The organism is Stenotrophomonas sp. GD03877 (assembly GCF_029840555.1).
Classification (GTDB): domain Bacteria; phylum Pseudomonadota; class Gammaproteobacteria; order Xanthomonadales; family Xanthomonadaceae; genus Stenotrophomonas; species Stenotrophomonas geniculata.
On record NZ_JAOCCT010000002.1, the window covers coordinates 1 to 57,671 of the forward strand.

Annotated in this window: 50 protein-coding genes (1 of these 50 running past the window's edge); 28 read left to right on the forward strand and 22 right to left on the reverse strand. The window is 66.8% G+C overall.

The genetic code is table 11. The annotated features are described in order from the left end of the window. Positions 1-128: 128 nt before the first annotated feature. Positions 129-653, forward strand: coding sequence for a GNAT family N-acetyltransferase (locus N5D20_RS01230; protein ID WP_197579904.1), 525 nt, complete (start codon positions 129-131; stop codon positions 651-653). A 117-nt stretch (positions 654-770) separates the two neighbouring features. Here the strand turns inward: N5D20_RS01230 and N5D20_RS01235 are convergent, their stop codons facing one another. Beyond that, positions 771-1,424: a DUF480 domain-containing protein gene (locus N5D20_RS01235; RefSeq protein ID WP_010487332.1), complete on the reverse strand. Its 654-nt coding sequence runs from the start codon at positions 1,422-1,424 to the stop codon at positions 771-773. 101 nt (positions 1,425-1,525) lie between these two features. Between N5D20_RS01235 and N5D20_RS01240 the strand changes: the two genes are divergently transcribed. From N5D20_RS01240 to plsB, 4 genes are all read left to right on the forward strand, one after another. Beyond that, on the forward strand, positions 1,526-2,449 hold the full coding sequence (locus N5D20_RS01240) for a 5'-nucleotidase, lipoprotein e(P4) family (protein ID WP_005407497.1): 924 nt from the start codon (positions 1,526-1,528) through the stop codon (positions 2,447-2,449). Next, a complete protein-coding gene (gene pyrF, locus N5D20_RS01245; RefSeq protein WP_049453913.1) occupies positions 2,446-3,171 on the forward strand; it encodes an orotidine-5'-phosphate decarboxylase in 726 nt (241 codons plus the stop codon). Before N5D20_RS01240 ends, pyrF begins: the two co-directional genes overlap by 4 nt. Before the next feature lie 423 nt (positions 3,172-3,594). Next, a complete protein-coding gene (locus N5D20_RS01250) occupies positions 3,595-4,548 on the forward strand; it encodes a hypothetical protein (RefSeq protein ID WP_197579504.1) in 954 nt (317 codons plus the stop codon). After that, positions 4,548-7,184: a glycerol-3-phosphate 1-O-acyltransferase PlsB gene (plsB, locus tag N5D20_RS01255; protein WP_049436179.1), complete on the forward strand. Its 2,637-nt coding sequence runs from the start codon at positions 4,548-4,550 to the stop codon at positions 7,182-7,184. Before N5D20_RS01250 ends, plsB begins: the two co-directional genes overlap by 1 nt. 106 nt (positions 7,185-7,290) lie before the next feature. Here the strand turns inward: plsB and N5D20_RS01260 are convergent, their stop codons facing one another. Further along, entirely contained in the window at positions 7,291-7,494 is a 204-nt protein-coding gene (locus N5D20_RS01260) for a YdcH family protein (protein WP_005421068.1), read from the reverse strand. A 91-nt stretch (positions 7,495-7,585) separates the two neighbouring features. Between N5D20_RS01260 and ttcA the strand changes: the two genes are divergently transcribed. From ttcA to N5D20_RS01275, 3 genes are read left to right on the forward strand one after another with little or no spacing between them, the layout of a single operon-like run. After that, a complete protein-coding gene (gene ttcA, locus N5D20_RS01265) occupies positions 7,586-8,518 on the forward strand; it encodes a tRNA 2-thiocytidine(32) synthetase TtcA (protein ID WP_180836268.1) in 933 nt (310 codons plus the stop codon). A 36-nt stretch (positions 8,519-8,554) separates the two neighbouring features. Next, complete coding sequence (locus N5D20_RS01270; RefSeq protein WP_005411825.1) at positions 8,555-9,460, forward strand: recombination-associated protein RdgC; 906 nt, start codon at positions 8,555-8,557, stop codon at positions 9,458-9,460. Positions 9,461-9,519: 59 nt separating this feature from the next. After that, on the forward strand, positions 9,520-10,299 hold the full coding sequence (locus tag N5D20_RS01275) for a SprT family zinc-dependent metalloprotease (protein ID WP_197579503.1): 780 nt from the start codon (positions 9,520-9,522) through the stop codon (positions 10,297-10,299). Between the two features lie 284 nt (positions 10,300-10,583). On the opposite strand, the gene N5D20_RS01280 is transcribed toward N5D20_RS01275, so the two are convergent. Beyond that, complete coding sequence (locus N5D20_RS01280) at positions 10,584-11,450, reverse strand: methylglyoxal synthase (protein ID WP_010487313.1); 867 nt, start codon at positions 11,448-11,450, stop codon at positions 10,584-10,586. Between the two features lie 167 nt (positions 11,451-11,617). Here N5D20_RS01280 and N5D20_RS01285 point away from each other — a divergent pair, with 167 nt between their 5' ends. Then, the gene (locus N5D20_RS01285) at positions 11,618-14,026 is read left to right on the forward strand and encodes an ATP-binding protein (protein ID WP_197579506.1); all 2,409 of its coding nucleotides are present in this window, start codon (positions 11,618-11,620) and stop codon (positions 14,024-14,026) included. Here N5D20_RS01285 and N5D20_RS01290 read toward each other — a convergent pair. The 3 genes from N5D20_RS01290 to N5D20_RS01300 all read right to left on the reverse strand — a co-directional run bounded on the left by N5D20_RS01290 (position 14,012) and on the right by N5D20_RS01300 (position 20,537). Beyond that, positions 14,012-15,457, reverse strand: a complete 1,446-nt coding sequence (locus tag N5D20_RS01290; protein WP_197579502.1) for an FAD-dependent oxidoreductase — start codon at positions 15,455-15,457, stop codon at positions 14,012-14,014. The genes N5D20_RS01285 and N5D20_RS01290 overlap by 15 nt on opposite strands. Positions 15,458-15,518: 61 nt before the next feature. Then, positions 15,519-19,973, reverse strand: coding sequence for a glutamate synthase large subunit (gene gltB, locus N5D20_RS01295; protein WP_197579501.1), 4,455 nt, complete (start codon positions 19,971-19,973; stop codon positions 15,519-15,521). Positions 19,974-20,147: 174 nt separating this feature from the next. Further along, positions 20,148-20,537: an I78 family peptidase inhibitor gene (locus N5D20_RS01300; protein ID WP_029380146.1), complete on the reverse strand. Its 390-nt coding sequence runs from the start codon at positions 20,535-20,537 to the stop codon at positions 20,148-20,150. A gap of 111 nt (positions 20,538-20,648) precedes the next feature. On the opposite strand from N5D20_RS01300, the gene N5D20_RS01305 reads away from it, so the two are divergent. Then, positions 20,649-21,704, forward strand: coding sequence for a DNA topoisomerase IB (locus N5D20_RS01305; RefSeq protein WP_197579500.1), 1,056 nt, complete (start codon positions 20,649-20,651; stop codon positions 21,702-21,704). Here the strand turns inward: N5D20_RS01305 and N5D20_RS01310 are convergent. After that, on the reverse strand, positions 21,682-21,990 hold the full coding sequence (locus tag N5D20_RS01310; RefSeq protein WP_057504376.1) for a hypothetical protein: 309 nt from the start codon (positions 21,988-21,990) through the stop codon (positions 21,682-21,684). The genes N5D20_RS01305 and N5D20_RS01310 overlap by 23 nt on opposite strands. Positions 21,991-22,185: 195 nt before the next feature. On the opposite strand from N5D20_RS01310, the gene N5D20_RS01315 reads away from it, so the two are divergent. From N5D20_RS01315 to N5D20_RS01385, 15 genes are all read left to right on the forward strand, one after another. Further along, the gene (locus tag N5D20_RS01315) at positions 22,186-23,292 is read left to right on the forward strand and encodes an SDR family oxidoreductase (RefSeq protein ID WP_043397836.1); all 1,107 of its coding nucleotides are present in this window, start codon (positions 22,186-22,188) and stop codon (positions 23,290-23,292) included. 68 nt (positions 23,293-23,360) lie between these two features. After that, positions 23,361-23,774 (forward strand): hypothetical protein, encoded by a 414-nt coding sequence (locus N5D20_RS01320; protein ID WP_097048126.1) that lies wholly within the window; start codon positions 23,361-23,363, stop codon positions 23,772-23,774. 79 nt (positions 23,775-23,853) lie between these two features. Further along, the gene (locus N5D20_RS01325) at positions 23,854-24,642 is read left to right on the forward strand and encodes a DUF6624 domain-containing protein (RefSeq protein ID WP_191863636.1); all 789 of its coding nucleotides are present in this window, start codon (positions 23,854-23,856) and stop codon (positions 24,640-24,642) included. Between the two features lie 178 nt (positions 24,643-24,820). After that, complete coding sequence (locus N5D20_RS01330) at positions 24,821-25,015, forward strand: hypothetical protein (protein ID WP_049398575.1); 195 nt, start codon at positions 24,821-24,823, stop codon at positions 25,013-25,015. A gap of 383 nt (positions 25,016-25,398) precedes the next feature. Next, the gene (locus N5D20_RS01335; RefSeq protein ID WP_053448414.1) at positions 25,399-26,661 is read left to right on the forward strand and encodes an HlyD family efflux transporter periplasmic adaptor subunit; all 1,263 of its coding nucleotides are present in this window, start codon (positions 25,399-25,401) and stop codon (positions 26,659-26,661) included. A gap of 69 nt (positions 26,662-26,730) precedes the next feature. Beyond that, entirely contained in the window at positions 26,731-27,339 is a 609-nt protein-coding gene (locus N5D20_RS01340; protein WP_141401631.1) for a 2OG-Fe(II) oxygenase, read from the forward strand. Continuing rightward, positions 27,336-27,935: a DUF6817 domain-containing protein gene (locus N5D20_RS01345; RefSeq protein WP_191863635.1), complete on the forward strand. Its 600-nt coding sequence runs from the start codon at positions 27,336-27,338 to the stop codon at positions 27,933-27,935. The genes N5D20_RS01340 and N5D20_RS01345 overlap by 4 nt, the downstream gene beginning before the upstream one ends. Beyond that, entirely contained in the window at positions 27,932-28,519 is a 588-nt protein-coding gene (locus tag N5D20_RS01350; protein WP_191863634.1) for a hypothetical protein, read from the forward strand. The genes N5D20_RS01345 and N5D20_RS01350 overlap by 4 nt, the downstream gene beginning before the upstream one ends. Beyond that, on the forward strand, positions 28,516-29,559 hold the full coding sequence (locus N5D20_RS01355) for an MvdC/MvdD family ATP grasp protein (protein ID WP_053448418.1): 1,044 nt from the start codon (positions 28,516-28,518) through the stop codon (positions 29,557-29,559). The genes N5D20_RS01350 and N5D20_RS01355 overlap by 4 nt, the downstream gene beginning before the upstream one ends. Positions 29,560-29,651: 92 nt before the next feature. Next, positions 29,652-29,825 carry a hypothetical protein gene (locus N5D20_RS01360; protein WP_154582884.1) on the forward strand — a complete coding sequence of 58 codons (174 nt, stop codon included), beginning with the start codon at positions 29,652-29,654 and terminating at the stop codon, positions 29,823-29,825. 83 nt (positions 29,826-29,908) lie between these two features. After that, a complete protein-coding gene (locus tag N5D20_RS01365) occupies positions 29,909-30,904 on the forward strand; it encodes a 2OG-Fe(II) oxygenase (RefSeq protein WP_053448419.1) in 996 nt (331 codons plus the stop codon). 181 nt (positions 30,905-31,085) lie between these two features. Next, positions 31,086-32,069: a hypothetical protein gene (locus tag N5D20_RS01370; protein ID WP_141401632.1), complete on the forward strand. Its 984-nt coding sequence runs from the start codon at positions 31,086-31,088 to the stop codon at positions 32,067-32,069. Between the two features lie 54 nt (positions 32,070-32,123). Beyond that, entirely contained in the window at positions 32,124-34,250 is a 2,127-nt protein-coding gene (locus tag N5D20_RS01375; protein ID WP_191863633.1) for a peptidase domain-containing ABC transporter, read from the forward strand. A 154-nt stretch (positions 34,251-34,404) separates the two neighbouring features. Continuing rightward, positions 34,405-34,791, forward strand: a complete 387-nt coding sequence (locus N5D20_RS01380) for a BlaI/MecI/CopY family transcriptional regulator (RefSeq protein WP_019661969.1) — start codon at positions 34,405-34,407, stop codon at positions 34,789-34,791. A 3-nt stretch (positions 34,792-34,794) separates the two neighbouring features. Next, on the forward strand, positions 34,795-36,786 hold the full coding sequence (locus N5D20_RS01385; RefSeq protein ID WP_197579499.1) for a M56 family metallopeptidase: 1,992 nt from the start codon (positions 34,795-34,797) through the stop codon (positions 36,784-36,786). Positions 36,787-36,825: 39 nt separating this feature from the next. Here the strand turns inward: N5D20_RS01385 and N5D20_RS01390 are convergent, their stop codons facing one another. From N5D20_RS01390 to N5D20_RS01405, 4 genes are all read right to left on the reverse strand, one after another. Continuing rightward, positions 36,826-37,152, reverse strand: a complete 327-nt coding sequence (locus N5D20_RS01390; protein WP_197578533.1) for an I78 family peptidase inhibitor — start codon at positions 37,150-37,152, stop codon at positions 36,826-36,828. A 66-nt stretch (positions 37,153-37,218) separates the two neighbouring features. Beyond that, positions 37,219-38,241 carry a ribonuclease H-like domain-containing protein gene (locus tag N5D20_RS01395; protein ID WP_197578534.1) on the reverse strand — a complete coding sequence of 341 codons (1,023 nt, stop codon included), beginning with the start codon at positions 38,239-38,241 and terminating at the stop codon, positions 37,219-37,221. Next, the gene (locus tag N5D20_RS01400) at positions 38,238-40,727 is read right to left on the reverse strand and encodes a DEAD/DEAH box helicase (RefSeq protein ID WP_197578535.1); all 2,490 of its coding nucleotides are present in this window, start codon (positions 40,725-40,727) and stop codon (positions 38,238-38,240) included. The genes N5D20_RS01395 and N5D20_RS01400 overlap by 4 nt, the downstream gene beginning before the upstream one ends. Positions 40,728-40,820: 93 nt before the next feature. After that, positions 40,821-41,924 (reverse strand): hypothetical protein, encoded by a 1,104-nt coding sequence (locus tag N5D20_RS01405; RefSeq protein ID WP_197578571.1) that lies wholly within the window; start codon positions 41,922-41,924, stop codon positions 40,821-40,823. A gap of 239 nt (positions 41,925-42,163) precedes the next feature. Between N5D20_RS01405 and N5D20_RS01410 the strand changes: the two genes are divergently transcribed. Next, positions 42,164-42,682, forward strand: a complete 519-nt coding sequence (locus tag N5D20_RS01410) for a hypothetical protein (RefSeq protein ID WP_197578536.1) — start codon at positions 42,164-42,166, stop codon at positions 42,680-42,682. 38 nt (positions 42,683-42,720) lie between these two features. After that, positions 42,721-43,395, forward strand: a complete 675-nt coding sequence (locus N5D20_RS01415) for a hypothetical protein (protein WP_197578537.1) — start codon at positions 42,721-42,723, stop codon at positions 43,393-43,395. Positions 43,396-43,497: 102 nt separating this feature from the next. Here N5D20_RS01415 and N5D20_RS01420 read toward each other — a convergent pair whose 3' ends face one another. From N5D20_RS01420 to N5D20_RS01470, 11 genes are all read right to left on the reverse strand, one after another. Beyond that, entirely contained in the window at positions 43,498-45,306 is a 1,809-nt protein-coding gene (locus N5D20_RS01420; RefSeq protein WP_197578538.1) for a hypothetical protein, read from the reverse strand. Continuing rightward, the gene (locus tag N5D20_RS01425) at positions 45,303-47,462 is read right to left on the reverse strand and encodes a hypothetical protein (protein WP_197578539.1); all 2,160 of its coding nucleotides are present in this window, start codon (positions 47,460-47,462) and stop codon (positions 45,303-45,305) included. The genes N5D20_RS01420 and N5D20_RS01425 overlap by 4 nt, the downstream gene beginning before the upstream one ends. Continuing rightward, positions 47,459-48,580, reverse strand: a complete 1,122-nt coding sequence (locus tag N5D20_RS01430; protein ID WP_197578540.1) for a BatA domain-containing protein — start codon at positions 48,578-48,580, stop codon at positions 47,459-47,461. Before N5D20_RS01430 ends, N5D20_RS01425 begins: the two co-directional genes overlap by 4 nt. After that, on the reverse strand, positions 48,577-49,473 hold the full coding sequence (locus N5D20_RS01435; RefSeq protein WP_197578541.1) for a DUF58 domain-containing protein: 897 nt from the start codon (positions 49,471-49,473) through the stop codon (positions 48,577-48,579). Before N5D20_RS01435 ends, N5D20_RS01430 begins: the two co-directional genes overlap by 4 nt. Positions 49,474-49,480: 7 nt before the next feature. Next, positions 49,481-50,464 (reverse strand): MoxR family ATPase, encoded by a 984-nt coding sequence (locus N5D20_RS01440; RefSeq protein WP_197578542.1) that lies wholly within the window; start codon positions 50,462-50,464, stop codon positions 49,481-49,483. Positions 50,465-50,480: 16 nt separating this feature from the next. Further along, complete coding sequence (locus N5D20_RS01445; RefSeq protein ID WP_043400817.1) at positions 50,481-51,188, reverse strand: DUF4159 domain-containing protein; 708 nt, start codon at positions 51,186-51,188, stop codon at positions 50,481-50,483. Beyond that, positions 51,188-52,522 carry a TldD/PmbA family protein gene (locus N5D20_RS01450; RefSeq protein WP_019336350.1) on the reverse strand — a complete coding sequence of 445 codons (1,335 nt, stop codon included), beginning with the start codon at positions 52,520-52,522 and terminating at the stop codon, positions 51,188-51,190. The genes N5D20_RS01445 and N5D20_RS01450 overlap by 1 nt, the downstream gene beginning before the upstream one ends. A gap of 21 nt (positions 52,523-52,543) precedes the next feature. Beyond that, positions 52,544-54,178, reverse strand: coding sequence for a TldD/PmbA family protein (locus tag N5D20_RS01455; protein ID WP_197578543.1), 1,635 nt, complete (start codon positions 54,176-54,178; stop codon positions 52,544-52,546). A gap of 30 nt (positions 54,179-54,208) precedes the next feature. Next, positions 54,209-55,840, reverse strand: a complete 1,632-nt coding sequence (locus N5D20_RS01460; RefSeq protein WP_197578544.1) for a TldD/PmbA family protein — start codon at positions 55,838-55,840, stop codon at positions 54,209-54,211. Positions 55,841-56,465: 625 nt separating this feature from the next. After that, a complete protein-coding gene (locus N5D20_RS01465; RefSeq protein ID WP_010482867.1) occupies positions 56,466-57,059 on the reverse strand; it encodes a mechanosensitive ion channel family protein in 594 nt (197 codons plus the stop codon). A gap of 34 nt (positions 57,060-57,093) precedes the next feature. Continuing rightward, entirely contained in the window at positions 57,094-57,273 is a 180-nt protein-coding gene (locus N5D20_RS01470; RefSeq protein ID WP_010482869.1) for a hypothetical protein, read from the reverse strand. 126 nt (positions 57,274-57,399) lie between these two features. On the opposite strand from N5D20_RS01470, the gene N5D20_RS01475 reads away from it, so the two are divergent. Beyond that, a protein-coding gene (locus N5D20_RS01475) for an RNA polymerase sigma factor (protein WP_010482872.1) crosses the window boundary here: on the forward strand, positions 57,400-57,671 show its beginning. 307 nt of this gene lie beyond the right edge of the window; only the first 272 of its 579 coding nucleotides appear in the window; it begins with the start codon at positions 57,400-57,402; the stop codon falls past the right edge of the window.

A 57,671-nucleotide genomic window follows, 5' to 3' on the forward strand; every position in this document is an offset into this window, starting at 1 on the left:
CCCCCGCGAACCCACCCCGACCGGCCTCTGACAGATTCCGGGCGCTTCCTTCCACGGCAATGCAGAGGAAATCAAAAGCAACAGCCGGCGGTTGAGGCAGAATCGGGGTTTCGGCTGGAGGTCTGCCTGTGCAACCGATCGAGAGTGAGCGCCTGCGGCTGCGGGCCATTGAACCGGACCGTGATGCGGCACCGATGCTGGCCCTACTCAACGATCCGGGCTTCGTGCGTTTCATCGGTGACCGCAACGTGCGCGACGAAGAACAGGCGCGCGAATACATCGCGCTGCGGGTGCTGCACAGCTATGCGTTGAATGGCTTCGGCATGTATGCCATCGAGCGGTTGTCCGATGGTGCCTGGCTGGGCAACGCCGGGCTGGTGCGGCGGGATGGCCTGCCGGGGCCGGACATCGGCTATGCGGTGCTGTCGGAATTCGCCGGGCAGGGCTATGCCGGTGAGGCGGCGCGGGCGGTGTTCGCGCATGCGCGCGGAGCGCTGGGCCTGCACGATCTGTATGGCATCACCGATCTGGACAACGTCGTGTCCGGGAAGATTCTGCTGGGGCTGGGCATGCAGGTGCGTGGGGTGATCCAGTTGCCGGGCGTGGACAGCCCGAGCCGGTTGTATGCAACGCCCGGTGCGGCGCAGGTCTGACCCCTCATGTTGGTAGTTGCCGGCCGCTGGCCGGCACAGTAGCGGCTGAAGGTGGGTGCCGACCGTTGGTCGGCACTATTCAGATGCAGTGCCGACCAACGGTCGGCACCCACCCCCTCAACCGCGCAGTTCGGCCAACTGTGCCTGCAGTTCGGCCACCGCCGCTTCCAGCTGGGCCACGCGCTCGGCCAGGCCCGGGTCGGCCGCATCGCTGCTGCCACCGCCGCTGCTGGCGTACTTCGCCGCCAGCGCCGCGCCGTCCACTTCGCCGCACAGCAGGTGCATGTAGCGGTCTTCGCGCTGGCCGCTGGCGCGCGGCAGCACCACCAGCAGCGCGCGCTGCTGCAGGCGATCGATGGCGTGGCGGGCCTCGTCGGTGTCGGCGAAGCGGTGCAGGCGTTCGCTGCGCGTGACCAGCTCGCCCAGCGTCTGCGGCCCACGCAGCAGCAGCAGCGCCAGCAACACGGTCTGCTGCCGGGTCAGGTCCAGCGCGGCCTGCAGGCGGTGCTCATAGCGGTCCGCGCGCGAGGAGAAGTGCTGGCGGGCCAGGCCCAGCGCCTCCAGCTGGCGCAGCGCATGCTGCACGCTGCCGGCATCGACGTTCATCACCGGCTCGCGGGCGGTCTTCTGGTTGGCGGCCGATTGGGCGGCATTGACGGTCAGCGGATAGGTGTCCGGGGTGGTCGCCTCCTTCTCCACCAGGCAGCCCAGCAGGCGGGCCTGCACGGCGTCGAGCAGGGGGACGTCGGGGGTCTGGGTGGAATCGGTCATGGCGGCCTCCGGAAGGGCAACGGGTCAACCGCCAAGCATAGCCGTCCCGGGACCGCCTTTGCCGGTAAAATGCGCGGGTATATCTGATTGCCGGTGAATCCATGCGTCGTCCCGTTTCCCTGTCCCTGACCCTGCTCGCCACTGCGGCGCTGGGCCTGTCCGCCTGCAAGCGCGTGGATGCGCCTGCCGCTGAAGCCGCTGCGCCGGAGGCCCCGGCCGCCGCTGCCAAGGCCGACGGCGCGCTCGATGCCACTGCCAATGACAACCTCAATGCAGTGCTGTGGATGCAGCGCGCGCAGGAGTACAAGGCGATCACCGAGCAGACCTACCGCGCCGCCGCCGACCACCTGGACGCCGCGCTGAAGGAAGCCCACTGGGATGCGCTGGTGCCGGAAGAACGCGGCAACGAGGCCAAGGGCCTGAAGCCGGCCGTGGTGCTGGACGTGGACGAGACCGTGCTGGACAACTCGCCCTACCAGGCGCGCCTGGTGCGCGATGGCAAGGAGTACGACGAGCTGAGCTGGGACCAGTGGGTGGCCGAGAAGAAGGCCAAGGCCATTCCGGGCGTGGTTGATTTCGCCAAGGCCGCCAACGCCAAGGGCGTGACCCTGCTGTACATCTCCAACCGCGCCGTGCACCTGAAGGACGCGACCCTGGCCAACCTGCGCGAGCAGGGCCTGCCGGTGGCCGATGACAGCGTGTTCCTCGGCCTGGGCACCGTGGTCGAAGGCTGCGAGCAGGCTGGCAGCGAGAAGAACTGCCGCCGCCGCCTGGCCGGGCAGAAATACCGCGTGCTGATGCAGTTCGGCGACCAGCTGGGCGATTTCGTCGAAGTGACCGCCAACACCAACGACGGCCGTGACGCGCTGCTGCAGCAGTACCACGACTGGTTCGGCGAGCGCTGGTGGATGCTGCCGAACCCGACCTACGGCGGCTTCGAGCCGGCGCAGTTCAACAACGACTACAGCCAGTCGCGCCAGGCCCGCCACGACGCCAAGCGCGCTGCCCTGGACTACGCACCGTGAGCCGCGCGCCGCTGCCGCTGCGCGATGACGAGCGCCTGATCTTCGCGCTGGACGTGCCTGACCGCGTGCAGGCGCTTGAGTGGGTCGACCGCCTTGGCGACAGCGTGGCGTTCTACAAGATCGGCATGGAACTGCTCGCCTCCGGCGAGTACTTCCAGGTGCTGGACGAGCTGGCCCGCCGCGACAAGCGCGTGTTCGTCGACCTGAAGTTCTTCGACATCCCGGCCACCGCCGCGGCGGTGATCAAGCGCCTGTCGCAGTGGCCGGTCAGCTACGCCACCATCCACGGCTGGCACCCGGCGATGATGGAAGCCTGCGCCGCTGCCAACAGCAGCGACATGCGCCTGCTGGCGGTGACCGTGCTGACCTCGATGGGCCGCCCGGACCTGGCGCAGATGGGCATCGACCGTGAGCCGGTGGACGTGGTGGTCGAGCGCGCGCTGGCCGCCCAGGCGGCTGGCATTGATGGCGTGATCGCCTCGGGCCAGGAAGCCGGACCGATCCGCGCCGCCACCGGTGCCGGGTTCTCGATCGTGTGCCCGGGCATCCGCCCCGGTGGCCCGGTCGGCGATGACCAGAAGCGTACCGTTGGCGTGGCCCAGGCCTTTGCCGATGGCGCCGATGCCATTGTGGTCGGCCGCCCGATCCGCCTGGCCGCCGATCCGCAGGCCGCGGCCCGGGCCATCCAGCAGGAAATCACGTCGGCGCTGGCTGCGCGCTGAGATTCCGCTGCGCAGGCTGCAGGCCCGAACGCCATCCCGACCCGCGCGGGATGGCGTTTTTGCATCCGTCCACCCGCGGTTGTGCCCAAATCGCTGCAAAACCTGCCGTAGATTTCACGGCCTCCATGCCAAGCATCAGGTAGATCAATAAAATCAATAATTTATACGGAACTACGTGAAGTGTTGCCTTAACTTGAGTGGCAGCGTAGGATCGCCGCCATCCGGTCCTCGGACCGGACATGTGCCACAACACTGTCCACCGGCCCCGCGCCGGCTTGAAGAGCCTGTGATCCCCGTGATCCCGGCTCTTTTTTTATTCTGATCAGTGACTTGCGCAAGCAACAGCGGAAACCGTGACGTCCCGGCTTGCCGCTGTCACGTCGCAGGCCGCAAGATGCGGACCGGTCCGGGGAGTCCGAGTGCATGAGCGTGGCAGTGCGAGGAAGGTCTGCGCGTGGATGGGGGCTGGCAGCCATGCTGCTGCTGGCGGTGGCCGCGTGCCGTGAACCGGCCAACGATCCGGCCAGGCCGGCGGCCGAACCGGTTGCGGCGGTGCAGGCGATGGCCCTGCGCCTGGCCGAAGACGATCTGGTCGGCTATGCGAAGCTGTCGGTACCGCCGAGCCAGTACCAGCGCCTGCAGCAGGCCTGGGCCGAGGGCCACAGCCAGTGGCCGCTTACCGAGCTGCCGCTGGGTGACCAGTTGCTGCCGATGCTGGCCGCACTGCGCACGCCCAATGCCAGCGCCGAACTGCAACGCAGCTTCGACCGCCAGCTGGCCGGCCAGGCCGGTGCCGTGCGCCAGGCCGCGCAGTCGATGGGCAACTTCGGTGTGCAGTACCTGCGCCATCAGAAGGGCTATACACCTGGCCAGCAGGCGCATTACATCGCCCTCGTCGAAACCCTCGCCAGCTGGGCGCAGGGCGCCCCGATCAGTGACCGCGCCCGCGCACGCAGCACCATCGCCGCGCTGGTCGGCGCAGCCGGCAAGGTCGGCTTCGACGATGAGGCCGGCATGCAGGCCGCGGGCATGGAAGGCAGCCTGCAGCAGCTGGCGCCGTTCATCCACACCCTCAAGGCCGTGCTGGGCAGCTACGGGCTAGGCGTGGACGATGCGCTGCGCAGCGTGCGCGGTGAGCTGCTCTCGGTGGAGGGTGACAATGCGCTGGTACGCCTGCACTACGACCTGGCTGGCCGCGAAATGACCCTGCAGCTGCCGCTGAGCCGTCGCGAGGGCCACTGGTACCTGACCCGCACCCTGGCCGACACCGACGCGTTGCTGCGCAAGGCCGATGCGGCCCGCGCCGAGGCGGCCCCCGCCCCGGTTGAAGCCCCCGCCGAGGGTGGGGAAGCGGCAACGCCGCCGCCTAAGCCATAATGGCGCCGATGTCGAAACAGAACCCGCTGCCGTTCCCCGGCGAAGAATCCCAGTCGACGCCCGCCGATACGGTGCCGGCGTCCCCCTCGACCGGTACCGGCCCGAACCCGGTACCGCCGCCCGCGCACGCGCGTCCGGCCGGACGCCGCCCGTTGTGGGCTCGCCTGCTGGGCCGCCTGGTCGAGCCGTGGCTGTCGCTGAAGATCGAGCCGGAAGACCCGGGCCAGTACAACGATGGCCGCCCGGTCATGTACGTGCTGGAAGACTACGGCCTGTCCAACGCGCTGATCCTGGACAAGGCCTGCCGCCAGGCCGGCCTGCCGTCGCCGCTGGTGCCGCTGGCCGGTGACCCGACCGGCCGCAAGCGCGCCTACCTGGCGCTGTCGCGGCGCAGCTCCAGCAACTCGCTGATCCCCGAACAGCGGGGTGCCAAGACCCATTCCGATTCGCTGGCCAAGGTGCTGCAGGCCCATCGCGTGCGCGATGACCTGGACGTACATCTGGTGCCGGTGTCGATCTTCGTCGGCCGCGCGCCGGACAAGCAGAGCGGCTGGTTCGCGGTGCTGTTCTCGGAAAACTGGGCGCTGGTCGGCCGCTTCCGCCGCCTGCTGGCGGTGCTGCTCAACGGCCGAAGTACCATCGTCCGCTTCGCCCCGCCGATCTCGCTGCGCAGCACCGTGGACGAAGGCCTGGAGCCGGAGCGCACGGTACGCAAGCTGCAGCGCGTGCTGCGTACGCACTTCCGCCGCATCCGTGAATCGGTGATCGGCCCTGACCTGTCGACCCGGCGCCTGCTGGTAGACCAGGTGCTGGCCGCCGAACCGGTGCGCGAAGCGATCGCCTCGCAGGCCAAGCGCGACAACTCGAAGCCGGCCGATGCCTGGAAGAAGGCGCACGCCTACGCCTGGGAAATCGCCGCGGACTACTCCAGCCCGGTGGTGCGCTCGGCCAGCTTCATGCTCAGCCACGTGTGGAACCGCATCTATGCGGGCGTGCTGGTGCACCACCTGGACAAGTTCAAGGCCGCCGCGCCGGGCCACGAAGTGGTCTACGTGCCCAGCCACCGCAGCCACATGGACTACCTGCTGCTGTCCTACCTCCTGTACGACCGTGGCATCGTGCCGCCACACATCGTGGCCGGCATCAACCTGAACCTGCCGGTGGTCGGCACCCTGCTGCGCAAGGGCGGTGCGTTCTTCATCCGCCGCTCGATCCGCGGCAACGCACTGTATTCGGCGGTGCTCAGTGAGTACGTCGCGCAGCTGGTGGCCGGTGGCTACTCGCTGGAGTACTTCGTCGAAGGCGGCCGCTCGCGTACCGGCCGCCTGCTGCAGCCCAAGGGCGGCATGATCTCGATGACGCTGCGTGCGTTCCTGCGCCAGCCGCGCAAGCCGGTGCTGTTCCAGCCCATCTACATCGGCTACGAGAAGCTGATGGAGGGCGGCAGCTACCTGGACGAACTGTCCGGCCGGCCGAAGGAAAAGGAATCGATCTGGTCGCTGCTGTGGGGCATCCCCAAGGTGCTCAAGCAGAACTACGGCCAGGTGGTGGTGAACTTCGGCGAACCGATCGCACTGAACGACGTGCTGGCCGAGAAGGCGCCGGAGTGGAAGGGCGAGGCGGTTTCCGAAGACGAGAAGCCGGCCTGGCTGTCGACCACGGTGGATACGCTGGCCGAGCGCATCCAGGTGCGCATCAACGGCGCCGCCGACGTCAACCCGATCAACCTGTTGGCGCTGGCCCTGCTGTCCACGCCGAAACACGCGATGGGCGAGGCCGACCTGATCGCGCAGATCGAGCTGTGCAAGACGCTGCTGGTCGAGATGCCGTATTCGGACCGGGTGACGGTGACCCCGCACTCGCCGGAGCGGATCATCGCCCACGCCGAGGAAATCAACGTCCTCACCCGTATCAAGCATCCGCTGGGCGACGTGCTCAGCGTCAGCGGCGATACCGCGGTGCTGCTGAGCTACTTCCGCAACAACGTGCTGCACCTGTTCACCGCCTCGTCGTGGGTGGCCTGCTGCTTCCAGAACAACCGCCGCATGAGCCGCACCGGCCTGGTCCAGCTGGGCCGCACGGTGTACCCGTTCCTGCAGGCCGAGCTGTTCCTGCCGTGGAGCGAGGACGAGTTCGCCCAGCGCATCGACCAGACCATCGACGTGTTCGTGCGCGAGGGCCTGCTGCAGAACGTCAACGACGACGACGGCGGCATCCTGGCGCGCAACACCGGGCAGACCGACGAAGTATTCCGCCTGCGTGCGATTGGCCATTCACTGCAGCAGGCGTTCGAGCGCTACTACATCGCCATCTCGGTGCTGGTGAAGAACGGCCCGGGCGTGCTGGGTGCGGCCGAGCTGGAAAGCCTGTGCCAGCAGGCGGCGCAGCGTCTGAGCCTGCTCTATGCACCGGCCGCGCCGGAGTTCTTCGACCGCACCCTGTTCCGTGGCTTCATCCAGAAGCTGCGCGAGCTGCGCCTGGTGTGGCCGGACGAGAACAGCAAGCTGCTGTTCGACGAGCGCCTGGATGCCTGGGCCAAGGACGCCAAGTTCATCCTCGGCCGCGAGCTGCGCCACACCATCGAACGGGTCAGCCCGGAAGCGGCACGCCCGGACGAGCCGGCGCCGCAGGATTGAAGGTAGCGCCGGGCATGGCCATGCCCGGCGAACGGCATGCCAACCAAGGTTGGCATCTACCAGGGGCGAAGCAGTAGATCCACGCCATGCGTGGATGGGCCACCGCTCAGGCCGGTTCGTCGGGAATCTGCAGGCTTTCCAGCCTGGCGATGCAGTCTTTCAACTGCAGCTTGCGTCGCTTCAGGCGCTTGGCTTCCAGCTCGTCCTCGCCATTGGCGGCCATGCGGGTGATCTGCTCATCCAGCAGGCGATGCTCGGCGCGCAGGGCGGCGAGGTGCTCGACGATCTCGGCGGGGCTGTAGGTGTCCACAGCCTCCGAGCATACACAGCGTTGATGACTGCCGGGAGAGGGGAATCCCGACCCCCGGCCGTGGCCGCTCCGAGCCGTTAGAATGGAACCCATGAGTGCCGTGATTTCCCTTCCCGATCCCCTGCCGCGTTCCCAGCCGCGCGCCGCCCGCGATCCGCGCGTGGCCGAGCGCGAGCAGCACAAGCTGGCCAAGCGCCTGCGCCGCCAGGTCGGTGAGGCGATTGCCGACTTCGGCATGATCGAGGCCGGCGACAAGGTCATGGTCTGCCTGTCCGGCGGCAAGGACAGCTACACCCTGCTGGACGTGCTGCTGCAGCTGCAGAAGAAGGCGCCGGTGCCGTTCGAGCTGGTGGCGGTGAACCTGGACCAGAAGCAGCCGGACTTCCCCGAGCACGTGCTGCCGGAGTACCTGGCAGGGCTGGGCGTGCCGTACCACATCATCGAGCAGGACACCTATTCGGTGGTCAGCCGGGTCATTCCGGAAGGCAAGACGATGTGCTCGCTGTGCTCGCGGCTGCGTCGTGGTGCGCTGTACAACTACGCCGAAATCCATGGCTTCACCAAGATCGCGCTGGGCCACCACCGCGACGACATGGTGGCCACGTTCTTCATGAACCTGTTCCACCACGCCAAGCTGTCAGGCATGCCGCCGAAGCTGCGCAGCGATGATGGCAAGCATGTGGTGATCCGGCCGCTGGCCTACGTGCGCGAGAGTGACATCGTCGAGTACGCGCAGGCGCGCCAGTTCCCGATCATTCCCTGCAACCTGTGTGGCAGCCAGGAGAACCTGCAGCGCCGCCAGGTCGGCCTGATGCTGAAGCAATGGGAAAAGGACCACCCGGGCCGCATCGAGCAGATCGCGCGCGCCATGGGCGAAGTCCGGCCCTCGCAGCTGGCTGACACCACCCTGTTCGATTTCATGGCGCTGGGCCGTCGCGACGACGCGCCGCTGCCCGACGCCCATGCCTGGCTGGCCGGTTCCCCGGCCGACGCCGACGCAGATCCCGAGACGCCCGCCGTTTAAGGTCGGCCGCCCTTCCTCTTTGCCATCCGGAATTCCATGTTCTTTCGCAACCTGACGTTCTTCCGTTTCCCGACCACCACCGATTTTTCCGAAGTCGACACCCTGCTGCCGCACGCCCTGCTGAAGCCGGTCGGCGCGCTGGAAATGAACTCGCGCGGCTTCATCTCGCCGTTCGGCCGCGAGGAGAAGGAGCTGCTCTCCCACCGCATCGCCGAACACCTGTGGCTGACCGTGGGCGGGGAGGACAAGATCCTGCCGGCGGCGGTGGTCAACGACCTGCTCGAGCGCAAGCTGGAGGAGATCGAGGAGAAGGAAGGCCGCCGCCCGGGTGGCCGCGAGCGCAAGCGCATGAAGGACGACCTGTTGCATGAACTGCTGCCGCGCGCCTTCGTGAAGTCCTCGCGCAACGACGCCTTCATCGACCTGCAGCACGGCTACGTGGCGGTGGATACCTCCAGCCGCAAGACCGGCGAATACTTCATGTCCGACATCCGCGGCCTGCTCGGCAGCTTCCCGGCGATGCCGCTGAACGCCGAAGTCGCGCCGCGCTCGATCCTGACCGGCTGGATTGCCGGCGAGCCGCTGCCGACCGGGCTGAGCCTGGGCGAAGAGTGCGAGATGAAGGACCCGGTGGAAGGTGGCGCGGTGGTCAAGTGCCAGCACCAGGAGCTGCGCTGCGACGAGATCGACAAGCACCTGGACGCCGGCAAGCAGGTGACCAAGCTGGCGCTGATCTTCGAGGACAACCTGTCCTTCGTGATTGGCGACGACCTGATCGTGCGCAAGCTGAAGTTCCTCGACGGTGCCCTGGACCAGCTGGAGCATGCCGACGAAGATGGCCGCCGCGCCGAGTTCGACGCCCGCTTCGCCCTGCAGAGCGCCGAGATCCGCCGCCTGTTCCTGTTGCTGGAAGAAGCCTTCAAGCTCAGCAAGGCTGACTGAACAGGCAGCCCGACGGCCGCCGGTCATCCGGCGGCCCGAAGCAGCGCTATGCTGGGTGCATGAGCCGTCTGCTGCGCCGCCTGATCAGCCCGACCCCGCCCGCCACCGTACAGCGCGACACCGTTCGCCTGCGCCTGGAGGATGCCGAGATCGAGGTACTGCGCGTGCGTGATCCGCGTGCACGCCGCATCAAGCTGAGCGTGGACGAGCGCGGCGCGCGCTTGACCCTGCCGCCGCGCGCAAGCCTGGTGATGGGCGAACGCTTCCTGGAACAGCACCGCGACTGGCTGGCACTGCAGCTGCGCCAGTACCAGGGCCAGGGCCTGCCGGCACCGTTGCGGCCCGGCGAAGACGGCATGCTGCCCCTGCGCGGCGAACTGCTGCCACTGCGCTGGCAGGAAGGCCGCTATGCGCGCCTGGAGATCGACGCGCACGGCGCCTGCGTGCAATGGCCGACCCGCGGCGGTGACGCCACCCTGCGCCGCCTGCTGCGCGAGTTCTACGAAGCCCAGACCCGCGCCGACGTCGGTCGCTGGCTGCCGAAGTACCTGCCCACCCTGCCGCGCGCACCCAGCCGCCTGCGGCTGAAGGTGATGTCCTCGCAATGGGGCTCACTGGCCCCCGACGGCAGCATGGCACTGGACCTGGCATTGGTGCTGGGCCGCTCGGAAGCGTTCGAATACGTGCTGGTGCACGAACTCTGCCACCTGATCCAGCCCAACCACTCGCCCGCGTTCTGGCACGAAGTGGAACAACGCTTCCCCGCCTGGCGCGAGCAGCGCGACTACTTCCAGCTGGAAGGGCGACGCCTGAAGGCCATGCTCAGGCAACTGCTGTAGCGCCAGCGCTACAGCAGTTGCCCACGCATTCTTCGGCAACACGCCATGGAGCTCGTGCAGCGCGCGACCCGCTCCTGCTCTTCTTTCTTTCTTCCGTGGTGGGCACACCGGAAACTGTCGAAGGACGGGATGGGTGGGATTGCGGGGGTGTCCGCGGCATGGATGCTGCGGCCAAGCCCCCAGGGACGGGTTTACGGCGTCCCCCGCAATTCCACCCATCCCGGCCAACCTCATGATCGTGCAGACCCACCGACCACGAAGGGCTCAGCCGTTGGCCGAAACCCTCACCCCGCCCGCAGCGCCGCCGCCGCCGCCCACCGCGCCGCCACCCGCGGCGCCGTAATGCACACCGCCTGATCGGTCACCGTCGTCACCGCGCGCTCCAGCAGCTGGATATCCGCCTCATGCTGGCGCGCCACGTGCGGATCCTCGAAGAAAATCGCACGCTGGCAGCGCCCCTCCAGCACCCGGTCGGCAATCTGCGCATCACCGCCCATCGGGCCGCTCTGGTAGCGCGTCACCCACGGCGTATCACGTGGCCAGCCCCGGCTCCAGGCCAGTTCGTTCAAACGCTGGCCGGTGGTGCCCGTCGCCACCCGCTCACCGAACCGGGCCAGCACATCGAAGTGCTCATCGGCGAAGGCCAGCATCGCCGGCTTCATCGCATCGTGCGCGATCAGTGCCAGCGTCTGGCCTTCGAACGCATGCAGGTCGTCGGCGCCGCCGTCTGCCGCCAGCCCGGCGTGGACGCGCTCCACCTCGACCCAGTCGCGTGCGGTGGCCACGGTCGAAATGAACGGCTTGCCGTGAATCACGCACTGGCGCTTCAGCGCTGTGGCTTCCGGAAATACCGAGGACGGATCGACCGGATCAATCAGATAGATCGCACCATCCAGTGTCCGATCCGGACCCATGCCAACGACTTCGGCGACCAGCTTCATCAGTCCACCCTCGCGACCGTAGGGATAACGGTGCAGGCCCGCGTACCCGGCCAGGAAGCCCTGTCGTTCGATCGCGTCATGGGTGCGACCGACCGCATGCAGCGACACGCCCAGCTCGCGCAGGCCGGCCTCGCTGCTGCGCAGCCAACGGAACAGCGCGGCGCGCGCGTCGTGGTGATGAAGACGGTTGGCAGCCAGGCCGATGCGCATCGAACGCTCCGCAGTTACGGGTGAAGGCGGCAGTGTATGTCGGCATTCCCCTATCTGGATGCTTTTACAACTTTCTTCATTGCCGTCGGTCCGCACGTCGATAGCGTGGCAGGCAGCGGTACCGCAGCGCGGCCGTTCCTTCCGCCCGCGAGATGAGGATGCCTACCGTGAATGTCGCCGGCTTCCCGGCAGCCATTGCTGTCATGGCCAGCCTGCTGCTGCCTGCCACGGCCTCCGCCACGGGCTGCAGGACACCGCTGCGCATCGCCTGGCCGTCCGACCGCGCACCTTTGTCGTCCAGCGAACAGGGCGAGGCCCGGGGGCTGGGCGCGGCGTATCTGAAGCTGCTGGGCGGGCAACGGCCACTGCAGCTGCTGCCCGTGCCGGCCGACAGCGTGGACCGGGACGAGCTGCCGGCCGGCACCCAGGCGCTGCTGGGATGGCCCCGCTCGCAACTGCCCGCTGGATGGGTGGTCAGTACGCCCTACCTGCAGCTGCCACAGGTGATCGTGCGCCGGGAAGACGCGTCGCCGGTGCTGGGCCTGGAAGATCTGCGTGGACGCACCGTGGCCAGCCCCAGCCGGATGCCGCTGCAGGGACTGCTGGCCGAGCAGGCCGTGGGTGCGCAGCTGCTGCCACCGGCAGCGCTGGACGATGCACTCCCGCTGCTGGGCACCGGATTGATCGATGCGGTAGTCGCCAACCTCGGCGACGTCGAGGCCGCGTTGCGCCGCTACCAGGGCGATCCACTGCTGATCGCTGCGCCGGCCGGTTTCGACGATGCCCTGGTGCTGGCGACCACGCCCGCGTGCGCCGATGTCATCGTCGGCTTCGAGCAGGCGCTGTCGCAGCTGACCGATACCGAGCGCGACCAGATCCGCGCGGACTGGCTGCCGGACCGGCCGCGTAATTCCCCGTCATCGTCGCCCCTGCGCTGGCTGGTGCCGGCCTCGCTGATCCTGCTCGCCCTGGCGCTGGTACATGCCTTCGGCTACTGGCGGGTCCATCGCGAGAGCGTGCGCCGCCGAGTAGTGGAGCAGCGCCTGCAGGAGGTGACTGCGAACCTGCCGGCGGTGGTCTACCAGGCGCGTCGGTCGGCGGGCGGCCATTACAGCTTTCCGCAGATCGCCGGTGACGTGCAGGCCCTGTTCGGAATCAGCGTGGAGACCGCGCGGATCGATCACCAGCGGTTGTTGGCCGCGGTCCATCCGGATGACCGCAACCAGGTGATGGCCTGTGTCGAGACGGCTGCATTGGCGCGTGGCCCGATCGACGTCACTTTCCGCACCCGTTCGCCACAAGGGTGGCGATGGGTGCGTTCGCATGGGCGGCCGTTGCCCTGCGACGACAGCGACGTCGAGTGGAGCGGCTATTGGATCGACGTCAGCGAGGTGCAGTCACGTACCCGCGCGCTGGCCGACGCGCGCCGCCAGGCCGAACAGGCAGCACAGGCCAAGGCGCACTTCCTGGCAACGATGAGCCACCAGATCCGCACCCCGATGAGCACGCTGCTGGGCATGCTCGAACGGCTGGCGGGCAGCAGGCTGGAGGCACACCAGCAGCAGGTGCTGGCCACGGTCGATGATGCCGCGCGGATGCTGCGGCAGATCCTCGACGATGTCCTGCACAGCCAGCGTCTGCAGGGCGCACCACTGCAGCTGCGGCCCACTGACCTGGCGGCGCTGGTGCGCGCGGTGCAGCAACTGCTGATGCCGGTGGCCGCCAGCCGCGGCCTGCACCTGCAGGTGGTGCTGGATCCGGAGATGCAGCCGGGATCGCTGGCCGACGGCCTGCGCCTGCGCCAGATCCTGTTCAACCTGGCCGGCAACGCATTGAAGTTCACCCGGCACGGCCACGTGGAACTGCAGGTGCAGGTACTGCAGCAGCGTGACGGCGGCCAGCGGCTGCGCCTGCAGGTGAGCGACAGCGGCGTGGGCATCAGCGAGGAACGCCAGCAGGCGGTGTTCGCCGCCTATGCCCAGGCGGAGCGCTCGACCACACGGCACTTCGGCGGCAGTGGGCTGGGCCTGGCGATCTGCCGCGAGCTGGCGACCTCGATGGGCGCGGAGCTGCAGCTGCGCAGCTCACCCGGGAAAGGCACCACGGTCTGGCTGGATCTGGACCTGGATGCCTGCGAGGCACCCGCGGCTGCACCTTCGACGGCGGTTGCGGACGCGCGTCCATTGCCGGCGTCGCGCGTGCTGGTGGCTGAAGACCATCCCACCAACCTGCATCTGCTGGAGCAACGCCTGCGTGCGCTCGGGCTGCAGGTCCACGCCTGTACCGACGGACGGTCGGCGCTTGAAGCATGGCAGGCGCAGCCGTTCGACCTGGTCATCACCGACTGCCACATGCCGGGCATGGACGGCTTCGCACTGGCGCGGGCGATCCGCGCCGATGCCTGCCCGGCGCGTGCGCAGGTGCCGATCATCGCGCTCACGGCCAGCGTGATGGAAAGCACCCGCGAAGCCTGTCGTGTGGCTGGCATCGACCACTTCCTGGCCAAGCCGGTGGAGCCGCACGTGCTGCGGGCGCTACTGGCGGTACTGCTGGTGCCGGACTCAGTGGGCCAGTAGCCGCACGATGCTGGCGGCGGCGTCGCGGCCCTCGGCCACGGCGGTCACTACCAGGTCGGCACCGCGCACTGCATCACCACCGGCGAACAGGCGCGGATGCGCGGTCTGGAACGGCAGGCGGTCCTTGCCGCCGGCCACGATGCGGCCGTTGGACTGGCCTTCCACGCCATGCTCGGACAGCCATGCCGGCAAGGTCGGCGAGAAGCCGAAGGCGATGATCACCACGTCCGCTTCCAGCAGCGATTCGCTGCCCTCGATCGGCACCGCGTTCTGGCGGCCGTTGGCATCCGGTTCGCCCAGCCGGGTCTCGACCACGGTCACGCCGATCACTTCATCATCGGCACCGGCCTCGATCGACAGCGGCTGGCGGTTGAACAGGAAACGCACGCCCTCTTCGCGTGCATTGGCCACTTCGCGCGCGCTGCCGGGCATGTTGGCTTCGTCACGGCGGTAGGCGCAGGTGACCTTGGCCGCACCCAGCCGCACCGCGCTGCGCACGCAATCCATGCCGGTGTCGCCACCGCCGAGCACCACCACGCGCTTGCCGTTGAGATCGGGCAGGGCGATGGTGTCTTCCCAGCCGGCAATCGGCCGGCCCTTCGGATCATTACCACCGACGATGCGGCTGTTCTGCACCAGGAACGGCAGGGCCGGCAGCACGCCCTTCAGATCCTGGCCATCGAGGCCGCCATCGGTGTAGCGGTAGGCGCCGGTACCGACGAACACCGCATCGTGGCTGTCCAGCAGCTGCTGCACGCTGACATCGCGGCCGATCTCCACGCCGAGGCGGAACTGCACGCCCATGCCCTCCAGCACTTCGCGGCGGCGGTGGATCACGTCCTTGTCCAGCTTGAAGCTGGGAATGCCGAACTGCAGCAGGCCACCAATCTGTTCGTAGCGGTCGTAGACCACGGCGGCAATGCCGGCGCGTGCCAGGCGGTCGGCACAGGCCAGGCCGGCAGGACCCGCGCCGATCACCGCCACGCTGTGGCCGGTCGGCTGCACCGCGCCCAGATCCGGGCGCCAGCCGCTGACCAGCGCGGTATCGACGATGTACTTCTCCACCGCGCCAATGGTCACCGCACCGAACTCTTCCAGCGTGCAGCTGCCTTCGCACAGCCGGTCCTGCGGGCACACCCGGCCGCACACTTCCGGCAGCGGGTTGGTGCTGTGGCACAGCGTGGCCGCCTCGTGAATGCGGTTTTCCTGCACCAGCTGCAGCCACTGCGGAATGGCGTTGTGCACCGGGCACTTCCAGCTGCAGTAAGGATTGCCGCAGTCCAGGCAGCGGCCGGCCTGGTACTGGGCATCTTCCTTGCCGAACTTGCCGTACAGCTCGCCCCAGTCGCCGGACGTGCGCAGTTCCACCGGAATGCGCTGCGGCATGGTGCGGGGCAGGTCGAGGAACTGGAAGGCGTGCTTGCGGCTCATGGCGGGCTCTGGAATGCGAGGGGGAACGTTGCCGGCCAGCGGCCGGCACTACCGGAAGACATCACGCGGCGCGTCGCAGGGTTTCAGTCAGCGACTCGATGCTGGCGGCCTTGGGTTTGACCAGCCAGAACTTGCCGATGTAATCGCGGAACTCGTCCAGGATCTGCTGCGCCCAGATGCTGCCGGTCAGCTCGCGGTGGCGGCCGATCAGGCGGTGCAGGTGCTGGCGGTAGTTCTCGAAGCCTTCGGCGGAGACGCGATGGATGTCGATCAGTTCGTGGTTGTAGCGATCGACGAAATCGCGGTCCACGTCCAGCACGTAGGCCAGGCCACCGGTGAAGCCGGCACCGAAGTTCAGGCCGACCTTGCCCAGCACCAGCACCACGCCGTCGGTCATGTACTCGCAGCAGTGATCACCGGCACCCTCGACCACCGCCAGCGCGCCGGAGTTGCGCACCGCGAAACGCTCGCCCGCGCGACCCGCGGCGAACAGCTCGCCACCGGTGGCGCCATACAGGCAGGTGTTGCCGATGATCGCGGTGCTGCGTGCCTCGAAGCGGGCGCCACGTGGCGGACGCACCACCAGGCGGCCACCGGCCATGCCCTTGCCGACGTAGTCGTTGGCTTCACCCTCCACTTCCAGGTGCAGGCCACCGACATTGAAGGCACCAAAACTCTGCCCGGCGCTGCCGCGGAAGCGCAGTTCCAGCGGTGCCTCGGCCATGCCCTGGTTGCCGTGCGCGCGCGCCACTGCACCGGCCAGGCGGGTGCCGATGCTGCGGTCGGTGTTGTGGATCAGGAAGCGGTGCTCGCCACCACGCTTGTGCTCGATGGCCGGCGCCAGCAGGCCATCCATCTGCGTGGCCAGGCTGTCCGGCGATTCGTACAGGCGCTGCGCGGCGCAGTGGCTGCCCTCGTAGCGGCTGTCGGCCAGCAGGCGTGACAGGTCCACGCGCACGCCGTCACGGGGTGCCGTTTCGATCTGCCGCAGCAGGTCGGTGCGGCCCACGATATCTTCCAGCGAACGCGCACCCAGGAACGACAGCCAACCGCGCACTTCCTCGGCCAACAGGCGGAAGAAGTTCTCCACGCGCTCGGGCTGGCCGGTGAAGTGGTTCTCGCGCAGGCGCTCGTCCTGGGTGGCCACGCCGGTGGCGCAGTTGTTGAGGTGGCAGATGCGCAGGTACTTGCAGCCCAGCACGATCATCGGCGCGGTGCCGAAGCCGAAGCTGTCCGCGCCCAGCAGCGCGGCCTTGACCACGTCCAGGCCGGTCTTCAGGCCGCCATCGGTCTGCAGCAGGGTACGCCCGCGCAGGTCGTTGGCCAGCAGCGCCTGGTGCGCTTCGGCCACGCCCAGCTCCCACGGTACACCTGCATAGCGGATCGAGCTGACCGGCGAGGCACCGGTGCCGCCGTCATGGCCGGAGATGGTGATCAGGTCCGCACCGGCCTTGACCACGCCAGCGGCAATCGTACCCACACCGGCATGGCTGACCAGCTTTACCGACACCAGCGCGGTCGGGTTGACCTGCTTGAGGTCGTAGATCAGCTGGGCCAGGTCTTCGATCGAATAGATGTCGTGGTGCGGCGGCGGCGAGATCAGGCCGATGCCCGGGCGCGCGTAGCGCAGGCGGGCGATCAGCTCGTTGACCTTGTGGCCGGGCAGCTGGCCGCCTTCGCCGGGCTTGGCGCCCTGCGCGACCTTGATCTGCAGCACCTCGGCGTTGACCAGGTACTCAGCGGTGACACCGAAGCGGCCCGAGGCCACCTGCTTGATCTTGCTGCGCTTTGCGGTGCCATAGCGGGCGGGATCCTCACCGCCTTCGCCGGAATTGCTGCGGCCACCGAGGCGGTTCATGGCAATGGCCAGCGCCTCGTGCGCTTCCGGCGACAGTGCGCCCAGGCTGATCGCAGCAGTATCGAAGCGCGGGAACAGGGTACTGGCCGGGGCGACCTCGTCCAGCGGCACGGGCGTGGCCGCCGGTACCAGTTCCAGCAGGTCGCGCAGCGCCGACGGCGGCCGCGCATGCACGGCATCGCAGTACTGCTGCCACGCACGCGGGTCACCGCTGCGCGCCGCGCGCTGCAGGGTGGTCACCACATCCGGGTTGTACATGTGGTACTCGCCGCCGTGCACGTACTTCAGCAGGCCGCCAACATCCACGTCCTGCTGTGCGTCCCAGGCCTGCGCGCACAGCTCGCGCGCGTCGGCATCCAGGCGTGCGAAGCCGGCGCCGCCGATGCGCGAGGCGGTATCCGGGAAGCACAGGTCCACCACCTCCGGCTCCAGGCCGATGATCTCGAACAGCTGCGCGCCGCGGTAGCTGGCCACGGTACAGATGCCCATCTTCGAGATGATCTTCGACAGGCCCTTGTACACGCCCTTGCGGTAGCGGCGGCCGATCTGCGACTGCTCACCGCCCTTGCTCAGCTTGAGGATGCCGCGGCGACCCAGGTCGAACAGGGTCTGGTAGGCCAGGTACGGATACACCGCCGTGGCGCCGAAGCCGAGCAGGCAGGCCATGTGGTGCGGGTCGCGCGCGGTGCCGGTCTCGACGATGAGGTTTACGTCGCAGCGCAGGCCCAGCCGCGAGAGGTGGTGGTGGATGGCACTGGTGGCCAGCAGCGCATGCACCATCGGCCGCCCGGCCACCGGGTAGCGGTCGGACAGCAGCAGCATCACCATGCCATCGCGCGCGGCCTGTTCGGCTTCGCTGCAGATGCGCTCGATGCCAGCGCGCAGGCCCTCGTCTTCGCTGTAGGACAGGTCGAGCAGGCGATTGGCCTGCACGTACTGGTCCATCTTCAGCAGCTGGCGCAGCTTGCGCTGGCTGAGCACCGGCGAATTGAGGATGACGTGGTTCACCGTCTCCGGGCCGGCATGGAAGATGTTGGTCTCCTTGCCGAGCTGGGTGGACAGCGACATCGCGCAGTCTTCGCGCAGCGGGTCGATCGGCGGGTTGGTGACCTGCGCGAAGGCCTGGCGGAAATAGTCGTACAGCGGGCGACTGCGCTGGCTCAGCACCGCCATTGGTGTGTCGTCGCCCATCGAGCCGGTGGCTTCCTGCTCGGTCTCGGCCAGCGGCCGCAGCACCTGCTCCACTTCCTCGCTGCTGAGCTGGTACAGCTTGTGGTAGCTGCGCAGGGTACCTTCGTCGAAGGGTTCTTCCACCAGCGAGGGGTCGATCAGTTCGGTCTGCAGGTAGGTCACGCCCTGCTGCAGCCACTGCTTGTACGGCGCGCGACCACGGTTGATGCGGTCGACCGCGTCGGAGTCGAGCAGGTCACCACGCTTGAGGTCGATGGCCACCATTTCGCCTGGGCCGAGCTTGCCCTTGCGCACCACGCGTTCGGTCGGCACTTCCCACACGCCGGCTTCGGAGGCGACCAGGAAGTGGCGGTCGGCGGTCAGCATCCAGCGCGCCGGGCGCAGGCCGTTGCGGTCGAGGGTGCACACGGCGTAGCGGCTGTCGCAGGCGACGATGCCGGCCGGGCCGTCCCACGGTTCGCTGTTCAGGCCGTGAAACTCGTAGAAGGCCGCCAGATCCGGGTCCTTGAATTCCAGCGACTGCGTGGCCGGCGGCACCAGGATGCGCAGCGCCTGGATCAGCTCCATGCCCCCGGCGACCATCAGCTCCAGCATGTTGTCCAGGCTCTGCGAATCCGAACCGTGCATGGAGATCACTGGATCGAACTCGGCGATGTCGAAGCGGGGCGTCTTCCACACCTTGCTGCGCGCCTGCGCCCAGCGACGGTTGCCTTCGATGGTGTTGATCTCGCCGTTGTGGGCGAGCATGCGGAACGGGTGGGCCAGCGGCCAGCGCGGCAGCGTGTTGGTGGAGAAGCGCTGGTGGAACACGATGGCGCTGGAGGCCAGTTCGCGGCGTTGCAGGTCCGGGAAGAAGCGGCTGAGCTTGTCCGGCAGCACCATGCCCTTGTAGCTGATCGCATCCGGGGTGAGGGTGGTGACGTAGAAGTCAGCGTGTTCGCGCAGCAGCTGCTCGCTGCGGCGACGGGCCAGGAACAGGGCCAGTGCGAAGCCGGCATCATCCTGGCCGACGCCGGCGTCGACGAACACCTGTTCGATGCGCGGCAGCGTGTCGCGTGCCAGTTGGCCGCAGACGCTGTCGTCGGTAGGCACCTCGCGCCAGCCGGCGACCTTGCAGCCCACCGCTTCCACCTGCGCCTGCAGCTGCGCGCGGCAGGCCTGCGCAGCGTCGGCGTCGTGCGGCAGGAACACCAGGCCGGCGGCGAAGCGTGCGGAGACCGCGATGTCGGCTTCGCTGGCCAGCAGTTTCAGGAAGGCATCGGGGCGGCGCAGCAGCAGGCCACAGCCATCACCGGTCAGGCCATCGGCGGCGACACCGCCACGGTGGGTCATGCGCGAAAGCGCGGCGATGGCGGTGTCAACCAACAGGCGCGATGGTTGATCGTCGAGCTGGGCGACCATGCCAAATCCACAGGCATCGCGCTCGGAGCGCGGGTCGTAAAGCCCTTGGCGGTTGCGGGGGGCCATCTCTACCTCGATGCGTATAGGGTTGGCGGCGACACTCGTCCCCGCTCATTCCCTGGAGCGCATCGTGAGGCCACCGGATGCCTCGACTAGATCACAGGTTGCTGCAACGCCGCAATACACGGTTGCAGGTGCAACAGAACGCGCCGGCAACCCAGTGCCGGCGCGGGGCCGGAGTCAGCCGCAGCGCGCGCCGCTGACGGCGCCCTTGGCGTCCACTTCGATGTTCAGGCGGTCGCCGAGGAACTCCATCGTGGCCACGTCGTTGGGCTTCAGTACGCGCACCTGGCTGGCACCTGCATCTTCCTGTGCCTGTTTGCCCAGTGCATCGGTGTAGGCCTGGCCGACCAGGCTCTGCACCTGGCTGGCATCGCAGGTACCGACCGGCGGCGCCTCGGTGGCCTTGCCGGCTTCGTCGGCCGGCGCCTTGGCGGCTTCGGCGGCCTGCTGGGCATGGGCCGTGGCCGAATCCTGTTCATCCAGCGCCGGTGCCTGGCAGGCGGTCAGGGCCAGCACGGCCGGCAGCAACAGGGCGGAGAGCGAACGGGCGCGAATCGGGAACGACATCATGACTCCGGAAGGGGTTGTGAAGACCCGAGCATAGCGGCGAACCGGCCCTCACGTGTTTGTCTTGTGTTATCGACAGGATCGCGGCATGGCGACAGCGACACTACAGGCATGCCAACTCCCTCCACCCCCGAGCGACAGGCCGCGCGCGCGGCCGGCCTGCGCTATGTCGACGACACCCAGCCGGGCATCAGCCGGCGCCGCGCCGGCAAGGGTTTCAGCTACCGCGATGCTGATGGCCACGCGATACGCGACGCCACCACCCTGCAGCGCATCCGTGCGCTGGCGGTTCCGCCCGCCTACACCGCCGTGTGGATCTGTGCCCACGCCAACGGCCACCTGCAGGCCACCGGCCGCGATGCGCGCGGGCGCAAGCAGTACCGCTACCACGCTGACTGGGCCAAAGAGCGGGATGCCGGCAAGTTCGACCGCATCATTGCGTTTGGCGAGGCGTTGCCCGCGCTGCGGCGGCGGTTGTCACGGGATCTCAAGCGGCCTGGGTTTCCGCAGGAAAAGGTGCTGGCCATGGTGGTCGCGCTGTTGGCGGATACCCTGGTGCGGGTCGGCAATGAAACCTATGCACAACAGAACCGTTCGTTCGGACTGACCACACTGCGCAACCGCCATCTGGAACTGCTGCGCGGTGGCCGGGTGCGCATGCGCTTCCGCGGCAAGTCGGGGCAGCTGCAGGAGGTGACCGTGGGCGACCGCAGGCTGGGGCTGCTGGTGCGGCGCCTGCAGCAGCTGCCGGGGCAGGCGCTGTTCCAGTACCGCGATGACGACGGTGCGCTGCAGCCGGTGGATTCCGGCGCGGTGAACGACTACCTGCGCGAGGTGATGGGCGAGGACTTCACTGCCAAGGACTTCCGCACCTGGGGCGGCACGGTGGCGGCGGTGCAGGCGTTTGCCGCGACCGAGCTGCCGGAACCGGCCAGCCAGCGCGCGCTGGCGCAGGCGCAGCGCGCGGTGGTGTGCGAGGTGGCAGCGCTGCTGGGCAACACGCCGGCGGTGTGCCGCAAGGCCTACATCGACCCGTGCGTGTTCGCCGGCTGGGAACGCGGCGAACTGGCCACGCTGGCCGGCCTGCGCGGGCCGCGCCAGTGGGAACAGGCCACCCTGCGCGTGCTGCGCAGGGCGCGCAGGCTCAGCCGCAGTAGATTGCGGTGATGTTGTTGGTGCGGCCCTTTTCGATGGTCAGGCGGTCGCCGCCTTCGTGCGCCGGTGGCACCCGCGGGCCGTCGTGGCGCAGCACCCGCACGTGCAGGCTGTCGCTGTCCACGCGTGCGCGGGCCACGGTGGCGTCCGAAGCGGCCAGGCCGAGTGCGCCGCGCACCATGTCGCTGTGGCACTGCCCGGAAATGACGCCGTCGATCGGCTGCACCTGCGCCATTGGCGTGCTGCTGCAGGCGGCAAGGGCAAAGCAGGCGGCGGCGGTGGCGATGGCAAGTTTCATGGAGGCGTTCCTTGTTTGATTGCGTGCAGGGTGCGACGTCAGACGTGGTGGCGGAATGAATGCCGTGCACATCGTGGACACGGCGCGCTCACCGCCGCCAACAGCGTGGGTGGAGACACTGCAGGAGCGGCAAGGGCCGCCCCCGGTAGTGCCGGCCGCTGGCCGGCAGCCCCTTTCCCTCCCGAGGAGACCTGCATGGCCACCACCAAGAAAGCCCCCGTCCGTCGCAAAGCCTCGCCCAAGGTGCGCAAAGGCAGCACCGCAAGCAAGACTGTCGCCGCCCCCGATCGCCCGCGCGTGGTGAAGACCGCCACCCGTAAGGCGGCCGCCAGCGATCCACGCGCAGCGCGCGTCGCGGCCCGGCAGCGGCGCCTGCAGGACCAGGAGAAGGCCAAGGACGTGCGCGCGGCAAAAAAAGCAACGAAGAAGACCGCGACCCAGGCCGGTGCGCGCCGGCAACCGGAGGCGATGCCGGCGCAGCAGCTGGCCAAGCCTGGGCATGAACACGAACTGGAGCTGGCGCCGCGTTTCCTTGCACCGGACTACGCCGGCAGCGGCAAGCTGCAGGGCATGCGCGCGATCATCACCGGTGGCGATTCTGGTATCGGCCGTGCGGTGGCAGTACTGTTCGCACGCGAAGGCGCCGATGTGGCGGTACTGCATTTGGACGAGGCCGAGGACGCGGACATCACCCGCCAGCACGTGGAGCGCGAAGGCGGTCGCTGCGTGGTGATCGCCGGTGACGTGCGCGATCCGCGCTTCTGCAACAAGGCGGTCAAGCAGGTGGCCAAGGCGTTCGGCGGCATCGACATCCTGGTCAACAACGCCGCGTTCCAGCTGCATTGCGAGCGGCTGGAAGACCTGGAAGACGCGCATCTGCAGGAAACCCTGCAGACCAACATCGGCGGTTACATCCAGATGGCGCGCGCGGTGCTGCCGCACCTGGGCGAGGGTGCCAGCATCATCAACACAGGATCGGAAACGGGAATCTTCGGCAGCAAGGCGCTGATCGACTACTCGGCCACCAAGGGCGCGATCCATGCGTTCACCAAGGCGCTGGCCAGCCAGCTGCTGCCACGTGGCATCCGGGTCAACTGCGTGGCGCCGGGGCCGGTGTGGACGCCGTTGAACCCCGCCGACAAGCAGGCCGAAGATGTTGCGGAGTTCGGCAAGGACAGTGACATGGGGCGGCCCGCACAACCCGAAGAACTGTCGCCCGCCTATGTGTTCCTGGCTTCGCCGGTCTGTGCCAGTTACATCAGCGGGGTGATCCTGCCGGTGATGGGCGGTCCGCGCGGCTGACGCGGCGGCGGTGCCGGCCGCTGGCCGGCAGCTATCCTCGGCGCATGCGAACAGAGGATGGGGTGGGCATGGACGGCACCGCTGAATACCTGTGGCTGCCGCCGGGCGCCACACCGCCCGAACGGGCCTGCTCCCCTTGCCGGGCCATTGTTGCTGTCGAAGCCGCCGTGGAGGCGGACTGGCAGGCGCCGATGAGCGATTGGCTGGTGCGCAGCGGTTGCCGCTACATGATGGCCTGGGGCATCGAGTGCAGCGGTTGGGATGATGCGGTGGACATGGCATCGCCGGAGGTCGAGTGCGCCGACTTCGTGATGACCACCTGGCATGATCGCGACACCCTGGCGGAGGTGTCGGCGTTCTGCGCCATTGCCCAGCACTCTACGCTGGAGCTGCCGCACACTCGGGTGTTGCATGTTGCTGGGGTGGCCGACCGGGCGCGCGTGCTTGCAGGTGTTCAGGGCGCTGTTGCAGCAGATGCGTAAAGATCGGCGATGCGCGGAATGAACCGCTGCGGTTGGCGCGTGGGAGCTGCATACTCGGCCCACCGGGCAGAAACGCCACATGGAAGATCACAACGGAGTTCGCACTCCCTGCACGATGATCAGCCTCGGCAGACCCTTCAGTCGCTTGGCCAGTGTCCTTGCGCTACTGCTGGCTTTCGCACCCTTCTGCATGGAAGCAAGCACTTTTGACATCGGCCTTGATGGAAAAAGCCCTTACCCGGAGCACTCACGCGACCAGATACTGGAGCTCCAGAGAAACTCTGATGGCCGAATGCTGCTTCGCGATGAACTGGATGCATTCAAGGCGGTGCTGGTCGAGCAGGGCTGGCCCACCTATCGCACCTCGGGGCCAGCCCTGATTGATGCGGCCGCCAAGCTGCTGGAGCGCTCTGGCCTGGATTGCGAGTTCCAGAAGTACATGCTTCGCGTTCTTGATCAGCAAGTCGGCGATGACATCCGTCCTGCAATCTATGCACGGCTTGCGGATCGTATCCATGCTTCCCACAATTCCAGCCAACTGTACGGCACCCTGCAGCAGCGGCTCGATGATGTGGCTACGGTTGATCCGCCAGTAGCCTCGTTGGGCTCCCTGCTGTTCTTCCGTGACTTCTACGGTCTGCCCAGCCTGGAGGAGGACCTGGCCTCGGGCGGCATCGATTACGAAGTGACCTTGTCACAGCCACCGGCGACGTACACCTGGCCCGACATCCGGACGCTGCTCGGTGAGCTGATCCAGCCCGATCAATCCTTGCGGGCAGCGCTAAGCGCTGCCCGCAGCAAGGGCGTTTCAGCAAAGGTCGAGCTGCTCAAGGAGGAGATCGCTGCCTCCGATCGAGAAGGCCTGTGAAGGATCAAGCAGGTATTCGAAGGCGTAGGCTTTCCGACGCGGGACATGGCGGGCATTGATGGTGTCTCTAGGGCCTTCCTCCTGGTCCAGCACGCGGATGAGGATCCAGCGTTCCAGAGGCGTGCGTTGGAGCTGGCCAAACCATTGATGGAGTCACGCGGCATGTCGCGACGCCAGTATGCAATGCTGGCTGACCGGGTTTCCCCTGGCAGAAGGCGAGCCGCAACTGTACGGCACGCAGATGACCCTTCAGAACGGCGTGTACGTGCTGCAGCCTACGTCCGATCTTGACGGTCTGGACAAGCGTCGATCGCAGATGGCGCTTGGCCCTTATCAGGCGATGCTCGATAGTGCCAACGCCAGTCGTCCTTGATTGAAATGTTGCGCCAACATCCTGGGCTTCCAGTGTTGAAGTATCCAGTTGATCTGCAGCATCGAATTGAAGTTTCGAGGGGATTCCTTGGCAGACATGTGGCTGGAGGTGGCGGCCGGGCGCGCCTGCTTGCTTGCAGATGTTCAGGGCGCTGTTGCGAAATACTCGCAGCGCAATGCGCACTTTTGATGTGGAGAACGTGATCGCGCGGACACGCGGAATCCGCAAATTCACACACAGAAGGAGTGAATGCATTGGATCATTTTCATGAACACGCGAAATGTGACGAGGTTATCGATGTCGCAATTGCCTTCACTCAAGTGTTGACGTGATGCGCTCGATGATCGATAAAAAGGCCCAACGCAACGGGAAAGGATGCCCCGATGTCACGACATCTTTTTCGCAGGGAAGTGATGCAGGCGAAGGGAAATCGTTGGCTGGGCCGCATCAACATGGTGCAGCCGATTCCGCTTTGGCTGTTTACCGCCTTCGCTGCCTGCTCAGCTGTTTCCGTCATTCTCTTCATTGCACTTGGCAGTTATACAAAGCGTGCCCGGGCCATGGGACAGCTTGTCCCTGTCGAAGGCATGTCCACTGTCATGGCACCCGCAAGCGGTGTCGTCTCTCTTCTCAAGGTCAGTGAGGGAGAGAATGTGCGTGCAGGTCAGGTGGTTGCCGTGCTCACCGTGCCAAGGGCAACGGTTGGCGAAGGTGATACCTCCGCCGCATTGGAGAAGCGCATCCGCGAGCGGGTCCAGGGATTGAAGGATGTGCAGGCTGCGGATCAATCCCAGCTCGATGCACAAAGTGACGGTCTCATTGCGCAGGTGGCTGCGGCGCAACGCGAGCTGGCGCAGTTCAAGGAGGAAATCCAGACAAGAAGCAGGCAGGTCGTACTGGCCGAAGAGACACTCTCGCGGCTGGAGAGACTGCGCGAAGGCAGTTACGTAAGCGAACTGCAGATCAAGCAGCAGCAGACACTGGCGCTTGAACAGCATGCCAGTGTGCAGGCCCTGCAGCGCCAGGCAATCACAACACAACGACTCATAGCGCAGTTGCAGGAGGCCATGCGCTCGCTGCCGCAAAAGCGTGAAGCCACCAGAGCCGGTCTGCGGGGCGCATTGGCCCAACTTGAACAGGAACACGTCGAGCTGCTCGCACGAGGTGAGCTGGTGCTTACCGCGCCGGTGGATGGAACGGTTGTCACGCAGGTGCTGAAGCCGGGCCAGTCGGTGACCATGGGCCAACCTCTGCTGAGTATCCTGCCGCAAGACGGCCGTCTGGAAGCTGGCCTGCTGGTGCCCAGTCGTGTCATCGGCTTCATTGATCCCGGCGATCGCGTACTGCTGCGTTACCAGGCGTACCCCTATCAGAAATTCGGTCACCATGAGGGAACAGTGCAGCGCGTCAGCCGCAGCGCGCTTACTGGGACAGAGCTGGAAATGCTGATGCCCGGCTCGACGATCCAAGGCGAACCGATGTACAGGGTCACCGTCGCACTCTCCAGTCAGGAGATGGACGCTTACGGTCGCATCGAGCGACTCAAGCCCGGCATGACACTTGAAGCTGACATCCTTGGCGAGCGCAGCAGCTTGGCCGAATGGATCTTTGCGCCACTGGTCGCACGAAGCAAACGGATCTTCTAGAGAAGGTCACCTCCACTCAACCCGTCCTGCCGTTGAAACCGAACGGGCGGACACGCAGAGGAAGCAGCGATGGAACTAGAGCAGCGGGAAAGGCTTGGGAGCGTACCGGATCTGGGCGATGTCGATGTTGTCGATGACCTGGTACCAGACGAACTTCGGCGCGACATCCTGCGACTGGTCCGTAAACCCATCTGGGCGTATGGATGGAAGTCGGTCAAGTCTGAAGACCGCTTCAGCTTCTGGCATGCGCATTTTGCCGGAGGCGACAAGGAAAGCCGTCAGGGGTGCCTGGCCGAACTTGCTGCAAACGAAGCTGCACGACCGATCCACGAGCTGTGGGAGTGCCTGTCGCAGACGGTGCTGGCCGGCCATGAACCCCTTCGTGTGTACGCCAATGCCCATACCTACGGCGTGGAGGGCTATGTTCATACAGACAATGCAGACAAGGAAAATTACTTCACTGTCGTCTACTACGCCCACGGAATCTGGCATCCCAACTGGTCGGGCGAGACAGCTTTCGTGGTGCCGGAGACGGGTGACATCACCCATGCTGTCTACCCGCGACCTGGGCGCCTGGTGGTGTTCCGGGGCGCCACGCCACACGTTGCACGTTCACCCAGCCGGGACTGTCCCGAGCTGCGCATCACCGTCGTGTTCAAGACCCAGCTCGCACAATGACCTTGCCCGTCGCCAACATGCCGGAGCGGCCCTCCCTGCAGATGCTGCAGGAGTACCTGTCACTCCTGCGCGCTGACCAGGTGCCGCACTCGGGGCGAACGCTGAAGGATCATCTGGAAGGAACGGGCCGCATTCTGCGGGAGTGGGGATGCGACGAGGCGGTATGCATCGCTGGCATGTTCCACAGCATCTACGGAACGAACGTGTTCGGATTCAAGCGTCTTGGGTGGAGTGATCGGCCGCTGGTGGGTCGGATGCTGGGCGAACGTGCCGAGCATTTGGTGTATCTGTTCTGCGTCAGTGATCGGCCCGGTGCGTTCCTCGAAGCGCTGGGTACCGGCATCATTCGCCACAGAACAAGCGGCGAAAGCTTCAGTGCGGGCGTGGATGTCTGTGCGGCGTTGCTTGAGATCGAATCCGCCAACCTCATCGAGCAGGGATGCGGCGAGCAGTTCCTGAAGCGACTGTCCGCATGGGTGAGCGCATATCCAGACCTTCCGCTGAGCGTTGGCCTGCGCTCGCTCCTTGCTGGGTACGCGGCGGCTGGAAAGGCGCCCGCCGCCCCTGGCAGGCCGACAGTGGAGGAACTCCATTGAACGCTTCATCCATCCGTCGGAAATTTGCAGTTGACCGTTTTGCGCGGCTTGAGCAGCTGGTGGCGGCAGAAGTGATGGATCTCTACTTCCAGTATGCGAAGAGCTATGCGCGCATGCCGAAGTACTATGAGCTGGAAACAGAAACCGCGTCGCTGGGGCGATATGCCGACGCCATGGGCGAGGTGCTGCTGGCCAAACTGTTGCCTGAGGTGGAAGACTGTGTAGGAAAGCGGCTGCATGCCACTTACTCGTTCCTGCGCTTCTACACGCCTGAATCGAGGCTGCGCAGACACACTGACCGCACATCCTGCGAATACACGCTGACCTTGACCGTTGGCAGCGAAGGTACACGGGCGCCCTGGCCGATCATGATTGAGACCCAGGAGGGTGTGCAGGCGTTCGACCTGGCTCCAGGTGATGGGCTCCTGTTCTCCGGACGTGAGCTGCCCCACTGGCGCGAATGCCTGCCAGAGGGAACCTGGCTCCAGCTCTTCCTGCATTACGTCGATGCAGACGGGCCGCATGCAGCGAACCGGTTCGATGGACGGAAATTTCTCGGACCGACGAGGCGATCAGTAGCATGACTGTTCTCATCAATGCTGGAACGCACGATACACACGCCAAGGCCGTCGTTTGGGGCTTGCGGCGCAAAGGAACGACCGTGTTTCATCTGGCGAGCGACAGGTTCTGCCAGACAACGGCCTTCAGCATCCGCGTAGGGGCTGCGCAAAGTGGTGCCACGCTCGCGATCGACGGAGAAACCGTAGCCCTTGATCAGCTGTCGGCAGTGTGGCATCGCCGCCCGTTTGAGGCGCTGCAGAACGCTGGCGTTCAACCAGAGGATGAGGTGTTCGCCCGAGGCGAATCGCAACTGATGCGCGAGGGGTTGTATCGATCCCTGGAGCTTGTCCCGGCAGTGAATCCATTGGATGCCCTTGTCCGGGCCGAAAACAAGATCCATCAGCTGAAGCACGCGGCCGAGCTTGGCTTCCAGCTTCCGGCCACGTTGATAAGCGGCTCACCTGAGGATGTCCGAGGTTTCCTTGCCCAACACGCGGAGTGCATTTACAAGCCGCTACGCGGCCATGTCTGGAAGTCCGATTCTGCTCGACGCGCGACCTACACCGCCAAGGTCAGCGAAGCAGATCTCCCGGCGGATTCACTGCTGCGCGCCGCCCCAGGCATCTATCAGGCCCGCGTGGAATATGCTTTCGAAGTCAGGGCGCAGTTTTTCGGCCGCCAGTGCGCTGCGATCCGTATCGAGCAGCCGACGGATGGCAGTCTCGACTGGCGGCGCAGCCAGGGCACGATTGACACCTGCGAAGTGGTGGATGTCCCGCTCGACCTGCAGCAACGCTGCCATCGTCTGATGGAAGCGCTCGGCCTCGTGGCGGCGGGGTTCGATTTTCTCGTTACGGACGATGGGCGCTGGATCTTCCTTGAGATCAATCAGGCCGGACAGTTCCTTTTCGTCGAACAGTGGTGCCCTGGATTGCCGATGCTGGACATGTTCTGTGAGTTCATCCGTGCACCGTCGCTGCAGTGGCGATACGACATGGGACATGCGCATCGCCGGATCTCCTATTCGGAATTCATCGAGAGCACTTCAGTGATTACGTCCTGACCCCGGCAGGTGGGACGTCAACCCATTGCGTCAGGCGCCTGGCGTGATCCACCGACAACACTCCTGTTGTCGAAAATCGAGGAGAAAATGGCATGAAGAACGAAGATATCAAGAAGGACCTGGAGTCGCGCGTGCTTGGTCACATTCTTTCCCAGGAAGAAATGGAGCAGGTAGGCGGCGGCGATGGCGATGGAATTCCGACGCTCCCGCCGGTGAAGACGACGCCGGCCAGTGACAACGGAACCACGCATCCGGTCCTTGAGTAACTGAATACGGCGAGTGCTGCGATGCCTGGCCGTCAAGGTGGGCGTCGCGGCCTCGCTTTTCCGGAGAACGGAGCTGAAGCGCAATGCAGCTGGAGCATTCCATCCTGAAGGGCCATTGCCCGCACCTGGCAATCATCGACGTTGCCGCTCGGCTCGCGGGGTGCTCAGTGCAGTCTTCTGACGTCGCGCTGCTGGGCGCACCCCGCAGGTACACGGAAACTTTCTCCCTGCAGCGAGCTGCAGGCATCCTTGGTGATCTGGGCATCGTCAGTGTCGCGGTTCGCACCGACCTCGGCGGATTGGCACAACTGCGATTTCCCGCCCTGGCCCAAGTGCGGTCCGGTACACGCCAGGAGTTCGTCGTAGTGAGCCGCATCGACGATCATGCGATCGTCTACTACAGCGGCCGCCTAGGATGGCAGTTGGACGGCCTGAGTTCGTTTTCCAAGCGCTGGACAGGCGTAGCTCTCACCCTTGAGGCTGCTGTCCGTGGGCCTTGCCGCGTAGGTAGGGACGCAGCGCTGCTTTCAGATCTTGAGATTCAACTCATCCAGGATTTCATGACGGTGGACGAATGCGAGGAACTCATGGCCAGCGCGTCACCTGCGTTCCGCAAGAGCATGGTCAGTGCGGATGGCAGCTTGCAGAGTGAGGTCATGTCCAGCGGCCGCACAAGTGAATCGGCGGCCTGCTCGGGGGACCTGTGTGCCCGCATCACCGATCGCGCGGCGGAGCTGCTTGGCTGTGCGAGCACGTTGTTCGAGCCGATCCAGTGCGTCAGGTATGAGATGGGACAGAAGTTCGCCCCACACTATGATGTTCCCCTGGATGCAGGACTGCCAGATCAGTCCACGCGCGCATGGACACTTCTTGCGTACCTCAACGATGGGTTCGAAGGCGGGGAAACCCTCTTTCCTGCCTTCGACCTGAGTGTGCGCCCTCTTCGTGGCGCCCTGCTCATGTTCCGTAACCGTGGCCGACAACAGCGAAGCGTCAATCCGGGTGCGCTGCATGCGGGCCAACCGGTGACCCGCGGGAGCAAGTATGCCTGCAATATCTGGTGTTCAGATGCCAATTAGATGCCTGATCGCGGTCTTCTTTCTGTTCCATGCAGCCGTCGCCCCCGCCTTGGCCGATGCTGCTCCAAGCCTGCCTCCGGTTGCGCAACATCCAGTGTCATCGAAGCCAATGGTGCTTCCGAAGGCCACGGAACTGCCTGTCGGCCCCGCGGGCACCTGGCGGTCTCCAGTGTCTAACGGCGTGGATCGGCAGATCGCGGTACTGAGTGCGCCCGCCGGCGGATTCAAAGTGGTGTATGCGCAGTATCTCCGCGGCGACATGGACTCATCACGGCTGATGCAGATCCGGTCCTCTGATGGTCGCCTCATGGACCAGCCTGAGCCGCTGTCGTTTGGTTCAGTGCTGGAGGATGCTCCGGTGCTCGTTCACATCGATAACGATGCGTGGCTCTACTTTGCAGGCAGTGACGCTGATTTCAGCAATATCACGCTTTGGCGCGCGCGGGCCACGCCGCAGGGGTTTGGGGCGCCACAGCGGCTGCCGGATGTCCCGGGACTGACCCAGCTGGTCCAGGCACCTCGATGGGTGCAGGCAGAAGGCGATCTCTATCTGACATTCCGTGGAATGGGAACCGGTCCTCGCTGGATGTCGATGCGCAATGCCCGATCACCATCGGAGTTTCAGGGGGCGGCATCGACACCCGTGGCGTATCCGCGCGTGGTGCCGCTGGGCCAGCATGGCTGCTTCATGAGTTATCAGAAGGCGCCCGAAGGTGGCTACATGACAACGCTGTACAGCGTCAGCCCCGACTGCAGAACCTGGTCCGGCCCTGTGGAGCTTTCGCCAGCAAAGTCTCCGAACAAGCCGGATGTCCACGACGGGTTCGCGCTGCCTCGACAGGACGGCGGCGTGGACATCTACTATGTCTACCCTTCCTACAAGGGCGCCACAGCGCGGTTTCCCGTCAGTTTCGATCTGTACAGGCGCGCAGTGGATGTGCAGGGCAGGGCAGGTCCCGAGCAGCTCCTGACGGAACGGCTTGCCTACAATCCATTCGCTCCTTCCGCGCATCGAATGCCGGATGGGTCTGTCCTGGTCTCGTTCTCGGACATCGAGGCGCGCGGCGATGCTGGTGTGACCAAGGGACGACTGACGCTCTTCCGGATTTCCGGAGATGCGCCGATGGAGCCTGAGCGCCCTGGGCACCGCGACAGTGACAGCTGACGTGATCGTGTCGTCCGTCATGCCCCTTTCCCGGCAATCCAAGCGGCTGCGCACATGAAGGTCATCCTGCAGTCTGAAAGCGCCGAATGCGGGTTGGCCGCATTGGCGATGGTGGCTGACCACCATGGCCAGCACGGTGGGCTGGCCGTGCTGCGCCAGCGGTTTAATCTTTCGCTGAAAGGGCTGCGTCTGGATCGGCTGGTTCAGATCTCCCAGCAGATTGGCTTTTCGGCGCGCGCGATTCGAGTCGAACTCGAAGAACTGGGGAAGCTGACGACTCCGTGCATACTGCACTGGGACATGAACCATTTCGTGGTTCTGAAAACGGTGCGTGCATCAGGGATCGTCATTTGTGATCCCGCCGTCGGTGAGCGGAAACTCAGCTACCGCGAGGCATCGGAGCACTTTACCGGAGTTGTGCTGGAGCTGACACCGACGGCCGAGCTCAAGCCCGTGAAGCGCGCACCGGCGATCAGCCTGCAGCAATTGACTGGCGCGGTGCGCGGCATGTGGCGCTCGTTGGCCCAGGTTCTGATTCTGTCGCTGGCGTTGCAGGTTTTCGTCGTGCTGGCGCCATTCCTGCTGCAATGGGTGGTGGATCAGGCACTTGTCTCGGCGGATCGTGACATGCTCACCGTCCTCGGGATTGGATTTGGCATCGCCCTGCTTCTGCAGGTTGCAATCAACCTGCTGCGTGGCTGGTCTGTGGTCTATCTTTCCACGCATTTCGGATTGCAGTGGACGAACAATATTTTCGCCCACCTGATGCGTCTGCCGTTGGCATTCTTCGAGAAACGTCACCTTGGTGACATCACCTCACGCCTTGGCTCCATCCGTGAGATCAGGACGGTCATCACCACCAGTTTCGTGGAGGGCATCATTGACGGTCTCATGGCGATCATGACCTTCGCGCTGATGCTCATCTACTCATGGGAACTGGCGATGGTGACGCTGTGTGCCGTGGCCGTCTATGCGGGTGCCCGATCTCTGTCCTACCGTGAGTTCCGTAATCGGACCGAGCAGCAGCTGATGGTCGGTGCCCGGCAGCAGACGCATCTGCTCGAGTCACTCCGCGGTATACAGAGCCTGAAGGTAGCGGGTCAGGAGCCGCAGCGGCGTGCTGCCCACGAGAATCTGATGGTTGACACCGTCAACGAAGAGTTGAGGTTGGCCCAGATGGGCCTGGGCTTTACGAGCATCAACCAGCTGGTGTTCGGCATTGAGCGGATCGCCGTGATCTGGATCGGTGCGTTGCTTGCGATGTCAAATGTGTTCACCGTCGGCATGCTGATCGCTTACCTCGCATACCGGGAGCAGTTTTCGCAGCGTGTCGGCAATCTCGTCGACAAGTGGGTTGAGTTCCGGATGCTGCGCCTGCATGGTGAACGTCTGTCGGACATCGTACTGTCCGAGCCCGAGGATTGCGGAGAGGGAATCGCCCCGGCCTTGCCCGGTGAGATGGGCGTGGAGGTTGAGAATCTTTCCTTCCGCTATGGCAACGGTGAGCCCTGGATATTCCGCAACTGCAGTTTTGTTGTGAAGCCAGGGGAATCGTTGGCGCTCATCGGTGGATCAGGATGCGGCAAGACAACGCTCATGAAGCTCATGCTCGGTCTTCTTGAGCCTACGGAGGGAAGTATCCGCATTGGTGGACAGACGCTGCGCGGCGCTGGCGCTCGGCGCCTGCGTGAAGCCATCGGCGCGGTAATGCAGGATGACCAGCTTTTCGCCGGCAGCATTGCAGAGAACATATCCTTCTTTCAGGGAGCTGCCGAACAGGAGCGTGTGGAGCACGCGGCGCGGCTGGCGGCGATCCATGACGATGTAATGGGCATGCCCATGGGCTATCACAGCCTGATAGGCGACATGGGAAGCACATTGTCCGGCGGGCAGAAGCAGCGGCTTATTCTTGCCAGGGCGCTTTACCGTGAGCCCAGCGTTCTGTTTCTGGACGAAGCGACAAGCCATCTTGATGTCGCCAATGAGCGTCTGGTAAATGATGCTGTCGATAGACTTCGTCTGACGCGGATCATTGTCGCCCATCGCCCCGAGACAATAGAGCGGGCAGATCGGGTGATGGTGGTTGAAAACGCCGACGTCGTGCTGGCGACCCCAGTGCGAGCGAGCAATCTCAGGCTGAAGGCTGCGCAATCATCCGGACAGGTACCGGAGAGCCACTGAGCACGTGGCTTTGGATCCCGTTATCCCTTGATGCTGGATTTGGCTTGCATCAGCGTCGCGTCGCTACCGTTCGTCGGCCCATGACTTCCGGGGGGTTGACTACAGTTGTCGTCAAGCTGACAGTGACGACACGTGTAGTCAAGGGAGTGGTGTCATGCGTGGCAAGACCATCGGGGACCAGGAACTGGCCCTGCTGCAGTACATCGATGAACATGCGCCGGCCAGCGTCGGCGAGGTCGCCAGCGGCTACGGCGAGGCCCGTGGCCTGGCCCGTTCCACCGTGCTGACGATGATGGAACGGCTGCGGGCGAAGGGCTATCTTCAGCGCCGGCAGCAGGACGGCGTGTACCGCTACCAGGCCACCCGTGGCCCGCAGAGCGTGCTGCAGGGTGCCGTGGCCCAGTTCGTCGACAACACCCTGCAGGGGTCGGTGTCGCCGTTCGTGGCCTACCTGTCGCAGCGCCAGCAGGTCAGCGACAACGAGCTGGCCGAGCTGGAAGCGCTGGTTGCCCAACTCCAATCGCGTCGCCACGAGGGCTGAGCCATGGACACCACGATGCTGATCCCGATGCTGGAACGGCTGGGCTGGACCAGCCTGCAGACCGTGCTGCTGGTGGCCCTGGTGTATGGCCTGTGCCGCGCGCTGCCGTCGCTGTCGGCGGCCACCCGCTGCCGCCTGTGGTGGCTGGTCTCGCTGCAGGCCGTGCTCGGCCTGTTCTGGAGCCAGCCATTGCAGTTGGCCTGGCTGCCGGCACCGCAGGCGGTGGCGATGACCGCCACTGACGTTGCCGCTGATCTGGTCTACCCACTGGTGCCGGAAGCCTCGGCGGAGCTGCTGGCGACAATGCCGATGACTGCACCGGACGTGCCGGCAGTGGCGTGGTGGGCCGTCGCGTTGGCTGCGCTATGGGCATCGGGCGTACTGCTGACGGCCCTGCGCACTTTCAGTGAGTGGCGCCGCTGCCGGGCGTTGCTGGCTGCCGCCTATCCCTGCGAGGACGAAGCGCTGGTGCAGGCTCTGCAGCTGGCCTCCGACGCACACGGCGTGCGCCCTGCACCGCGGCTGTGGATGAGCACGCAGGTGGACTCGCCGCAGCTGGTCGGGCCGTTCCGCCCGGTGCTGCTGCTGCCGGCCGGCGACAATGCCCTGCAGGGTGACGCGCTGGACCTGGCATTGACCCACGAACTGCAGCACCTGCAGCGGCGTGACCTGCAGTGGGGCCTGCTGCCCGCGTTGGCGCAGCACCTGTTCTTCTTCCACCCGCTGCTGCGCCTGTCGGTGCGCGAATACGCACAGGCCCGCGAGGAAGCGGTGGATGCGGCCGTGGTCGGCCAGCACGGCGCGAGCCGCCAGGCTTATGGCCGCCTGCTGCTGCAGCTGGGCGTGGCCCCGCAGCCGCACCTGGGTGTGGCCAGTGCCGCACCGAGCGCCACCAGCCTCAAGCGTCGCCTGCTCTCGCTGCAGTCGCGCCGGTCCTGCCCGCGCCTGTTGGCGGTGGCCCTGACGGCCATCGTGGTGGTGGTGGGCGTGGCGCCGATGCGGCTGGTCGCAGCGCCGGTGCCGCCTGCACCGTCCGCGCCGCCGGCTGCGCCGAAGGCCGTGGTGCCCACGCCGCCGGCGCCGAAGGTTCCGCCTGCACCGCCGATGTCGGCGCGCGCGCCGGCGGTGCCGGTGGCCCCTGCGCCGCCCGCCGAGGCCGCCGACGTCGAGGAGCTGTCCGGCCCGGACGATGCGGATGTGGCAGTCGACGTGGATGTCGACGTCGACCCCGGCATCGACGGCGGCCGCAGCACCTCGCGCAGTTCCTCCATCACCACCTACGGGCGGCTGGATCTGGGCACGTCGCCGCCGCAGGCGTTCGTGCTGGTCGATGGTGATTCAACCTTCGCCAACGGCGGCATCGACGACGTGACGCTGGCCCGCAAGCAGCTCGGCAAGGGACCGGCGCTGTGGTTCCGCCAGGGCAGTGAGCGCTACATCGTGCGTGACCCGATGCTGATCCAGTCGTTGCAGCGTGCCTACGCGGGTGCGTCCGACCTGGGGCAGCAGCAGAGCGCACTGGGCCGCCAGCAGAGCGCGCTTGGTCGCCAGCAGAGCGCACTCGGCAAGCAGATGGGCGAGATGGGCCGGCTGCAGGGTGAGGAGGCGCGCCGTATCGCGTTGGTGGCGGTCGAGGCTGCGCGCAGTGCGATGAGCGCGCACGACATCAATCGCGAAGCCGCCGCCGAAGCCGCGAAGGCGGCACGCGGGGCGACCAGCGACGCCGCAGTTGCGCGTGAAGCCGCCCGTGAGGCGGTCGCCGAGGCACGTCGCGCGATGCAGGAAGCCCGCAGCCAGGCCGCACAGTCCAGCCGCACCCGCGACATGAACCGCTTGGCCAGCCAGCAGGCCGAACTGGCCAGCCGCCAGGCGGCGCTGGGCAGCCAGCAGGCCGCGCTGGGCGAACGCCAGGCGCAGGTGCACGCGCGGGCGGCACAGCAGGCGCAGCTGGTGATCGCCCGCGCATTGGCCAGCGGCAAGGCCGAGCGCCTCTGATCGGTAGTGCCGGCCAGCGGCCGGGACTACCTTGGGACATCAACCGCAGCTGGCGCGCTCGATCTTGTTCTGCGCGTCCACCTGCACGGTCACGCGGTCCTGGCGGAAGTCCATGGTCACCGCCATGCCGGGTTTGACTACCCGCGCACCGCGCGCGCCGCTGTCAGCCACCAGCTTCTTGATCGTGGCTTCGTCGGCGGTCTTGCCGGTGAAGGCGTCCAGCGCCTCCGGCTTGCATTCGTGCGCGGTATCGGCCACGGGCGCCGGCGTCGGCGTCGGCGCGGGATCGTGGGAGGTGCTGCTGCCAGCGTGACTGCAGGCGGCCAAGGGCAGGATGGCGAGCAAGGCCAGGGGATTGAGGCGCATCGTCGGGCTCCAGGCATGGATGGTGGCGGCAGTGTCACCGCTGCCACCGTCAGGCCGCGTCAACGCTTACTGCCCGACCAATGCCAGCGTCTCGCGCTCGCGCTGTTCCTCGCGCACCAGCCGCTGCAGCAGCAGGGCCAGCGTCACCACGTCCTGGTGATTGTGGTCGGCGACCCGCCGCAGGTTCACCGCATCGCCGCCGCGCAGGAAGCGCAGCCAGGCGCCGGGTGCTTCCGAGCCCGGCAGGTCGTCCTCGCGCACCACGCGCAGCAGCTGGCGTTCGATGGTGGACAGCTTGCAGTTCTCCCACGTGCCGCGATAGCGGCGGCGCGTGGGATAGAGCAGGTCGACGTGATCCAGTGCGGTGATCGGGCAACGCTGGCGGGCCAGTCGATAGCGTGCCTTCAGCAGTGGCGCATCGTAGCTGCGGCCGTTGTAGCTGCAGAACACGGTGGTCGGCTGCAGCCAGCTGGCAAACGTAGCCAGCATCGCGTCTTCCGCAGCCATGGTGGACATCAGCAGCTGGCGGATGCGCAGGCCTTCGCCGCGTTGCGGGCACACGTGCCAGTCAGCGGCGCCGATCATGAAGGCACGGGTACCGGTGCCGCCAGCCAGGCCGGTGGTTTCGGTATCGAAGAACAGCAGGTCGCGCGCAGCCACGTGTTCGCCCTCGCGCCGGGCGAAATCCAGCGACAGCGGTTGTGCCGGGATCGCCTGCGGCTGCAGCGATTCGATCAGGAACAAGCCCGGTGCGATCTCTTCGCCGGGCAGCTGCCGATCCTGCGCGCTGGCGCGTGCCGGGGCGGCACCACCGCGCGAGCGCATGCCGAGCAGGCGATGCAGGCTGCCCACCTCGGGCCGACGCAGCGCGGGCGGCGCCGTGGCAGGTGCCGCCGCGCCGGTGGGTTTGTGACGGATCTCCTGCTCGACCCAGGCGAACACCGAACGCTCTGCTGCAGGCTGACGTGCATCGTTGGCGGCCACCGGAGCCATCGTGGCGGCTGCTGGCTCGGGCGCGGGCGGCGTGCTCGCCTTCGGGTCGCCGGCCTGTTTCCGCAGCAGGCGCAGCTTGTCCAGGCTCAGGCTCACGGTGCCAGCAGCTCCATCGGCTCGCGCGGGGTCACCAGCACATCCGGTACGTGCTGGCATGCCTCTGCGTCGAACAGGTCCAGCACGCGCAGGGCCAGCGTACGCGGCGAGGTGTGATCTTCCTCCTGCGCCGCCAGTACCGGCCCCACGCAGGCCGGGCAGCCGGCCTTGCAGTCACAGCGCTGCACCAGTTCGCGCGCGCGCTGCACCAGTTCGGCCTGGCGCTGCCACAGCGGTTCGCTCAGGCCGACGCCACCAGGGAAGTTGTCGTACAGGTACACGGTGGGCACGAACTCCTGCAGCAGCTCGACGATGCCGGGATCACCTTCGCTGCCGCGCAGCTGGCCACGGCCACTCTGGTCGGCGATCGCGAACCAGGAACCATCGCCGTTGCCGACCGATTTCTGCAGGTCGCGCGCATCGGCCATCACCGCCACCGTGGCGACGATGTGCAGCGCGTAGGCGGCGCCGAGAAAACCATCCAGCGCATCCTGCTTGCTGGCGAACGCACGCAGCAGCAGCGCCTGTGGCAGCTGCCACCAGACCGCAGTGGTGTGCAGCTCCTGGTCGGGCAGGTTCACCGGGCCGTAGCCGATGTTCTCGTGGGTGTAATAGCGGATCTTCTTGTAGCCGGCCACGCGGCGCACCACGTGCACTTCGCCGTGGTGCGAATCGCCACGGCCGGCCACGCCGCCATCGAAGCGGTCCAGTACCTTGAGCTTGGTGAAGTCGATGCTGTCGGTGTAGTAATCCACATGCGTGCGCGTGACGTAGGCCTTGCGGCCCTCCCAGTCCAGCGTTTCCACCTGGTACGGGGTGGACTGCACCATGTGGATCGCGCCTTCATACAGCGTGAGCGCGGCCGCGGAATAGTCGACCTCGGCGATGATCTGCTGGCGGCCATCGCTGCGGTCGACCACCACGAAGTTGCCGTCGGCCACGGCGCGCAGGCTGACCGCGTTGGCCGGGTAGCTGTCGGCGATCCATTCCCAGCGCTCGCCTTCGCGGTGGATGACTTCGGTTTCGGCCAGCGCTTCCAGGAACACTTCCGGATCGATCGGGCCGAAGCCATCGCCGACCCGGAACGGCAGTTCGAACGCTGCGCAGCGGATATGGTCGAACAGGATCAGCGGCTGGTCCGGCGCGATGCGCGCGTGCTCGGGCGAGGCCTCGGCGAAGAAGTCCGGATGGCGCACCACGTACTGGTCCAGCGGCTGCGAACTGGCCACCATCACCCCCAGCGCGGGCTGCTGGCGGCGACCGGCGCGGCCGAAGCGCTGCCAGGTGGCGGCCACGCTGCCGGGGTAGCCGTTGAGGATGACCACGTCCAGGCTGCCGATATCCACGCCCAGTTCCAGCGCCGAGGTGCTGACGATGCCGTCGATGTTGCCGGCACGCATCGCGCGCTCGGTCTCACGCCGCTCGGTGGGCAGGTAGCCACCGCGGTAGGCGCGGATGCGCGGCGGCTTGCGCGGGTCGTGGTCGAAAATATCCTTCAGGTACTTGGTCAGCACTTCCACCATCAGGCGTGTCTGCGCGAACACCAGGGTCTTCAGCCCGGACTTGATCGCGATGCGCGCGATGCGGTTGCTCTGCGATCGCGCCGAGGCGCGCAGGCCCAGGTCCGGATTGATCACCGGCGGGTTCCACAGCAGCACCTGCTTCGGCCCGCTGGGCGCACCGGATTCGGTGATGGCGGTGACCGGCGCTTCGATCAGCGCCTCGGCATGTGCCTGCGGGTTGCCGATGGTGGCCGAGCACAGGATGAACTGCGGTTGCACGCCATAGAACGCGCAGATGCGCTTGAGCCGCCGCAGTACATTGCTGACATGGCTGCCGAACACCCCGCGGTAGGTGTGCACTTCGTCGATGACGATGTAGCGCAGGTTCTCGAAGAACTGCGCCCACTTGGTGTGATGCGGCAGGATCGCCTGGTGCAGCATGTCCGGGTTGGAGACCACGATGTCGCCGTGCAGGCGGATGGCCTGGCGTGCATCGCCGGGGGTGTCGCCGTCGAAGGTGAAGGCCTTCACCCCGAGGTCGCCAGCGCGGTTGAGTTCCAGCAGCTCGGCCACCTGGTCCTGGGCCAGTGCCTTGGTCGGGAACAGGTACAGCGCCTTGGCTTTGCCCTGCATGGCCGCGCTGACTACCGGCAGGGTGTAGCACAGCGACTTGCCGCTGGCGGTGGGGGTGACGATGGCGACGTGTTCGCCGCGCTGGCTGGCCTCCCACGCCTCGGCCTGGTGGCTGTAGAGCTGTTCGATGCCACGGGCCTTCAGCGCGGCAGCCAGGGCCGGCGGCACTGAATCGGGAAGGGGCGCGTAGCGGCCCTCGCGGCCGGGAATGGCGAAGCTGCCGGTGATGCGGTCGTGGTAGCGGCGCTGCAGGCGCGCACTGAGCAGGGCGCCGTCGCGCGCGGGCAGGCCGTCGCGGGTAGCGAGCTTCTGCTCGGCGTCGGCGGTGCGCTTGGCGAGTTCGTAGGCCATGGAAAGTGGAGCCGGGACGGATTGCGAGGGGTCACATGGCACCACATCCACGTCTCAGGATGTGAGACATCGCGCGCGAAGGGCGTGAACCGTTCAGTGCCACGGGTCCGGACGCTGCGCGATGTCCGCGTCAAGCGCCTCGTTGCGGCGGTGAAACTGCACCATGCAGATCACAAACCGCACCGCGTGCCAGCCCAACGCCAGCAATGCCGCCGCCCGCCAGCCAGACGCAAGCGGCCAGCCCAGTTCCAGGCGCTGCGACAACGGCATCCAGGCGGCGCCGAAGACCAGCACGCACAACAACAGGCCCAGCCACGCCAGTTGCCAGAACCCTCCCGTGGGCGGATAGCGCTGTCGGTCGCTGGCCAGGCACCATGCCGTGCCCGCGCCGAGTACCCATCCATCGCAGGTGCGCACTTCCAGCAGCATCGAGCGCCCGCGGGAGAATGCCGCAGCGTGCTCCCATTTCTCTGGAAGCTGCACACGCCGGTCATTGCCCAGCAACCACACCCGTGACGTCTGGGCAGTACGCTGATACACGCGCAGGCGCCCGCGTACCCGCAGCACGCGCTGCGCTGTCGCAGGGCCGTTGCGGCGAGGGAAGCCCAGCCAGGCTGCAAGACCGGCGATGGCGAGCAACGGCATGGCGAGCAGGCCCGGGACGCCGGTGGCGGCCCACAGCGCCAGTGCGGCAATCAGCAGTGGGGAAGGGCGCAGGCGGGGGCCCCGTCGCATCGAGACTTCTTCGGGTGTCTCCAGGCGTTCGCCACAGACGCGGCTGGTGGCTGCATCCGGCCGTGCAGCAGCGATACTGAAGCCGTTGAGACGCACCACCACCGCCACGCGTTTGTCCAGAACCACTTCGGCTTCATTGTCTTCCGAGAGGTAGGGCCATGCCTGCCTTGGAACTAGGACGGGAACTCCACCCAGCAGGCCGTCACCAACCGGGAAGTTGTTCCAGCATGCCCCCCCGGTGAACACCCCGCGCAGCCGCTTTACCTGGTCGTCATGGTCGCAGCCGGTCAACGCGCGCACCGGTGCCAGTGCCATGTTCTCGTCCGCGCCCAGCGTCCGCAGCGTGCTGCTCCGGCGCAGCGAGGCGAGGCCTGCACGGACACGCGATGTCCATTCGGCGACGCCCGCGACGACCATCAGGCACACGACCGCCAGACCCACCAGTACTGCTGCGCGCGACATCAGCAGGCGACCGGCCGACGCGGCAGGCGTGTGGAGGAAGCTGTCATCAGCGAGGGCCTTACCGGGAAAACCGCAGGATGCCGTCTCCATCCCACGGGGGGAATGAAGTTCGTTGCAAACTTCGGCGCCAGGGCCGCGCAGCGATGATGCGTGACACACCCTGAATGCCCCTGCCGATGCCAACGAAATCTGAAGCCCGCATCCGTATCCTTGTTCACTGGACGCAACCAACAGGGTGGATGGCTGTGGTACGACGTGGAACGCAGGGAGCACTGCTGGCCAGCCTGTTGCTGGCGGGCATCGCGCAGGCGCAGCAGGCAGCGCCGGTAGCAGTGCCCGTGCCCGTGCCTGCAGCCGCTGCGGATGCGCCGGCGGCAACCACCGCGCCGGTTTCCACCACCCTGCCGCAGGACGACGTCACCACCCTTGGCGAGGTGCGCGCACTCAAGCCGGAAGACGAGCCGCTGGACCTGTACCGCTTCAGGAATCCGGTGAAGTTCGGCGACAACCGCTTCAGCCGCGACTGGAGTGAACCACCGTCGCCGGAGCAGGTCAGCATGGGCGGCGGCTACATCATGATGGGCGTGGTGAAGGGCGTGATGGCGGCTGCCAAGGGTGTGAACAAGCTCACCGGTGGCCCCTCGCAGATCCAGGCGGCGGTCGCGCGGCCGCCGCCCGAGCTCAGCGCCGAGCAGCAGCGGCGCGCGTTGCAGTTCTGCCAGGAGCAGGACGGTTGTGACGCACCGCCGGTGAAGTAGGGCGTATCCTTCGGCGGTTCCCCCTCGAGGCTGCCTGGATGCTGCTGCGCTCCCTGATCCTGCTCGCGACGCTGAGCCCGTTCGCTGCCATCACCAGTGACCTGGCTGACGAGGGTTCCTGCCGCAACGGCGCGTTTCCTTCAGAGCAATCGGGCTTTGCCCTGGCCAAGGTGGTGGGTGCTCCCCGCCTGTACCTGCTGGGCGACATGGACGGCTGCCCGGCCAAGGGCGAGCCGGCCTGTCGCCAGCGCAGCTACGTGGTGAGTGGCGATACGCTGGTGACCGGGCGCGACCTGGGGAGCTATCGCTGTGCGTTCTTCCCGAACAAGGTGGGCGGCAGCGCCGGGTGGGTTGACCGCAGCAAGCTGCAGGCGTTGCCGGTCCGCACACCGTCGCTGCAGGACTGGGTGGGCGACTGGAAGGATGGCGACAACGGTCTGCGCATCTCGGTGCAGGGCGGGCAGCTGCACGTGCAAGGTGATGCCTACTGGCCGTCCGCCAACCCCACCCCGGAGCAGCGCCCGTATGGGCCGAACATCGGCCAGGTGGACGCACGCGCGACGCCGCGTGGCGCCGATGTGGAATTCGTCGAGGACACCTGCAGGGTGCGCGTGCACTCGCTGGGCGAGGTGCTGATCGTGGCCGACAACAGCGAGTGTGGTGGCATGAACGTGCGCTTCAACGGCGTGTACCGGCGCGCGGGAAAACGTTGAAGGGCGCAGGCCAGCATATCCACGCCATGGGTGGATGCTGTTTGCGATCCAGTCGGCTGGGGTCAGAGCCCTTTCGCTCGCGAAAGGGATCCGACCCCGAAGTTACCGCCGCCGTTCCAGCCACCACAGCAGCGCGGCGCACAGCACGAAGGCCAGCCACCATGGCCAGCGCGAACCCGGCACCGGCTGCGTGGCCTGTGCATTCGCGGGCATGCTGCGGGCCAGCGCCTGCGTGGTCGCATCGATCATCGCCTGCAGATGCAGTGCAGCTGCGTCCTTCGGGTCGAATGCATAGCGCCAGATGGTAGTGTCACCGTGCTGCAGGCGCTGCCAACCTGCGCCACCTGGCCACCAACCGGCGCACCGCAGTGCCGATGTCGCACCATCGACGATCAGCGGCACGCTGTCACCACGCGGGTTGAAGGCCTGCAGCGGCGCCTGCACGCCACACAGCGCCTGCCGCTCTCCTGTCCAGGCAATCGACCGCGGCGACCACAGCGCATCATCGCTGCCCTGTGCGCGCGCCAGCGTGGCCACCACGCCGCTCCACAGTTCGCCGTGGCGGTCATCGCGACCGGCCAATACCCAACGCCAGCTGTCGGTGATTGGCAGCAGGCCGATGCGGCCCTTGCCGGCCGCGCGCCAGCCGCCGACGGCCTTGCCGCCCCGATCGTGCAGCAGCGCGTTACTGCCCGGCGCCTGCAACGCCAGTGCTTCCAGTGAAGGCAGCGCGGCGCTGTGCGAGCTGCGGTCGGCCTCTTCGCCGTAGCCGGTCGGCAGTGTGCCGGCGGCAAGCGGGCCACGGCGCGCGGCAAGGACTGCGCTGTCACCGTCGCTGGGTAGTTCGAGGGCGTGGCTGCTGCCATCGCCCTGAACGGTCAGGCCAAGATCATGCAGGCGCTGTCGCGCGCTGGCCGAAGGTGCCCCCGCACTGCGTACCAGTACACCCAGGCCGTCGCGCAGCGCCTGGCGCACGGCGGCCAGCTGGCCTGCACTCAAGGCAGCCAGGCTGCGTTCGTCCAGCAGCAGCAGGTCGCTGCGCGCCAGCATTGCGGCATCGATCGGGACCACGCCATCGCCCACGCTGAGCCCGGCACCGGTATCGGCCTGCGCCTGCACGCGCAGGCCCGCGTCGGCGGCCCAACGCCGCAGGTACTTCAGTTCCGGGCCGGGCGCGCTGGCACGCACCAACAGGCGCAGGGGCGCTGCCGGCAACGTCTGCTGCGGCACCGGTACGGTATCCACCACGTGGCCTTCGGCGTCGAGCAGGCGCAGCCGGAATACGCTGCGGCCTTCGGCGCGGGCGATGCCGCTGAGCTGGACGCGACCTTCCTCGGCAACGTCCGCGCGATCGACCACAGTGTCGGCCGGGTCCAGCAACTCGGCCTTCGCCTTTGCCGTGCCACCCGCCTGCGCCTGTACCTCGAAGCGTCCGCCGGGAGCAACGTCGGCCGGTGGCTGCAGGGCGACCCAGCCGCGCGGTCCGGGTGCCGCCTGCCAACGCACGTCGCCTGGCAGTTCCGCGTCGCGATCGCGCGCAGCCAGGCCGGCGCCAACGAGGGTGAGCGTGGAGGCGGGGTGTTGGCGCAGCGCGGTGGCCAAGTCGGGGATACGCTGCCCACCAGGTACATCGCCCGCTTCCGGCAACAGCAGCAGCGGACCTTCGCTGGCTGGCAGCGCACCCGCCTTGTCGGCCTCGGCGCCGAGCACGACCAGGCCAGCGGCAGGTCGCTGATGCGTAGGAGGTACCAGGCAGAAATACAGCAGCGTGGCAGCGGCGATCTGCAGCGCGATGCCGATCCAGCGGCGGCCTGGGTGCGTTGTGCTTCCACGTAACTGGCGCAGGCTGGCGATGACCACGACCAGGGCGAGTGCCAGCGCAATCCACAGGCTCGATCCGGGGGCGTTCATGGCGTTGCCTCCAGCGCGTCGAGATACCGTTGCCCCATCGCATCGGCTGCACTGCGCCGCATCACCTGCGGCAACGGACGCTGCAGGGCACGCCACAGCCGCGCACGCAGGCGCTGGCGGCAGTCGCGGCAGCCAGGCTCGATGCGCAGCTGTTCGATGGCGGCAGCCAGGTCGAGTGCATCGGGCAGGTAGGCAGCGTTGCGTTGCTGCCAGGTAGCGAGCGCATCCAGATCGGGTGTGCCGATGTCATCGCCGAGACGCTGCCAGGCTTCGACAATGGCCGGGTCCGGCGGCGTGCGCGCGGCCAACGGCAGTTCGCGACTGGCCAGCCCGGCGCGATCACCGCCCAGGCGGCGACTTTCATCGATGGGTGGCAGCTCCGGCCCGACCCGGGCCAGGTAGATGCGCTCGGCCTGCTGCACCTGCTTGATGAAGCCCAGCGCCTTGTAGGCGAAGGGCAGCGCCTGCTCCGGGCGGCCCTGGCGCAGCTCGCCTTCGGCCGACCACATCTGGTCCAGTGCGGCCTTCAGCGTGGCACGGGTCTGCGGATCGAGCAGGGTGGCCGCCTCGGCATGGTCGTGGGTGTGTCCGTACTCGGAAAGCACGTCGGTCGCGCTGCCGAACACCGGCGGAGTATCTGCGTTGGCTGTACCGCCATGATCATGGCCATGGTCGTCGTGCGCACCGGCCTGCGCGCCATGGTCGTGCTCGTCGTCGTGGTCATCTGCGGTGGGCGCATCGCTGGTGGGCAGATCACTGGTCGGCGGCGGCTTCGGTGCGCCTTCGCTTTCCTCGCCCAGGAACTGGCCGTAGCGCAGGCGCAGGATGCGCTGGTCGACACCGATCGCATCGCTGCGCTTGATGAAGTCATCAGCGGCCAGGCCACGTCGCTGCCGGATCAATGCCTCGGCATCGATGATGATCTGGCGCTGGCTGCGGAAGTAGGCCGGCAGCGTCTTCTTGATGCGGCCTTCCAGTTCGGCACCGAGCGCGATCTCGGCACTCGGCAGGCGCAGGATGACGCTGTTGCTGCGTCCCACCTGCGCTACGGGTGCATGGTTGTCGCGTACTTCCAGCTGAGCAATCACATCGTTGCCAGGTTGCGCACCCAACGCGGCGAGGTCGAGCGTATGCGCGAAGCGTCGCGCTGTCGGCGCGCCACTGCCGGTGAGACTGACGCTGCGACGGACGAAGGTGATGTTCTCGCCGCTGCCCTGGGTGGTGGTGATCGACAGCGTTGCCTGTACGGCCACGCCGTAGTCGTCGCTGGCCTCGAAGCGCAGCGACCATTGGCGCTGTCCGGGCGAGGCCAGCACCAGGCTGGCCCCCGGTTCCAGCACGCGCACGGAAGGTGCACGGTCGGCCACCACGTCCAGCCGATGCAGGCGGGTCTCGGCCAGTGCCGGTTCGCTCACCACGCGATACAGCGCCGGTGCGCGTGCCACGTCGTGCGCCTGCCATTGCCCGTCCTGCTCGTTCAGCGGCAGGCGTCGGCCATCGTGGAACTGCAGCCACGCCTTGTCCGGTGCACGGTCGAAGCGCAACGACCACGACAGCCGGCTGTCGGCGGCAACCTTGGCATCCAGTGCATTCTGGGTGAGCGTAGCCTGGCCGGTGTAGGCCGGCGCGTCGACGCGCAGGCGGGTGGACTGCAGGTGCAGCGGACGTGCGGGCATGGCGTTGTCGTGCGCCGTGGGTGCAACGGCGGCGGGGCCACTGTTCGAGCGCGGCCAGCCGAGCGCCAGCAGTGCGATGGTCAGGCCCGCAATCCAGCACAGGGCCAGCGCCGCGCGTGGCCAGCGCGGTCGCAGCTCCGGCATGTGGCGCTCCAGCGTGGCCAGCACGTGCGTGCGTTGGCGCTGCTGCAGCGGATTGAGCGTGGCGGGCTCGGCGAACAGCAGATCCGCGCTGTCCTCGCTGGTGCCACTGGCATCAAGTTGCCGCTGCAGCCACTGACGGTCGAGCCGGCGGGCACGCGCCGTCGCAACGGCGGCGCAGGCGAGCACGACGAGCGTGCCAACCACGCAGGCCGGATCGAAGCCGGCCAGGCGCAGCGCCAGCGCGGTGGCGGCCAGCGCCAACGGCAGGCCAAGCAACAGGGTGATCAGGGCGCACCGGCGCCGCGCGCGCTGCCAGGCACGCTGCAACGCGTTCATGCCGCCACCCTGCGCCGGGCACTGCTGGCCATCCAGCGTTCCAGGGCGAACAGCAGCACGATGGCCAGCAGCAGCCAGGCGGTTGGTTCACGCACGGGGGGCGTTGTGGCAGGCAGTACGGCCCGGCGTGGTGCCTGGTCCTGCGCATCGCCCAGGCGAGGCGGCGCAGGCGGTTGCAGGGCCAGCAGCAGGGCACGCGGCAACTGTGGATCACGCAGCGCTGTGTTGCTGGCGGCATTCCAGTCGCCGGGCAGCGACAGCAGTTGGCCTTGGCCGATGCGTTGCTGCCACAGCAGTGGTTTGCCGTCGGCATCGCGCAGCCGCACGTTCGCCTCCGCGCTGGGCTGGGCGGCTGCCAGAACGTGGCCGCCGTCGCGCAGCCACGCCTGCCAATTCGCCGGCAGTGCATCGCTGCGACTCCATACGCCGATTTCGCCGCGTCCGGGCAGGGCATCTGCTGCCAGCGGTGCGAGCGCTGCCTGTGCGCCCCACGCGCGTTGCAGCGCATCCAGCCAGTGCTGGGCTGTGGCCGACGCCCCGCTTTGCACGCGCAGTCGCGGCGAGGGCGCCGCGGGATGCTGCCCGGTGACCGGCAACGGCTGTGGCCGCCATTGCACATCGCGTGACAGCTGCAGGCGTGCACCGTCCAGGCCGGGCAGCGGATCGGGCACATGCGCGGTCAAGGCAGTACCGGTAGGCAGCTGCGCGTCCAGTTCGCGCAGCAGGCTGGGCAGGGAGGCGGTTGAGGCGGGTGGCGCCTGGTCGATGGTGGGGAAGCCAGGTGCCAGCCAGTGCCAGTTGCCATCCTTGGCCGTTCCACGCAGTGCCATGGCATCCAGTTCCGGCGCTACCACGGTCCATGCAGCGGGGGGCGCCACCGGGCCGGTCAGCGCGGGCCGCGCCAGCAACAGCGCCAAGGCTACCAGTAGTAACAGCCGCACCAGCAGCAACGGCCAGTCATCGAAGCGGATGCGCTGGCGCGGCCGGATCTGTGCACGCAGCCAGCGCAGCGCGGCGAAATCCAGCGGCGTATACGGATGGCGCCGGGCCAGATGAATCAACAACGGCAACAGCCCTGCGGCGAGCGCGGCCAGGCCCAACGGGAACAGCAGGATCATGCACCGCCCCCACGCCCGAACAGCGCCTGCAGTGGTTGATCCAGCGGCTGGTCGAGCCAGCCGGTGGCACTGGCGATGCCGCTGGCCTGCAGGCGCGACTGCAACGCGCTGCGTGCGTCGGCGAAGCGCTGCAGGTAGTCAGCGCGGATCGCCGCACCATCGCCCAGCAGTTCCTCGCCGGTTTCCGGGTCGCGGAAGCGATGGCTGGCATCGAACGGGAAGTCGCGCTCGTCGGCGGTGAGGATCTGCAACAGTGCCACTTCGCGGCGTGCGCCGGCCAGCTGTTCCAGCAACACGATGCCGGCGTCGTCGAAGCCGTCGCCGATCGCCAGCAGCAGATCCCCCGGGCGAACGCGCTCCCACAGCGGCCGAAGGCGATCAGCAGCAGGCCAGGCGCCGCGCGCCTGCAGGGCATGCAGCTGCAGGTGCACGCGATCCCGCTGGCGTGCGCCGTTCGCCGCGGGCACAAGTTGCAGTCCATCGCCATTGATTGCCAGCAGGCCAAAGCGGTCGCCCTGTTGCAGGGCCAGTTCAACCGCGCAGGCGGCCACCCCGCGCATGTGGTCCAGGCGCGTGCGCCGCGGTGCCGCGCGATCCACCTGGTTGGCCGAAGCGGTGGCGTCGAGCAGCAGCCAGACCGTGATCGGGCTTTCGCGTTCGGATTCGCGCACGAAGAAGCGATCCGAGCGGGCATACAGCTTCCAGTCGATCTGGCGCAGTTCGTCGCCGGGCTCGTAGGCACGGTACTGGGCGAATTCGAGACCGGCACCGCGGCTGCGGCTGGCGTGCTGGCCAATGCCGCTCGCCCCGCTGGCCAGGCGCGGCCGCAACCGCAGCATGCGCAGGCGCGCACGCAGTTCCGGTGGCAACGTCAGCGGGGTATCGGCGTTCACGCGAGGATCAACCCGGGAACGGCACGGCCTGCAGCAGCGCAGCGACCACGTCGTCGGCACGCTTCTGCTCGGCCTCGGCGGCGAACGAGAGCAGCAGGCGATGGCGCATCACCGGCGCGGCCAGTGCCTGCACATCCTCGCGGGTGGCGGCGAACCGGCCCTGCAGCAGTGCGCGTGCTTTCGCCGCCAGCACCAGCGATTGCCCGGCGCGCGGGCCGGCGCCCCACTTCACCCATTGGTTGATGGCCGCCGGTGCGCCGTCGCCGGGGCGGCTGGCGCGCACCAGGCGGGTGATCCAGGCCAGCACATCCGGGCTGACATGCACCTGGCGTACCGCAGCCTGCAGCGCGATCACCGCCTCGGCGTCCATCACCTTCGGTACCGCGTCGGTGGTGCCGCCGGTGGTTTGTTCCAGGATCTGCCGTTCCTCGTCTTCGCTGGGGTAATCCACCAGAACGTGCAGCAGAAAACGATCCAGCTGTGCTTCCGGCAGCGGGTAGGTGCCGGCCTGCTCGATCGGGTTCTGCGTGGCCAGCACGAAGAACGGCGCGGGCAATGCGTAGGTGGTGCCGGCGTAGCTGACCGTGCGTTCCTGCATGGCTTCCAGCAGTGCGGCCTGGGTCTTGGGCGGGGTACGGTTGAGCTCGTCGGCCAGTAGCAGGTTGGTGAAGATGGGGCCCTGCTGGAAGCGGAAATGGCGATGGCCCGTACCGTGGTCTTCCTCCAGCAGCTCGGTGCCGAGGATGTCGCTGGGCATCAGATCCGGGGTGAACTGCACGCGCCGGAACTGCAGCTCCAGTGCCTGGCCGAGCGAGCGCACCAGCAGGGTCTTGCCGAGCCCGGGCGCACCTTCCAGCAGGCAGTGGCCACCGGCCAGCAGGCCGATCAGCAGCTGCTCGACCACGGTGTTCTGGCCCACCACGGCGCGTGCGAGCGCAGCGCGCAGATCGTGCAGGCGCGGCAGCAGGGTATCGAGGTCGGGGGAGGTCATGGGCGTGCAGGTCCTATCAATTGTTCAACGCGTACATCACGATGTTGACGCCGAAGCGGGTGTTGTCCTCGGCCAGGAAGCGCTTGTTGCGCCAGTCGTAGTCCCACTCGCAGCCATAGTCCTTGTTGCTGTAGAGCAGGCCCAGGCGGCCGTCGACCTCGATGCCCTTCAGGTAGTCGTGCACCAGGTCGTCGCCCCAGCCGTTGAGCTCGAAGCTGGTGGCGGGCGGGCCGTCGGGGAAACGGAAGAAACTGCGGTACAGCGGGTGGCTGTTGGGCAGCTTCTGCAGTGCTTTGGGACCAAACAGGCGACCCATCTGCGCTTCGAACGAGGTGGCGAACAGGCCGTCGATATCGTGGTTGCAGTCGTCGACGAAGACGAAGCCGCCATTACGCACATAGCGCACGAAGTTCTGTCGCTCGGCGGCGTTGAACTCCACCAGCGTGTGCCCGGCCAGGTAGCAGAACGGCGCTTCCAGCATGCGCGGGTCGGCCAGCGCTACCACGTGTTCCTGCGGGTCCACGCGCAGCGAGGTGTAGTCGATCAGCGAGGTGATCAGGTTGGACGGCATGCGCGCGTCCACGTCCCAGTCGCCGGAGTCGTACTGCAGGCGGGTGAACCAGAAGTCGTAGCGCGAACTGCGCGGGCCTGCCTGCGCGAAGGCCGGCAGCGCCGCCGCCGAAGCGGCAGCGGCCAACCAGCGCAGGCAGGCCCGGCGATCCATCAGACCGCGTCGGACAGCGAGGTGAAGGTGAAATCGCGCAGCTTCATCGGCGGGATCATCATCACGTAGCTGGATTCATCACCGGCCACGCGCACCGGCTTGCCCAGCTCTTCGATGTTGTTGAGCATGATCACCGGCGATTCGTTGAAGCGGAAGTTCTTCACCGGGTGCTTGATCTGGCCGTTCTCGATGTAGAAGGTGCCGTCGCGGGTGAGGCCGGTCAGCAGCACGGTCTGCGGATCGACCATGCGGATGTACCAGGTACGGGTGACCAGGATGCCCTTCTGGGTGCCGCGCACCAGTTCGGCGGTGCTCTTGTCGCCACCGCTCATCAGCAGGTTGCCCGGTGTTGCCTTGGCGGTCTTGCCCTGCTTCTGCGCCCAGAAGCGCGAGTAGTCCAGGTTGGCGATCTTGCCGTTCTCGATGATGGCCATGCGCTCGCGCGGCATGCCTTCGCCATCCCACGGCAGCACCGGTGCGTCCGGATGCCACGGGTCGGCGATCATGGTCACGCGCGGGTCGTAGACCTGCTCGCCCAGCTTGTTGCCACCGCCCTTCTTCGACAGGAAGCTGCGGCCTTCATCGGCCGAGCGTGCGCTGAAGAAGTTCATCATGAAGCTGATCAGGCCGGCGGCCGCGGCGGGCTCCAGGATCACCGTGTACTTGCCCGGTTCCAGCGCCTTGGCTTCGGCCGATTCGGTGGCCTTGCGCATGGCGATGCGGATGTCCTGGTCGGCCTTGAAGTCGGCGGCATCCTTCAGGTTGCGGCCAACCCAGCCCGAACCACGGCCATCTTCGGTACGCACGGTGCAGGTGTAGTCGAAGTTGGTCGTGCGCTGGTAGGCGAAGTTGCCGTTGCTGTTGGCGGTGGCCTGGAAGCCCTGGCCGTCTTCGAGAAAACCGGCGGCAATCAGCCCATGGCCACGGCAAGGAGCGATCGAATCGGCGGCGACCTTGGCGCGGAAGGCCGGATCAATCGCTGCAGTGGACTCGCTGAACGTCGGGCTGGCGCGGTAGCTCTGCTTGCCGATGGCCGGCATGAACTCCGGGTTCTCCGGCGCCAGCCGGGCCAGGTCCTCGGCACGGCGCACCACGCGTTCCAGCGCGGCGTCGTCGAACTCGTTGATCGAGGCCGTGCCGACGCGCTTGCCGAAGGCGACGGTGACCGCCAGCTCGGTGTTGTCGACGATGCCACTGGTGGAGACATTGTTCAGCGCGAAACGAATGTTGCCGCTGATCGCGCCGGCCAGCACGGCAGTGCACTCGTCGGCCTTGGACAGGGCGATGACCTTGTCGAGGATGGCCTTGGCCTGGGCTTCGGTGAAGATACTCATGGTGTAAGGGCTCCTGACCGGTCAGCCGAGGCTGCGTGCGGTGTTGATGACGTTGATGCCGTTGAAGCGCGCGGTTGACGAACCGTGCGAGACCGCCGAGACCTGGCCCGGCTGGCCCTTTCCGTCGAAGAACGAACCGCCCAGGCGGTAGTCACGCTCGTCGGCCACGGCGGTGCAGGCATTCCAGAACTCCGGCGTGCGGATCTGGTAGGCCACGTCTTCCAGCATGCGGGTGATCTGGCCGTTCTTGATCTCGTAGAACAGCTGGCCGCCGAACTGCGCGTTGTAGCGCTGCTGGTCGATCGAGAACGAACCATCACCGATGATGTAGATGCCGTTCTCCACGTCCTTGATCAGGTCCGGCACGCTCAGCGGCTTCTTGCCCGGTGCCATCGACACGTTGGCCATGCGCTGGAACTGCACGCTGGACCACGAGTCGGCGTAGCAGCAGCCGTCGGACTCGGTCTTGCCGAGGATGTGGGCCTGGTCGCGGATGGTCTGGTAATCCACCAGCTTGCCATTGCTGATCAGGTCCCAGCGCTTGCACTTCACGCCTTCATCGTCGTACGCCACCGCGCCGAGGCTGCCCGGCTGGGTCTTGTCGGCGAAGATGTTGACCAGCTCGCTGCCGTACTGGAAATGCTGTTCGCGCTTGTCCAGGGTGGCGAAGCTGGTACCGGCATAGTTGGCTTCGTAACCGAGCACACGGTCCAGCTCCAGCGGGTGGCCGATCGACTCATGGATGGTCAGCCAGGTGTGCGACGGGTCGAGCACCAGATCGTACTTGCCCGGCTTCACCGACGGTGCCTTCAGCTTTTCCTGCGCCTGCCTGGCGGCGGCGATGGCGTCTTCCTTCATGTTGTAGGAAGAGCTGTAGTTGACCACGCCATTCGGGCTGACCACCCTGCCGGCAGCCGCACCGTCCAGATACTCGTAGCCCAGGCCCATCGGCGAGGACAGGCCTTCGCGGGTACGGAACTTGCCGCTGGACTTGTCGATGGCGGTGATCGTCATCGGGGCCCAGATGCGGTGCACGTCCTGGTCGATGTAGGAACCATCGGTGGAGGCGAAGTACTTCTGCTCGTTGACCAGGAACAGCATCGAGTTGACGAAGCTGGCACCGGCGCCCATCGCCGCGGCGTTGACGTCCAGCAGCAGGCCGACTTTGTCCTTGATCGGCACTTCCATCGCATTCTTGCGGATCGGCGTGCGCCAGCTCACCTCGCCCACGCCCGGCGCCTTGGCCAGCTGCACCGGTGCGGTCTGCACGCCGGCATTGGCCTTGGCAATCGCTGTAGCCTGCTGCGCGGCCTTGGCCACATCGGCCGTACCCAGCGCATTGGTGGCGGCGAAGCCCCAGGCGCCGTTGACAATCACGCGGATGCCCACACCAGTGGACTCGGTGTTCACCACGTTCTGCACCTTGTCTTCGCGGGTGATCACGAACTGGCGCAGGTAGCGGCCGATGCGCACATCGCAGTAGGTGGCACCGGCCGCGCGCGCGGCCTGCAGCGCAGCGTCGGCCAGGCGCTTCTTCAGGCCCAGGTCCAGCGTGCTCTGCAGCTGCTCGGCGGCAATTGCCTTGCCGAAGAAGGAGGGCACGATCAGCCCGCCCGCGGTAAGCCCGGTCAGGGCCAGGAAGTCACGTCTTTGCAAGGCTGCTCTCCATGTCGAAGGATGGGTGGCTCAAGCGCCGAGACTGCGCGCGGTGTTGATGATGTTGATGCCGTTGAAGCGGGTGGTGGACGAACCGTGCGAGACCGCCGAGACCTGGCCGGGCTGGCCCTTGCCGTCGAAGAACGAACCGCCCAGGCGGAAGTCACGCTCATCACAGATGGCGGTGCAGGCGTTCCAGAACTCCGGCGTACGGATCTGGTAGGCCGCATCCTCGACCATGCCGGCGATCTTTCCGTCCTTGATCTGGTAGTACAGCTGGCCGCCGAACTGCGCGTTGTAGCGCTGCTGGTCGATCGAATACGAGCCCCGGCCGTGGATGTAGATGCCGTTCTCCACGTCCTTGATCATGTCCTCGACGCTGAGCGGCTGCTTGCCGGGCGCCAACGAGACATTGGCCATGCGCTGGAACTGCACGCTGGACCAGGAGTCGGCATAGCTGCAGCCGTGCGACGCATCGCGGCCGAGGATATGGGCTTCATCGCGGGTGGCCTGGTAGTCGACCAGGATGCCGTCGCGCACCAGGTCCCAGCGCTGCGTCTTCACCCCTTCGTCGTCGTAGCCGACCGCACCGAGGCTGCCCGGCTGGGTCTTGTCGGCGAAGAAGGTGACAATGTCGCTGCCCCAGCGGAAGCCGGCATCGCGCTTGTCCAGCGTGGCGAAGCTGGTGCCGGCGTAGTTGGCTTCGTAGCCGAGCACGCGGTCCAGCTCCAGCGGGTGGCCGACGTTCTCGTGGATGGTCAGGAACAGGTTGGACGGGTCCAGCACCAGGTCGTACTTGCCGGGCTTCACCGAGGGCGCCTTGAGCTTTTCGCGCGCGTGGCGGGCGGCGGCGATGGCGTCCTCGACCGGGTCGTAGGAATCGCGATAGGCAGTGATGCCACCGGGCAGCTGCACCTTGCCGCGCGCATCGCCATCGAGGAACTCATAGCCCATGCCCATCGGCGAGGACAGACCGGCACGGGTGCGGAACTTGCCGCTGGCCTTGTCGATGGCAGTGGCGGTGAATGGCAGCCAGATGCGATGGATGTCCTGGTCGATGAAAGAACCGTCGCTGGAGGCGAAGTACTTCTGTTCGTTGACCAGGAACAGGGTGGAATTGATGTAGTCGGCGCCCGCATTCAGCGCGGCGGCGTTGAGCGCCAGCAGCAGCTCGACCTTGTCCTGGATCGGCACCGCCATGGCGTTCCTGCGGACCGGCGTCTGCCAGCGGACCTCACCCACCGATGGCGTCGGCGCCAGCTGCACCGGCCGGGTCTGGATGCTGGCGTTGGCGCGGGCGATTGCCGCCGCCTGCTCGACCGCGGCGCGCACGGCGGCCTCGGTCTGCTGATGGGTGGCAGCGAAGCCCCAGGCCCCGTTGGCGATTACCCGCACGCCCACGCCGGACGATTCGCGGTTGGTCACGTTGCCGACCTGGTGTTCGCGGGTGATGACCGACTGGTTGAGGTAGCGGCCGATGCGTACATCGCAGTAGCTGGCCTTGGCGGTGCGCGCGGCGGCGAGCGCCACGTCCGCCAGGCGCCGGCGCTGGGCGGTATCGACCGGGGCGAGCAGCTGCTCGGCGGCGATGGCACGGGAATGCGGCAGCAGCAGGCCCGCCAGGCCCAGACCGGAAAAAGCCAGGAACTCACGTCGTTGCACAGCGTTTCTCTCTCTCGCTTGCGTGCGGTTGGCAACGGGCCGGACCGATCACGTCAACTCCTCGACTTTCGCCAGCGCGGCGCGTCCGGGCAAGTGACTGCAGTCATGGTTGGTGGGGGTTTCGGCAGGGCTTGCAGCCCTGCACCTGCTTAATGCAACGGCAACGGCCAAAGCCAGAGCGGCATTCCCTGGGATGGCGGGGCGGTGTGGGTGGGCAGGACACGCCGTGAACCCATCCATGGGGGCTCGATGGCGCCATCCATGGCGCCAACGGTCCTGCCCACCCACACCGCCCCGCCTCTGACAGATTCCGTGCGCTGTTGGCGGGTGCCGACCGTTAGTCGGCACATCTGTCAGATATCGAATGAATTCATTCGTGCCGACCAACGGTCGGCACCCACCAAAGCAGAACGCCGTTCCGACAGCTCGCGGAAAACTGTCGAAGGCGGGGTGGGTCCGGTTGAGGGGGCGTGAGCCGCATGGATGCGGCGACCGAGCTTACATGGAGGTACTTGCAGCGTCCCCCTCAACCGGACCCAGCCCGCCAACCCACGGAATGCCCGCCTTTGACGTTGACGTTGCTTCGGCAGGTGCAGGGCGCAGCCCTGCAAAGAAAAACCTACCCTCAGCCATCGCCCTGGATGCCGCCGGGTGCCTGCGCCGGATCACGCCAGCGGCGCACCGTGCGCTGGAAGAACAGATTGTTCGGCAGCTGCAGCACCGTGCCCTCGTGGCCGTCGCCGGTCTCCTGCAGTGTGGTGTAGATCAGGTTCACGTCGATCACCCGGCCCTTCAGGCCCGGCTTCTCGCCGTTCTCCAGCACCTCGATGTAGTCGTGCAGGCGGAACGGGCGGGTGGTGAAGATCAGCAGCGTGCAGAAGATGTTGGACAGCACGCTCCACGCCGCGAAGAAGGCCACCGCGCCCACGGCTGCGAAGCCGGTGAAGGCGGTCCACAGCACCGACGGCTTCGCGCCGAGCAGGCTGAGGATGTACAGCAGGGCACTGAAATAGACCACGAAGCTGGTGATCCGGCGTGCACCCATCACCATTTCGGGCGGCAGCGTGTAGTGCTCGGCGAAGCGGCGGATCAGGCGACGGGCGAGCACGCGCAGGAGCCACGCAACCAGCAGCACCAGTACGATCTGCACGGCGACGCCGGCGTAGTTCAGCCACGGGTGAGTCCAGGCGGGCAGGTGATCCTTCAGCGACAACATCATGGGGCGACTACGGAGGGGGAAACGGCCCCCGATGTTACCCGGCGCGTGCGGGGGATTCGACCGCCGGGGTCCAGGCCAGGCAGACCAGCTCTTGGCGGTGCTGCTGCAGGCAGGCGCGGCCATTGTCGGGACGCAGCTGCAGTGACAGGCCCATCGCCTGCAACAGTAAGCAGGCGGTGATCACCAGCAGGGCGGCGCAGGATGGGCTGGACATGGCAGGACTCCTGGACGGCAATTTCGCGAAGGACCTTCCATGGATGCAGCAGCCATCAAAAAGGTTGCATGGCATCGATCATGGATGGGCTCTAAACCTTTTTCCGGGTCGCCGCATCCAAGCGATATGCTCGACACCACCATGCCCGCGCTGCCTGCCGCCAACGACGCCGTCGACGAACCCGCCCTGGTGCGGGCGGCAGCCGCCGGAGACACCGCGGCCTATGAACTGCTGTACCGGCGCCACGCGCCCCGGGTATTCGCTGTGCTGTGGCGGCTGTGTGGCGGCCAGCAGGCACGCGCCGAGGACGCGCTGCAGGAAGCGTTCCTGCAGGCATGGAAGGCGCTGCCGGGCTTCCGTTTCGAGAGCAGCCTGTCGACCTGGCTGCACCGGCTGGG

Excerpts from the sequence above, each read along its gene's own strand:
- N5D20_RS01235 (WP_010487332.1), bottom strand. The coding sequence starts at position 1,424 with ATGACCGATTCCACCCAGACCCCCGACGTCCCCCTGCTCGACGCCGTG.
- N5D20_RS01240 (WP_005407497.1), top strand. The coding sequence starts at position 1,526 with ATGCGTCGTCCCGTTTCCCTGTCCCTGACCCTGCTCGCCACTGCGGCG.
- N5D20_RS01250 (WP_197579504.1), top strand. The coding sequence starts at position 3,595 with ATGAGCGTGGCAGTGCGAGGAAGGTCTGCGCGTGGATGGGGGCTGGCA.
- plsB (WP_049436179.1), top strand. The coding sequence starts at position 4,548 with ATGGCGCCGATGTCGAAACAGAACCCGCTGCCGTTCCCCGGCGAAGAA.
- ttcA (WP_180836268.1), top strand. The coding sequence starts at position 7,586 with ATGAGTGCCGTGATTTCCCTTCCCGATCCCCTGCCGCGTTCCCAGCCG.
- N5D20_RS01270 (WP_005411825.1), top strand. The coding sequence starts at position 8,555 with ATGTTCTTTCGCAACCTGACGTTCTTCCGTTTCCCGACCACCACCGAT.
- N5D20_RS01275 (WP_197579503.1), top strand. The coding sequence starts at position 9,520 with ATGAGCCGTCTGCTGCGCCGCCTGATCAGCCCGACCCCGCCCGCCACC.
- N5D20_RS01280 (WP_010487313.1), bottom strand. The coding sequence starts at position 11,450 with ATGCGCATCGGCCTGGCTGCCAACCGTCTTCATCACCACGACGCGCGC.
- N5D20_RS01290 (WP_197579502.1), bottom strand. The coding sequence starts at position 15,457 with ATGAGCCGCAAGCACGCCTTCCAGTTCCTCGACCTGCCCCGCACCATG.
- gltB (WP_197579501.1), bottom strand. The coding sequence starts at position 19,973 with ATGGCCCCCCGCAACCGCCAAGGGCTTTACGACCCGCGCTCCGAGCGC.
- N5D20_RS01300 (WP_029380146.1), bottom strand. The coding sequence starts at position 20,537 with ATGTCGTTCCCGATTCGCGCCCGTTCGCTCTCCGCCCTGTTGCTGCCG.
- N5D20_RS01305 (WP_197579500.1), top strand. The coding sequence starts at position 20,649 with ATGCCAACTCCCTCCACCCCCGAGCGACAGGCCGCGCGCGCGGCCGGC.
- N5D20_RS01310 (WP_057504376.1), bottom strand. The coding sequence starts at position 21,990 with ATGAAACTTGCCATCGCCACCGCCGCCGCCTGCTTTGCCCTTGCCGCC.
- N5D20_RS01315 (WP_043397836.1), top strand. The coding sequence starts at position 22,186 with ATGGCCACCACCAAGAAAGCCCCCGTCCGTCGCAAAGCCTCGCCCAAG.
- N5D20_RS01320 (WP_097048126.1), top strand. The coding sequence starts at position 23,361 with ATGGACGGCACCGCTGAATACCTGTGGCTGCCGCCGGGCGCCACACCG.
- N5D20_RS01325 (WP_191863636.1), top strand. The coding sequence starts at position 23,854 with ATGGAAGATCACAACGGAGTTCGCACTCCCTGCACGATGATCAGCCTC.
- N5D20_RS01330 (WP_049398575.1), top strand. The coding sequence starts at position 24,821 with ATGCAATGCTGGCTGACCGGGTTTCCCCTGGCAGAAGGCGAGCCGCAA.
- N5D20_RS01335 (WP_053448414.1), top strand. The coding sequence starts at position 25,399 with ATGTCACGACATCTTTTTCGCAGGGAAGTGATGCAGGCGAAGGGAAAT.
- N5D20_RS01340 (WP_141401631.1), top strand. The coding sequence starts at position 26,731 with ATGGAACTAGAGCAGCGGGAAAGGCTTGGGAGCGTACCGGATCTGGGC.
- N5D20_RS01345 (WP_191863635.1), top strand. The coding sequence starts at position 27,336 with ATGACCTTGCCCGTCGCCAACATGCCGGAGCGGCCCTCCCTGCAGATG.
- N5D20_RS01355 (WP_053448418.1), top strand. The coding sequence starts at position 28,516 with ATGACTGTTCTCATCAATGCTGGAACGCACGATACACACGCCAAGGCC.
- N5D20_RS01360 (WP_154582884.1), top strand. The coding sequence starts at position 29,652 with ATGAAGAACGAAGATATCAAGAAGGACCTGGAGTCGCGCGTGCTTGGT.
- N5D20_RS01365 (WP_053448419.1), top strand. The coding sequence starts at position 29,909 with ATGCAGCTGGAGCATTCCATCCTGAAGGGCCATTGCCCGCACCTGGCA.
- N5D20_RS01375 (WP_191863633.1), top strand. The coding sequence starts at position 32,124 with ATGAAGGTCATCCTGCAGTCTGAAAGCGCCGAATGCGGGTTGGCCGCA.
- N5D20_RS01380 (WP_019661969.1), top strand. The coding sequence starts at position 34,405 with ATGCGTGGCAAGACCATCGGGGACCAGGAACTGGCCCTGCTGCAGTAC.
- N5D20_RS01385 (WP_197579499.1), top strand. The coding sequence starts at position 34,795 with ATGGACACCACGATGCTGATCCCGATGCTGGAACGGCTGGGCTGGACC.
- N5D20_RS01390 (WP_197578533.1), bottom strand. The coding sequence starts at position 37,152 with ATGCGCCTCAATCCCCTGGCCTTGCTCGCCATCCTGCCCTTGGCCGCC.
- N5D20_RS01400 (WP_197578535.1), bottom strand. The coding sequence starts at position 40,727 with ATGGCCTACGAACTCGCCAAGCGCACCGCCGACGCCGAGCAGAAGCTC.
- N5D20_RS01405 (WP_197578571.1), bottom strand. The coding sequence starts at position 41,924 with ATGTCGCGCGCAGCAGTACTGGTGGGTCTGGCGGTCGTGTGCCTGATG.
- N5D20_RS01410 (WP_197578536.1), top strand. The coding sequence starts at position 42,164 with ATGGCTGTGGTACGACGTGGAACGCAGGGAGCACTGCTGGCCAGCCTG.
- N5D20_RS01415 (WP_197578537.1), top strand. The coding sequence starts at position 42,721 with ATGCTGCTGCGCTCCCTGATCCTGCTCGCGACGCTGAGCCCGTTCGCT.
- N5D20_RS01420 (WP_197578538.1), bottom strand. The coding sequence starts at position 45,306 with ATGAACGCCCCCGGATCGAGCCTGTGGATTGCGCTGGCACTCGCCCTG.
- N5D20_RS01425 (WP_197578539.1), bottom strand. The coding sequence starts at position 47,462 with ATGAACGCGTTGCAGCGTGCCTGGCAGCGCGCGCGGCGCCGGTGCGCC.
- N5D20_RS01430 (WP_197578540.1), bottom strand. The coding sequence starts at position 48,580 with ATGATCCTGCTGTTCCCGTTGGGCCTGGCCGCGCTCGCCGCAGGGCTG.
- N5D20_RS01440 (WP_197578542.1), bottom strand. The coding sequence starts at position 50,464 with ATGACCTCCCCCGACCTCGATACCCTGCTGCCGCGCCTGCACGATCTG.
- N5D20_RS01445 (WP_043400817.1), bottom strand. The coding sequence starts at position 51,188 with ATGGATCGCCGGGCCTGCCTGCGCTGGTTGGCCGCTGCCGCTTCGGCG.
- N5D20_RS01450 (WP_019336350.1), bottom strand. The coding sequence starts at position 52,522 with ATGAGTATCTTCACCGAAGCCCAGGCCAAGGCCATCCTCGACAAGGTC.
- N5D20_RS01465 (WP_010482867.1), bottom strand. The coding sequence starts at position 57,059 with ATGATGTTGTCGCTGAAGGATCACCTGCCCGCCTGGACTCACCCGTGG.
- N5D20_RS01470 (WP_010482869.1), bottom strand. The coding sequence starts at position 57,273 with ATGTCCAGCCCATCCTGCGCCGCCCTGCTGGTGATCACCGCCTGCTTA.